Source organism: Amycolatopsis sp. NPDC051071 (genome assembly GCF_040682875.1).
GTDB lineage: Bacteria > Actinomycetota > Actinomycetes > Mycobacteriales > Pseudonocardiaceae > Amycolatopsis.
Genome location: NZ_JBFBBY010000067.1, coordinates 1 through 42332, shown reverse-complemented (window position 1 = coordinate 42332; position 42332 = coordinate 1). Strand labels below are relative to the sequence as shown.

37 protein-coding genes are annotated in these 42332 nt (G+C 68.7%); 16 read left to right on the top strand and 21 right to left on the bottom strand.

Annotated features, from left to right (window positions below):
* Window positions 1-169 precede the first annotated feature (169 nt).
* The 5 genes from AB0M65_RS21930 to AB0M65_RS21910 form a co-directional block, all read right to left on the bottom strand.
* Complete coding sequence (locus tag AB0M65_RS21930; RefSeq protein WP_364030255.1) at window positions 170-1351, bottom strand: ROK family protein; 1182 nt, start codon at window positions 1349-1351, stop codon at window positions 170-172.
* An 11-nt stretch (window positions 1352-1362) separates the two neighbouring features.
* A complete protein-coding gene (locus AB0M65_RS21925; protein WP_364030253.1) occupies window positions 1363-2823 on the bottom strand; it encodes an ABC transporter permease in 1461 nt (486 codons plus the stop codon).
* A gap of 17 nt (window positions 2824-2840) precedes the next feature.
* Window positions 2841-3614, bottom strand: coding sequence for an ATP-binding cassette domain-containing protein (locus tag AB0M65_RS21920; protein WP_364030250.1), 774 nt, complete (start codon window positions 3612-3614; stop codon window positions 2841-2843).
* A gap of 89 nt (window positions 3615-3703) precedes the next feature.
* Window positions 3704-4837 carry a substrate-binding domain-containing protein gene (locus AB0M65_RS21915; RefSeq protein WP_364030247.1) on the bottom strand — a complete coding sequence of 378 codons (1134 nt, stop codon included), beginning with the start codon at window positions 4835-4837 and terminating at the stop codon, window positions 3704-3706.
* Between the two features lie 335 nt (window positions 4838-5172).
* Complete coding sequence (locus AB0M65_RS21910) at window positions 5173-6921, bottom strand: DEAD/DEAH box helicase (protein WP_364030244.1); 1749 nt, start codon at window positions 6919-6921, stop codon at window positions 5173-5175.
* Between the two features lie 264 nt (window positions 6922-7185).
* Between AB0M65_RS21910 and AB0M65_RS21905 the strand changes: the two genes are divergently transcribed.
* Both AB0M65_RS21905 and AB0M65_RS21900 read left to right on the top strand, forming a co-directional pair.
* Window positions 7186-8301, top strand: a complete 1116-nt coding sequence (locus AB0M65_RS21905; RefSeq protein ID WP_364030241.1) for a YihY/virulence factor BrkB family protein — start codon at window positions 7186-7188, stop codon at window positions 8299-8301.
* A gap of 132 nt (window positions 8302-8433) precedes the next feature.
* The gene (locus tag AB0M65_RS21900) at window positions 8434-11580 is read left to right on the top strand and encodes an efflux RND transporter permease subunit (protein ID WP_364030238.1); all 3147 of its coding nucleotides are present in this window, start codon (window positions 8434-8436) and stop codon (window positions 11578-11580) included.
* Window positions 11581-11715: 135 nt separating this feature from the next.
* Here AB0M65_RS21900 and AB0M65_RS21895 read toward each other — a convergent pair whose 3' ends face one another.
* The gene (locus tag AB0M65_RS21895; protein ID WP_364030235.1) at window positions 11716-12552 is read right to left on the bottom strand and encodes a hypothetical protein; all 837 of its coding nucleotides are present in this window, start codon (window positions 12550-12552) and stop codon (window positions 11716-11718) included.
* 124 nt (window positions 12553-12676) lie between these two features.
* Entirely contained in the window at window positions 12677-12919 is a 243-nt protein-coding gene (locus AB0M65_RS21890) for a DUF3039 domain-containing protein (RefSeq protein WP_076163546.1), read from the bottom strand.
* 58 nt (window positions 12920-12977) lie between these two features.
* Between AB0M65_RS21890 and AB0M65_RS21885 the strand changes: the two genes are divergently transcribed.
* The 4 genes from AB0M65_RS21885 to AB0M65_RS21870 are packed head-to-tail and all read left to right on the top strand — an operon-like array spanning window position 12978 to window position 16233.
* Window positions 12978-13784 (top strand): sporulation protein, encoded by an 807-nt coding sequence (locus AB0M65_RS21885; protein ID WP_364030231.1) that lies wholly within the window; start codon window positions 12978-12980, stop codon window positions 13782-13784.
* Complete coding sequence (locus AB0M65_RS21880) at window positions 13784-14428, top strand: hypothetical protein (RefSeq protein ID WP_364030228.1); 645 nt, start codon at window positions 13784-13786, stop codon at window positions 14426-14428. Before AB0M65_RS21885 ends, AB0M65_RS21880 begins: the two co-directional genes overlap by 1 nt.
* Window positions 14429-14437: 9 nt before the next feature.
* Window positions 14438-15355, top strand: coding sequence for a pseudouridine-5'-phosphate glycosidase (locus AB0M65_RS21875; RefSeq protein ID WP_364030225.1), 918 nt, complete (start codon window positions 14438-14440; stop codon window positions 15353-15355).
* Window positions 15352-16233, top strand: coding sequence for a PfkB family carbohydrate kinase (locus AB0M65_RS21870; RefSeq protein WP_364030222.1), 882 nt, complete (start codon window positions 15352-15354; stop codon window positions 16231-16233). The genes AB0M65_RS21875 and AB0M65_RS21870 overlap by 4 nt, the downstream gene beginning before the upstream one ends.
* A 447-nt stretch (window positions 16234-16680) precedes the next feature.
* On the opposite strand, the gene AB0M65_RS21865 is transcribed toward AB0M65_RS21870, so the two are convergent.
* Together AB0M65_RS21865 and AB0M65_RS21860 are read right to left on the bottom strand one after the other, a co-directional pair.
* Window positions 16681-17034, bottom strand: a complete 354-nt coding sequence (locus AB0M65_RS21865; RefSeq protein ID WP_364030261.1) for a DUF3099 domain-containing protein — start codon at window positions 17032-17034, stop codon at window positions 16681-16683.
* 17 nt (window positions 17035-17051) lie between these two features.
* A complete protein-coding gene (locus tag AB0M65_RS21860) occupies window positions 17052-18317 on the bottom strand; it encodes an amidohydrolase (RefSeq protein ID WP_364030219.1) in 1266 nt (421 codons plus the stop codon).
* Window positions 18318-18344: 27 nt separating this feature from the next.
* Here AB0M65_RS21860 and AB0M65_RS21855 point away from each other — a divergent pair, with 27 nt between their 5' ends.
* From AB0M65_RS21855 to AB0M65_RS21840, 4 genes are all read left to right on the top strand, one after another.
* Entirely contained in the window at window positions 18345-19841 is a 1497-nt protein-coding gene (locus AB0M65_RS21855; protein ID WP_364030216.1) for a methyltransferase, read from the top strand.
* Window positions 19841-20266, top strand: coding sequence for a D-aminoacyl-tRNA deacylase (dtd, locus tag AB0M65_RS21850; RefSeq protein WP_364030214.1), 426 nt, complete (start codon window positions 19841-19843; stop codon window positions 20264-20266). Before AB0M65_RS21855 ends, dtd begins: the two co-directional genes overlap by 1 nt.
* 246 nt (window positions 20267-20512) lie before the next feature.
* Window positions 20513-21544 carry a sigma-70 family RNA polymerase sigma factor gene (locus tag AB0M65_RS21845; RefSeq protein WP_364030211.1) on the top strand — a complete coding sequence of 344 codons (1032 nt, stop codon included), beginning with the start codon at window positions 20513-20515 and terminating at the stop codon, window positions 21542-21544.
* A gap of 453 nt (window positions 21545-21997) precedes the next feature.
* A complete protein-coding gene (locus AB0M65_RS21840) occupies window positions 21998-23668 on the top strand; it encodes a fumarate hydratase (RefSeq protein ID WP_364030208.1) in 1671 nt (556 codons plus the stop codon).
* Between the two features lie 71 nt (window positions 23669-23739).
* Here AB0M65_RS21840 and AB0M65_RS21835 read toward each other — a convergent pair whose 3' ends face one another.
* The 9 genes from AB0M65_RS21835 to AB0M65_RS21795 form a co-directional block, all read right to left on the bottom strand.
* Window positions 23740-24252, bottom strand: a complete 513-nt coding sequence (locus AB0M65_RS21835) for a hypothetical protein (RefSeq protein ID WP_364030205.1) — start codon at window positions 24250-24252, stop codon at window positions 23740-23742.
* 43 nt (window positions 24253-24295) lie between these two features.
* Entirely contained in the window at window positions 24296-24775 is a 480-nt protein-coding gene (locus AB0M65_RS21830; RefSeq protein WP_364030202.1) for a hypothetical protein, read from the bottom strand.
* A 36-nt stretch (window positions 24776-24811) separates the two neighbouring features.
* Window positions 24812-25609 carry an ABC transporter permease subunit gene (locus tag AB0M65_RS21825; RefSeq protein ID WP_364030199.1) on the bottom strand — a complete coding sequence of 266 codons (798 nt, stop codon included), beginning with the start codon at window positions 25607-25609 and terminating at the stop codon, window positions 24812-24814.
* Window positions 25587-26438 carry a 2-aminoethylphosphonate ABC transporter permease subunit gene (locus tag AB0M65_RS21820; protein WP_364030196.1) on the bottom strand — a complete coding sequence of 284 codons (852 nt, stop codon included), beginning with the start codon at window positions 26436-26438 and terminating at the stop codon, window positions 25587-25589. Before AB0M65_RS21820 ends, AB0M65_RS21825 begins: the two co-directional genes overlap by 23 nt.
* Window positions 26435-27496 (bottom strand): ABC transporter ATP-binding protein, encoded by a 1062-nt coding sequence (locus AB0M65_RS21815; RefSeq protein ID WP_364030193.1) that lies wholly within the window; start codon window positions 27494-27496, stop codon window positions 26435-26437. Before AB0M65_RS21815 ends, AB0M65_RS21820 begins: the two co-directional genes overlap by 4 nt.
* Window positions 27493-28512, bottom strand: a complete 1020-nt coding sequence (locus AB0M65_RS21810; protein ID WP_364030190.1) for a 2-aminoethylphosphonate ABC transporter substrate-binding protein — start codon at window positions 28510-28512, stop codon at window positions 27493-27495. The genes AB0M65_RS21815 and AB0M65_RS21810 overlap by 4 nt, the downstream gene beginning before the upstream one ends.
* 4 nt (window positions 28513-28516) lie before the next feature.
* Window positions 28517-29200, bottom strand: a complete 684-nt coding sequence (locus AB0M65_RS21805) for a phosphonatase-like hydrolase (RefSeq protein ID WP_364030187.1) — start codon at window positions 29198-29200, stop codon at window positions 28517-28519.
* On the bottom strand, window positions 29194-30306 hold the full coding sequence (locus tag AB0M65_RS21800; protein WP_364030184.1) for a TIGR03364 family FAD-dependent oxidoreductase: 1113 nt from the start codon (window positions 30304-30306) through the stop codon (window positions 29194-29196). Before AB0M65_RS21800 ends, AB0M65_RS21805 begins: the two co-directional genes overlap by 7 nt.
* A 182-nt stretch (window positions 30307-30488) precedes the next feature.
* Complete coding sequence (locus AB0M65_RS21795; protein ID WP_364030181.1) at window positions 30489-31265, bottom strand: GntR family transcriptional regulator; 777 nt, start codon at window positions 31263-31265, stop codon at window positions 30489-30491.
* A 72-nt stretch (window positions 31266-31337) separates the two neighbouring features.
* Here AB0M65_RS21795 and AB0M65_RS21790 point away from each other — a divergent pair, with 72 nt between their 5' ends.
* Together AB0M65_RS21790 and AB0M65_RS21785 are read left to right on the top strand one after the other, a co-directional pair.
* A complete protein-coding gene (locus tag AB0M65_RS21790; protein WP_364030178.1) occupies window positions 31338-32591 on the top strand; it encodes an amino acid permease in 1254 nt (417 codons plus the stop codon).
* A gap of 124 nt (window positions 32592-32715) precedes the next feature.
* The gene (locus tag AB0M65_RS21785; protein WP_364030175.1) at window positions 32716-33522 is read left to right on the top strand and encodes a serine protease; all 807 of its coding nucleotides are present in this window, start codon (window positions 32716-32718) and stop codon (window positions 33520-33522) included.
* Between the two features lie 138 nt (window positions 33523-33660).
* On the opposite strand, the gene AB0M65_RS21780 is transcribed toward AB0M65_RS21785, so the two are convergent.
* Both AB0M65_RS21780 and AB0M65_RS21775 read right to left on the bottom strand, forming a co-directional pair.
* Window positions 33661-34767 (bottom strand): nitronate monooxygenase family protein, encoded by a 1107-nt coding sequence (locus tag AB0M65_RS21780; RefSeq protein ID WP_364030172.1) that lies wholly within the window; start codon window positions 34765-34767, stop codon window positions 33661-33663.
* Between the two features lie 11 nt (window positions 34768-34778).
* Window positions 34779-36395: an acyl-CoA synthetase gene (locus AB0M65_RS21775; RefSeq protein ID WP_364030169.1), complete on the bottom strand. Its 1617-nt coding sequence runs from the start codon at window positions 36393-36395 to the stop codon at window positions 34779-34781.
* Window positions 36396-36465: 70 nt separating this feature from the next.
* Here AB0M65_RS21775 and AB0M65_RS21770 point away from each other — a divergent pair, with 70 nt between their 5' ends.
* Window positions 36466-37254, top strand: coding sequence for a crotonase/enoyl-CoA hydratase family protein (locus AB0M65_RS21770; RefSeq protein WP_364030258.1), 789 nt, complete (start codon window positions 36466-36468; stop codon window positions 37252-37254).
* A gap of 147 nt (window positions 37255-37401) precedes the next feature.
* On the opposite strand, the gene AB0M65_RS21765 is transcribed toward AB0M65_RS21770, so the two are convergent.
* Window positions 37402-38961, bottom strand: a complete 1560-nt coding sequence (locus tag AB0M65_RS21765) for an acyl-CoA synthetase (RefSeq protein WP_364030166.1) — start codon at window positions 38959-38961, stop codon at window positions 37402-37404.
* 98 nt (window positions 38962-39059) lie between these two features.
* Between AB0M65_RS21765 and AB0M65_RS21760 the strand changes: the two genes are divergently transcribed.
* Genes AB0M65_RS21760 through AB0M65_RS21750 form a run of 3 tightly spaced genes read left to right on the top strand, consistent with a single transcriptional unit; the run spans window position 39060 to window position 42266 of the window.
* On the top strand, window positions 39060-40043 hold the full coding sequence (locus AB0M65_RS21760) for an OB-fold domain-containing protein (RefSeq protein ID WP_364030163.1): 984 nt from the start codon (window positions 39060-39062) through the stop codon (window positions 40041-40043).
* A gap of 7 nt (window positions 40044-40050) precedes the next feature.
* Window positions 40051-41106 (top strand): thiolase domain-containing protein, encoded by a 1056-nt coding sequence (locus AB0M65_RS21755; RefSeq protein ID WP_364030160.1) that lies wholly within the window; start codon window positions 40051-40053, stop codon window positions 41104-41106.
* Entirely contained in the window at window positions 41103-42266 is a 1164-nt protein-coding gene (locus AB0M65_RS21750) for a thiolase domain-containing protein (protein ID WP_364030157.1), read from the top strand. The genes AB0M65_RS21755 and AB0M65_RS21750 overlap by 4 nt, the downstream gene beginning before the upstream one ends.
* Window positions 42267-42332 lie beyond the last annotated feature (66 nt).

Here is a 42332-nt window from a genome sequence, read left to right as displayed (position 1 = left end):
CTTAAGCACTTACGCGTCACCTGCGGCGTTGCTCGCGTGAAGTACAGGAAGGCCCCCTTCCTTGCGCCTAGGTACAGGAAGGGGGCCTTCATGTACTGGGGAAGGGGTGAAGGTCGAGTTTCTTCGGCTGAGCCGAGGGAAGGGGTCCTTCACGCGCCGCCGTAGGTACCTAAACCGTGTCCAGGATCATCTCGAACGCCGCTTCGGCCGCGCCCAGCAGCTTCACGTCCGCGCCCAGCGCCGAGCTCACGATCTGCGTCCCGCCGACCGCCCGGCTGACCAGGCTTCGCCGCCGGACCTCGGCCGCGACCGTCCGCACGACCGACTCCGGCAGCACGGTCAGCAGGTCGCCCAGCACGACCAGCTGCGGGCCGAGCAGGTTGACCACGTTCACCAGGCCGAGCGTCAGCCATTCCGCGAACTCCGAGAGCCGTTCCTCGGCCGCGTGCGGGTCGCGGGCCAGTTCGCGTAGTTCGAACAGGATCGCCCCGCGCGGGGTGTCCTCAGGCAGGTCGAGCGCGCGGCACAGGGCCGCCTCGCCGACCTCGGTCTCCCAGCAGCCGCTGGACCCGCAATAGCAGGGACGGCCGCCCGGCCGGATCGCCATATGCCCGATCTCGCCGACGTACCCGGAGCCGCCGCGCAGCGACGAGCCGTCCGCGATGATTCCTCCCCCGACACCGACGTCGGCGGAGACGTACACGGCGTCGGACGAGCCCCGCGCGGCACCACGCAGGTGTTCGGCGATGGCGCCGAGTTCGGCGTCGTTGCCGACCAGGATGGGGACGCGCAGCACACTGCCGAGCCGTTCCCCGAGCGCGACATCGGTCCAGCGCAGGTTGGGCGCCTCGTGGACGTGCCCGTCCCCCCGGCGGACGACGCCGGGCACGGACACGCCCACCGCGATCGGCTGCACACCGAGGTCACCCGCCAGCATGGTGGTCGACTCGATCACGTGCGTGATCACCTCGCTTGCCTCCCGCATCCGGCCGCGGAGGTTCCAGCTGTTGCGCCCGAGGATCTGGCCGCCGAACCCGACCAGCGCGATCGCCACGTGTTCGACGTGGAGGTCGACCGCGAGCACCACCGCCGCGTGCGGCTGCGGCAGGACCAAGAGCGAGGGGCGGCCCGCCCCTCGCCCCGGTCTCGGGACCCGCTCCTCGACGACACCCGCTTCGGCGAGCCCGTCGACGAGGGTTTTGATGGTGCTGCGGTTGAGCCCCAGCTCGGTGGCCAGGGTCGCCCTGGTGCTCGGGCCGCTGACGTGCAGCAACCGGAGCAAGGTCGTGCGGTTGTGCCTGCGCACCTCGTCTGGTCGTGCAACGGGTGTGCTGGTCACGGACTTCATCATTCCATGCGGACTCAGCGCGGCGACGCAGCCGCGCGGCGCCGGGACAGCGCGTCCACCGAAGCGGCGAGCAGCAGCACCAGACCGGTGACGATGTTGACCACCGCCGCCGACTGCTTCAGCAGGCCGAGTGCGTTCTCGACGACCGCGAGCACCAGGCCACCGATGACCGCGTCGACCACCCGGCCCTTGCCGCCGAAGAGCGACGTGCCACCGATGACGGCGGCGCCGACCGCGAACAGCAGCGTGTTGAGGCCACCGGCCTGCGGGTCGACCGAACCGACCTTCGACGAGTAGACGATCGCGCCGATCGCCGCCACCGCCGAGCAGATGACGAACACGCTGGCGCGGATCTTCTCGACGTTGATACCGGCGCGGCGGGCCGCTTCGCGGTTACCACCGACGGCGTAGATGTGGCGGCCGTACTGGGTGCGGTTGAGTACGTAGGTCCCGAGCACCAGCAGGCCGAGCACGATCGGCACGACGTACGGGACGCCGGAGATCACGATATTCGGGTTGGGCGCGCGGTTCAGCGTCAGCAGATAGGTCGCCACCGCGGCCACCACGGCGATCGCGCCGACCTTGAACAGCACCATCGGCGTCGGCTGGGTGACCAAACCCCGTTTGAGCCGCGAGAAGTGCTGACCCAAGGACACCGCGGCGAACCCACCGGCCGCGACCAGGAAGAGGACCCAACTGCCCACAGTGGACAGATTGCCGTTGGCGACCTTGAACAGGACGTCGGAGGTGCTGATGCCGAGCGTGCCGCCCTCACCGATGAACTGGAGGATGACACCTTGCCAGGCAAGGAAAAGCGCCAGCGTCACGACGAACGACGGCATGCCGATCTTGGAGACCAGGAATCCGGTGAGGACACCGATCGCGCCACCGACGCTGATCGCGAGCACGATCTCGATCCACGGGTTGGCCGCGGCTCCCGAGAGCACCAGCGCGATGGCGAGCACGGCGAAGCCGACACCCGCCCAGATCCGCAGGATCACCCCGAGCAGCGCGGCGACCGCGAGCACCAGGAGGAACGCGATGAACACGCCGTTCCCCATCCCGCCAAGCAGGTTCCCGTTGCGCACGTAGTGCATCGCCAGCACGGCGGCGGTGACACCGGAAGCGGTACCCGCGGACAGGTCGATCTCGCCGAGCAGCAGCACGAACACGATGCCCATCGCGATGATCGCCTTGCCGGCGCCCTGTGCCATCAGATTCGCGATGTTGTTCATCGTCAGGAACGTGTCCGACAGCGAGGCGAAGACGATCACCAGCACCAGCAGGCCGAGCAGCGCGGGCAGCGAACCCAGCTGTCCCGCCTTGAGCCGGGCGAAGTAGTCACCGATCGCCTCGCCCGTTGACATCGATGTCGTGTCGATGCCGAAGTCCGTGATGGCCGCCGACGGGTTGAGCGCGGCTGCCACCGACTTGCCCCCCTCCGTCGAGGCGGGCTTTGCAGGTGTCTCAGTCATTTCCGGTTCTTTCTCACTCACAGGACAGCGGCTTCGGGGCGGGCAAGGCCGAGGTCGCCGGAGCGGCCGGCGGTGATCAGTTCCACGACCTGGCCGTGGGTCACGTCCTTGGTGTGCACCTCGGCGACGAGGCGGCCGAGGTAAAGCACCGCGACGCGGTCGGCGACCTCGAACACGTCGGCCATGTTGTGGCTGATCAGCACCACCCCGAGGCCCTGTTCCGCGAGACGGCGGACCAGGTCGAGCACCTGGCGGGTCTGCGCGACACCGAGTGCGGCGGTCGGCTCGTCGAGCAGGACCACCTTCGAGTCCCAGAGCACGGATTTGGCGATGGCGACCGTCTGCCGCTGCCCACCCGAGAGGGCCGAAACCGGGGTGCGGACGGATTTCACGGTGCGGACCGAAAGCGAGGCGAGCGTCTCGCGGGCCGCCTTCTCCATGCTGGCCTCGTCGAGCAGCCATTTACTGCCACGTTCCCGGCCGAGGAACATGTTCTGCACGATGTCGAGGTTCTCGGCCAGGGCGAGGTCCTGGTAGACGACCTCGATCCCCAGATCAGCGGCGTCACGCGGGCCGTGGATGTGCACCGGCTTGCCTTGGAACTTCACCGTGCCCGAGTCGTAGCCGTGGATCCCGGCGATCGACTTGACCAGCGTGGACTTCCCGGCGCCGTTGTCGCCGACCAGCGCGGTGACCTCACCGGCGCGCACATCGAAATCCACGTCGTGGAGGACGTGGACCGGTCCGAAGCTCTTGTTGAGCTGCCTCAGTTCGAGGATGGGTTCACTCATGGGGGTTTCTCGAATTCTCCCGGCTGGTTACCGGGCCGGGACGCGTCGTCGGGGAGCGCGTCCCGGCCCGGTTGTCTGGGTTTATCGGGTCAGGAGATACCGAGCGTCGCGCAGGCCGCGGCCAGGTCGCCACCACAGATCTCGGACGCCTTGACGTAGCCCTGCGTCACGACCTCCTTGACACCGTCCTTGGTGGTCAGCTTCGGCTCGAGGAGTACGGACTTGACCTCGCGGTTGCCCTTCGGGTCCTTCGCCTTGGCGGTGGCCAGCGCGTCGGCGCCCGCCTTGTCACCCTTGGCGAGCAGGACGGCGAGCTTCGCGGCGGTCTCGGCCTCTTCCTTGATCGGCTTGAACACGGTCATGTACTGGTCGCCGCGCAAGATGGCCATGAGGCCGTCCGCGGTGGCGTCCTGGCCGGTGACCGGGACCTTGCCGTTGAGGCCGTTCTTCTTCAGCACGGTGATGACCGCACCGGCGAGACCGTCGTTCGCGGCGACGACGCCGTCGACCTTGCCCTTGTTGTCGGTCAGGATCTGCTCGAAGGTCTGACCACCCTTCTGGTTGTCCCAGTTGTCGATGGCCTGTTCACGGACGAGCTTCAGGTCGCCGCCGGCGAATTTCGGCTGCAGCACGGACTTCTGGCCGTTGGCGAACAACGTCGCGTTGTTGTCGGTCGGGGCACCCTCGATCATGACGACCTCGGCGCCCTTCTTGTCCTTCAGCGCGTCGGCGACGCCCTGGCCCTGCAGCTGGCCGACCTTCTCGTTGTCGAACGAGACGTAGTAGTCGGAGCTGCCACCGAGGTTCAGCCGGTCGTAGTCGATCGTCGGGATACCCGCGGCCTGCGCCTTCTTGGCGACCGCCGAGCCGACCTCGCCGTTGATGGCGGCGATGATCAGGACCTTGACGTTCTGCGCGATCATGCCGTCGGCCAGCGTGGTGAACTTCTGGACGTCACCCTGCGCGTTCTGGACGTCGGCGTCGAAGCCCGCGTCCTTGAGCGCCTTGGTCAGGAACGGCTTGTCGAAGGACTCCCAGCGCGCGGAGGTGGCGGTCTCCGGCAGGATGACGCCGACCTTGCCGCCGGTGGCGGCACCGCCAGGGGCGGGGGCGGACTGCGAGGAGTTGCCGCTGCCCGAGTCGGCGGAGTTGGCGCCACAGGCGGAGAGCACCAGGCCGGCGCCCACCGTCGCGGCGAGGAGGGTAAGGGTTCTGCTGCGCATCCTCGAACCTTTCCGAATCTTGCTCGCGGGCGGCGATCCAGGCGGACCGATCGCACCATCGCGCATATGTTGTGGGCGACAACATATGCCGCCGAAAGGGTTTCGCGGAAGACGGCTGGATCGATTAAGCCACATCAAATGGACACGGTTTGGCAACGTGGCCGTAGCAAGACGTTCGAAGTCTAGGTCCGCTGACAGTGTGACCGCCACCACTTACGCAGGGTCGTGAATGCCTGGCGCGGTGGGTGCCCGGAATGTCATGAGGGGTCCCCATAGGACGAAATTTGTCCGATGGGGACCCCTCATGACGTTCGTGAGGTGGGGAGGCGGGCGCGCTACCAGGTGCGCAGGGTGACGATCCGCTCTTCGAGCTGTTCGACCGTCGCCATCGCGGTCGGCGGCCCGCCGCAGATCCGGCGGAGTTCGTTGTGGATCGCGCCGTGCGGCTTCCTCGTCCGATGGTGGTGCACGCCCACCAGTGCGTTGAGCTCCTTGCGGAGGCTGCCGAGCCGTTCGCTGACCGACTGCGACCGCACCGCGGGCGCCTGCTCCTTGGGCTTGCGCCGCTTCTCGTCGGCGACCTGCTCCTCCTGCCGCTTCCGCAGCAGCGCGCGGACCTGGTCCGGTTCGAGCAGCCCCGGCAGGCCGAGGTACTCCTGCTCCTCGTCGGATCCGGAGAACACCGCGGTGCCGAACGAGTTGCCGTCGTAGATGACCTGGTCGAGCTCGGCGGAGGCACCCAGCGAGGTGAACGCCTTCTCCTCCTCGCCCGGTTCGTCCTCGGTGCGGTTGGCCTGGGCCAGGAGTTCGTCGTCCCAGCCCTCCTTCTCGCGGTGCGGCTTGCCGAGGACGTGGTCGCGCTGGGCCTCCAGCTCGCTGGCCAGTTCCAGCAGTACCGGCACACTCGGCAGGAACACCGAAGCCGTCTCGCCCGGTTTGCGCGAACGCACGTACCGGCCGATGGCCTGAGCGAAGAACAGCGGGGTCGACGCGCTCGTGGCGTAGACACCGACGGCGAGACGCGGCACGTCGACGCCCTCGGACACCATCCGGACCGCGACCAGCCACCGGTCGGTCGAGTCGGCGAACTCCTTGATCCGGCCGGACGCCTTCGGGTCGTCGGAGAGGACGACCGTCGGGTTCTGGCCGGAGATGCGTTCCAGGATCTTGGCGTAGGCGCGCGCCGACTCCTGGTCGGTGGCGATCACCAGGCCGCCCGCGTCGGGGATGCCGTTGGCGCGCAGCTGCGCGAGACGCGTGTCGGCCGCCTGCAGCACCGCCGGAACCCACTCGCCGGACGGGTCGAGCGCCGTGCGCCAGGCACGAGCGTTCTGCTCGGCCGTCAGCGGCTCGCCGAGCCGCGCGGTGAACTCCTCCCCCGCGCTGGTGCGCCAGGAGGCCTCGCCGGAGTAGGCGAGGAAGACGACCGGCCGGACGACGCCGTCGGCGAGCGCGTCGGCGTACCCGTAGGCGTGGTCGGATTTGCTGCGCTGGAAGCCCGAACCGTCGGGCTCGTAGGTGACGAACGGGATCTGCGAGTCGTCACTGCGGAACGGCGTCCCGGTCAGCGCGAGCCGCCGGACCGCGGGCGTGAACGCCTCGCGGATCGCGTCACCCCACGACTTCGCGTCCCCGCCGTGGTGGATCTCGTCCAGGATGACCAGGGTCTTGCGGTTCTCGGTGCGCACGCGGTGCAGCGTCGGATGAGCCGCGACCTGCGCGTAGGTCAGCGCGACACCGTGGTAGTCCCGCGAGGTCGCGCCGGCGCCGTTGCGGAAGTTCGAGTCGATCGCGATCCCCGCGGCCGCGGCGGAGGCAGCCCACTGGTGCTTCAGGTGCTCCGTCGGCGCGACGATGGTGACCGCTTCGATGGTCCGGTCGCTCAGCAGCTCGGCGGCGATCCGGAGACCGAACACCGTCTTACCCGCGCCCGGCGTCGCGACGGCGAGGAAATCCTTCGGTTTCGTCGTCAGGTACTTCGTCAGCGCGCGGCGCTGCCAGGCACGCAGCGGCCGGGCGGTGCTGTCCGTCGCCGCGGGAGGCGCGCCCAGCTCGCCCCGATTGCGCTCAGCTGTTTCCGACATGCCGGTTCACCCCCTCCCTTACCCAAAAGCGCTGCTCACCGGTTGTCCGACAAGCGAAAACCCTCACTTTGGTACCCGGCCGCGACGCCGGCGCCTGAGGTGAGGGCACTCCAGAGAGCGTACCCGCCGCCGCCGTGGAACACCGGAAGCGCCACCCCCGTTGTCGGGTTACTCACCTGAAAACCCGGGGGTGACGAGCCGAATGCCCGGACATGGACCATGCTGGACCCCGTCAAGGGCGCTCGGCGCCGGCGGAGGAGCTGCATGAGCGAGGAGAACGGCCGTGAAGACGCGGCCGCCGAGGTCGCGAAGGTCCGTAAGGGCCCGTTACGCCTGCTCAGCCGCACGCTCAACAAGGCGTGGGAAAACAACATCTTCTCTGAGGCGGCCGAAGCCGCGTTCTGGCAGACGCTGTCGCTTCCGCCGCTGCTGCTCGGCCTCCTCGGCTGTCTCGGCTTCGTCGGTGACTGGTTCGGCCAAGAGGTCGTCACCGCGGTCCACGACCGGATCATCACCTTCAGCAAGACGATCTTCAGTGACAACGCCGTCCACGACATCATCGAGCCGACGGTCAACAGCATCCTGTTCGTCGGCAAGGGCGAGATCGTCTCCATCGGCTTCCTGATCTCACTGTGGGCCGGTTCGTCGGCGATGTCGTCGTTCGTCGACGCGATCACCGTGGCGCACGACCAGTACGGCGTCCGCAACGACGTCTGGCAGCGGATCTTCGCACTGCTGCTGTACCTTGCCGGGCTGGTCATCCTGGTGGTCGGGCTGCCGCTGCTGGCGATCGGGCCGGATCTGCTCCCCCAGTTCCTCCCGAACGACTGGCGCGACACGGTGTCGTACTGGGTCGGCACGCTGTACTACCCGGTGCTGGCCGTGATGATCGTGCTGGCGCTGACGACGCTGTACAAACTGTCCCTGCCGCGCAGGCTGCCGTGGCACCGCGGGCTGCCGGGCGCGATGCTCGCCATGGTCGTGTTCCTGCTCTCCAGCATCGGCCTGCGGATCTACCTCAACTGGATCACCAAGACCGGCTACACCTACGGCGCGCTCGCCGCGCCGATCGCGTTCCTGCTGCTGATGTTCTTCATCGGGCTCGCGGTGGTCGGCGGCGCGTACTTCAACAGCGCCATCCAGGAACTGTGGCCCGCGAAGGCGACCAAACGCCAGCGCCGGAAGTGGCGGCGGCTGGAGATGGAACGCGCCGGAGAACGGATCCGCGCCGAAGAGGGCCACAAACTGTGGGAGCGGACGACGGTCCCGCTCCGGCGTCCTCGCCAAAACGGCGATTCCCGGTCTGAACAGGAATCAGAACAGTCTGTGAACAAGGAACCGCACAGCGAAGCCGATCAGGCGACAGAACGGCGAAGTTGACGCCGGATGGGGATGACCTCATCCCGAAGTCGTAGCCCGATTCCACCCGTGGTGTGAATCCAGTCCACCCTCCGCCATGAAAAGCTCGCGGTATCCCGAACGTTCTCGAGCTCTTTTCTGGGGGATCCCGTCATGTCCACGCTGGCCAGGCTGAGCCTGCGCAACCGAAGTCTCATCGGGCTGCTCGCCCTGGTGGTGATCGGCTTCGGCGCCTTCGCCCTGCCGCAGCTCAAGCAGCAGCTGTTCCCGTCGCTGCAGTTCCCGCAGGCGCAGATCATCACGCCGTACGCGGGCGCGTCACCGGACGCGGTCGACCGGCAGGTCACCGAGCCCCTCGAAGGCGGGCTTCAGGGCCTGAAGGGGCTCGAAGAGCTGAACTCGACGTCGTCGGAGGGACTGTCGCGGATCACCGCGCGGTTCGCGTTCGGCACGGATATCGACGCCGCCGTCGGGCAGATCCAGCGTGTCGTCGACGGAGTCAAGGCGCGGCTGCCGCAGAACACCGAACCGTCGGTGTCGGCGGGGTCCACCGACGATCTCCCGGTGGTGCTGCTCGCCGCCGGGACCACCGGCGACCCGCAGGCCCTCGCGCCCGCGCTGACCAGTGAGGTCGCGCCGGAACTACGCAAGATCGAAGGCGTCCGCGACGTCGACGTGACCGGCGCGCGGCAGCCGCGGGTCACCATCGCGCTGGACTACGCGAAGCTGGCCGCGGCGGGCGTCGACCCGTCGTCGATCGCCACCACGCTGCAGACCGCCGGTGCCGCCGTCCCGGCCGGGACGCTGACCGAAGGTGACAAGACGCTCACCGTCCAGGTCGGCGGCGGACCCACCACAGTGGACACGATCAAGAACCTTTACCTGACACCGGCGGCCACCCCGGGGTCGCGCCCCGGCGCTCAGGCGCCGAAGCCGGTGAAGCTCGGTGAGGTCGCCGACGTCCAGGCCGGGTTCGCGCCGGCGACGTCGATCACGCGGACCAACGGCAAGCCGAGCCTCGGACTGTCGATCACCATGGTGGAGAACGGGAACGCGGTCGCGATCTCGGATTCGGTGCGGGACAAGCTGCCCGAGCTGTCGAAGAAGATCGGCGCCGAGATGAGCGTCGTATTCGACCAGGGCACCCCGGTCAAGGACGCGATCAGCGGGCTGACCACCGAGGGACTGCTCGGCCTGGCGTTCGCGGTCATCGTGATCCTGTTGTTCCTGCTGTCGCTGCGTTCCACGCTCGTGACGGCGGTGTCGATCCCGTTGTCGGTGGTCGTGGCGCTGCTCGCGTTGTGGACCGGCGATCTGTCGCTGAACCTGCTCACCCTCGGCGCGCTCACCATCGCGATCGGCCGGGTCGTCGACGACTCGATCGTGGTGCTGGAGAACATCAAACGACATCTGGCGTACGGCGAGGAAAAGGAACGCGCGGTCCTCGACGGCGTCCGCGAGGTGGCGGGCGCGGTGACGTCGTCCACGCTGACCACGGTCGCGGTGTTCCTGCCGATCGCCTTCGTCGGCGGTTTCGTCGGCGAGCTGTTCTCGCCGTTCGCGATCACGGTCACCGTGGCGCTGCTGGCGTCGCTGCTGGTCTCGCTGACGATCGTGCCGGTGCTCGCGTACTGGTTCCTCAAGCCGCCCAAGACGCCCGCGAACGAGGAAGAGGCCAAGCTCACGCGGCAGGCCGCGGAGGACAAGGAACGCCGCGGGCCGCTGCAGCGCGGCTACGTGCCGGTGATCAAGTTCGCCACCCGGCGCCGGGTCACCGTGGTGCTGCTGGCGCTGATCATCTTCGGCGGCACGGTCGGGCTGGCGTCGCAGCTGAACACGAACTTCCTCGACCAGTCCGGCGGCACGACACTGAACCTTTCGCAGAAATTGCCGCCGGGCACCAGTTCCGAGGCCAAGGAGAAGGCAGCGGGCGCGGTGGAACAGGCGCTCGCCGCCGAACCCGCCGTCGAGACCTACCAGGTGAGCATCGGCGGAGGCGGCTTCTTCGGCGGTGGCGGGACGGCGACCAGCATCTCGGTCACCGTCGCCAAGGACACCGACCTCGACGCGCTTTCGGACCGGCTGCGCGGCAAGCTGAGCGGGCCGGGACTCGGTGAGGTCAAGGTCGGCGCGGACGCGTCCGGGTTCAACTCCGACGGGGTTTCGATCACCGTCACCGCCCCCGACGAGGCGTCGCTGAAACCCGCCGCCGAGCAGGTCCGCCAGGCGCTGTCCACGGTGCCGGACCTGACCGAGGTGACCAGTGACCTCGCGCAGGGCTCACCGCGGGTGCAGGTCGAGGTCGACGCCGCCAAGGCCGCCGCGAGCGGGCTTTCGGCGACGACGATCGGCCAGATCGCGAACCAGGCCATCGCCGGCCGCACGGTGACGCAGCTTCCGGTCGACGGGCAGCGCACGGACATCGTGCTGCGCGCGGGCACCGCCCCGGTTTCGGTGGACGCGGTGAAGGCGCTGCCGATCCCGGGTGCCACCGGCGTCGTCCGGCTGGACTCCGTCGCCACTGTGTCCACTGTGGACGGCCCCGCCGCGGTGCACCGCACCTCGGGTGAGCTGAGCACCACGGTCACCGCCAAGAACACCGGCGCGGACCTGACCGCCACCACGCGGACCATCCAGTCCAAACTGGACGGTCTGACCTTCAGCGGTGGCGCGGCGTACAAACTCGGCGGCGTCAGCGAGGACCAGCAGGAGGCCTTCGGGAACCTGTTCCTCGCGCTGCTGGCCGCGGTCGCGATCGTGTACCTGATCATGGTCGCGACGTTCCGCAGCCTGCTCCAGCCGCTGATCCTGCTGGTGTCGATCCCGTTCGCGGCGACCGGCGCGATCGGGCTGCTGCTGGCCACCGGCACCGCGCTGGGCCTGCCCGCGCTGATCGGGATGCTGATGCTCGTCGGCATCGTGGTCACCAACGCGATCGTGCTGATCGACCTGATCAACCAGTACCGGGCGTCGGGGATGACCGTCGCCGACGCAGTGGTCGAGGGCGGCAGGCGGCGGCTGCGGCCGATCCTGATGACCGCGGCCGCGACCATCTTCGCGCTGGTCCCGATGGCGCTGGGCCTGACCGGCCAGGGCGGGTTCATCGGCCAGCCGCTGGCGATCGTGGTCATCGGCGGGCTGGTCAGCTCGACCCTGCTGACGCTGATCCTGGTGCCGACGCTGTACACGATGGTCGAGACGCGGAAAGAGAAGCGTCGCGCGAAGAAGGAGGCTCGGCGAGGACGTCACGCTTCGGAGGCCCCGGCTTCCGAGACGCTGACACCCGAGCCGACCTCGTAGACCCGGGGGTGGGGGAACGGCACGCCGGGGCCTGGGTGGGCGCCCGGCGTGCCTTTCGCTCCTGGTCGCCCCGGCCGCCGTCACCCGGAACCCGTGACTCGCGTGCTTGGCGTGTTCCGGGTTTGAGCACGCGAGTCACGCCTTCCGGAACCGCCAAGTCTTGCTGTCGAACGCCACACACCACGACGGCGACAGCACCACGACCCGCAGCGTCCCGTCGGCGGCGACGTCGATGCCCTCGGTCTCGAAGTTCCCGCCGCAGGTGCTCTTCAATGGCAGTTGCCCGAGCGACGTCACCCGCCCGGTCACGTCCGAACCGGAAAGCGCACCGGAGAGATCGACCTGCAGCAGTGGCTTGGTCGTCCCGAACAGCGAACCCTCTGGGTCGTCGGACGAGCACAGCAGCCGCGTCGCGGTGACGAAGTCGCAGCCCTGGATGTCCCGCACCGGCCGGTCGAGCCGGATCGCGGACGAGTACGGCAGGTTTGCCGACGGGTTCGTATGCGCGACGCCCGGCATCGGATGCACCAGCAGCCGGTCCATCGTGCCCCATTCGCCCGCCACCAGCCAGCGCGCGTCGGGTGTCACGGCGGCGAACGAGTTGTTGTTCGCTTCCCAGGGTTCCAGCGTGTGCGTGTAGTTGGCCCATGTCCCGCCGGGCGACTCGACGCGGAACAGTTTCGCGCCCCGGTCGTCACGCTGGTACGGCTCGACGTACCAGCCCTGGGCCGAGCCAGGGTCTCCGACGTGGTTCCAGCCTTGCGACGAGAGCGCCACCGGGACGGCCGTGATCCCGGTGTAGCGGTAGATCGTCCCTGATGGCCGTTCGATGGTGGCCAGGCCCTGCCCCTCGTCGAGCGGGCGGGCGTTGTCCGAACCGACCGTCGTCCAGCCGGTCACGGCTTGGGCGGCGGCGGGTGAGAAGACCGCGACCAACGCGGCGATGGCGAGCACGATCCCGGTTCTACGCATGAAGGCTCCGTCCCGGCGGGGTTTCGCTGGCGGGTACTGAATTACCAGCGAAAACCGGGACGGGCAGCCGCCATGTGAAGGATTTTCAGATCTTGTCCGGTTTCGGACACCGGACGGCCAGGTGTCAGTCGCCCGGCTTGAGACCCTCGTAGATCTTCTTGCAGTCCGGGCAGACTGGCGAACCGGGCTTCGCCGACTTCGTCACCGGGAAGACCTCGCCGCACAGCGCCACGACGTGCGTGCCCATGACCGCGCTTTCGGCGATCTTGTTCTTCCGCACGTAGTGGAACATCTTCGGCGCGTCGTCATCGGTGCCGTCGGTGCCCTCGGGACGGGTATCCGGCTTCGGAAGGGTCTGTGTGCTCACCCCTCCATAATGCCCCAAATCCTCCTGCGCCTCCCGGGGACCTGGCAGGATCTCGCCCATGTTCCAGAAGGTGCTCGCGACATTCGGTTCGGGCGGAGCGAAGATCGACGCCCGGTTGCTCGACCGCACGGTCTCCCCCGGCCGTCCCCTGCGCGGCGAAGTCCTGCTGCTCGGCGGCGAAGTCGATCAAGAGATCAACGGTCTCTCGGTGAAGCTGCTCGCCCGCGTCCAGACGCCGGACGAGCGCGCCCCCGAGTTCGAAGACCTCGAATTCGGCAGCCAGCAGCTGGCGGGGCGCGAGCGGGTCGCGCCGGGCCAGCAGGTCCGGATCCCGTTCGAGGTCGCGCTGCCCTGGGAGACGCCGGTCTCCAGCGTCTTCGGCAAACCACTCCACGGGATGGCCGTCGGCCTGCAGACCAGCCTCGACATCGCGAACTCCGTCACCGACCCGGTCGACGTCGACGGTGCCGCGATCGAGCCGCTGCCCGCGCAGAAGCGCGTCCTCGACGCGTTCAGCCGGATCGGGTTCGTCTTCCGTGAAGCCGTGCTGGAACGCGGCCGGGTCAACGGCGCCACCCAGCAGCTGCCGTTCTTCCAGGAGATCCGCTTCACCCCGTCGTCCCGGTTCACGAGTGTCTTCACCTCCGTGGCGGTGACCTTCCTGTCCTCGGCCGCGGAGACACAGGTCGTGCTGGAGGTGACCAAACGGGTCCGGGTGTCCAAGAGCGGCGGCTTCGGCGGGCGCGGACAGGAGTTCCTCGGCTTGTTCAAGGTCGACCACGCCGCGCTGGAGCGGGTCAAATGGGAGCCGCAGATCGAGGGCTGGCTGCACGAAGTGGCCAAGACACGAGGGATCTTCGACTGATGGACTGGCCGACAGCCATCGCGCGGCTCGGTGGCGACCACCTGATCGCCGCCGTCGCCTGGAACGACCTCGAAGCCCGCTACCGCGAGCCGCACCGGCGCTACCACGACCTCCGGCACGCCAAGGCCGTCGCCCGTGACAGCGGGGCCCTCGCCGTCGCTTTCGGCCTGGGCGCCCGCGAACGGGCCCTCGTCGCCATCGCCGCCTGGACGCACGACGTCGTCTACGACGCCCGGCCCGGCGAGGACGAACGGGCCAGCGCGGCCTGGACCCGCGACGAACTCACCACCGCCGGTGTCCCCGAGAACGCGATCACCCGTGCGGAGGACCTGGTCCTGTGCACGATCACGCATTCCGCCCCGGACGACGACCTCCTCGCCACCGCCCTGCTCGACGCGGACCTCGCCGTCCTCGGCGCCGACAAAGCCACCTACGAGGAGTACGCGCGCGGCGTCCGGGAGGAGTACTCGATTTACTCCGACGAGGACTGGCGCGCCGGACGCGTCGCCGTCCTGACGAACCTGCTCGACCGGCCGCGGTTGTACCGCAGCGAGATCGGGCGGGCACGCTGGGAGAGCAAGGCGCGGGAGAACCTCGCGGGCGAACTGACCCGATGGCGTGACGCGGACCCACATCACCGATGATGTTCGTTCGTGACTCCGCAACTGTCCCTTCACGAAGAGGTCGCCTCCGCCCTCGCCGACGGTGACCCCGTCGTCGCACTGGAGAGCACCATCCTCTCCCACGGTCTCCCGCCCGGCCGCAACCTCGAAGTCGCCCGGCGGCTGGAGCGGGTCGTGAGGGACGGCGGTGCCGTGCCCGCGACCATCGCCGTCCTCGACGGCGTGCCACTGGCCGGGCTCACCGGCGAGCAGCTGGAGCGCGTCTGCGCGCCCGGCGCGGACCTGGACAAGCTCTCCCTGCGCGACATCGGCCCGGCCGTCGGACTCGGCCGTTCCGGGGCGACGACGGTCGCGAGCACCGCGGCACTGGCGGCCGCGGCCGGGATCGGCATGTTCGCCACCGGCGGCCTCGGCGGCGTGCACCAGGGCGCGACGCGAAGCTGGGACGTCTCGGCGGACCTCGGCGTACTCGCGAAGGTGCCGACCACGGTCGTCTGCTCCGGCGTGAAGTCGGTGCTCGACATCGCGGCGACGCTCGAAGTGCTGGAGACCAACTCGGTGCCGGTGCTGGGTTACCGCACCGGCGAGTTCCCCGCGTTCTACCTTCGCTCCTCGGGTTACGAGGTGCCATGGCGGGTCGACGACGCCGAGCAGGCCGCGGCGGTCATCGCCGCACACCGGACGCACGCCGATTCCGGGGTGCTGCTGGCGAATCCGATCCCCGAAGCGTCCGAAATGGACAAAGAACTGCACGACCGGCTGCTCGCCGAAGGGCTGGAACTCCTGCGGGCGCGAGGAGTGCACGGCAAGGACGTCACGCCGGTGCTGCTGGAGCACTTCCACACCGCGAGCGGCGGTGTGAGCCTCGATGCGAACGAAGCACTGGTGCTGTCCAACGCGGAACTGGCCACCCAGGTGGCCGTCGCGCTCGCCGGGAAAGCGGCATGAGCGGCAGCAGTGGGATCGTCGTCGTCGGCGATGTCGGTCTCGACGTCGTCGCGCGGCACGAAGGCCCGATCCCGCACGGCGGCGACATCCGGGCGAAGGTCCACTTCACCAGTGGCGGCGCGGGCGCGAACACCGCGCTGTGGCTGCGGACCGAGGACGCGGAGACCACGCTGATCGCGCGGATCGGCGACGATTCCGGCGGCCGCATGGTGCGGAGCGAACTGGAGACGGCGGGGGTCCGCTGCGAATTCGCGGTCGATCCCGACGAGCCGACGTTCTGCGTCGTGGTGCTCGTCGACGGTGCCGGTGAGCGGAGCATGCTCGCCGACCGCGGCGCGAATTCGAGGTTCAGCCCCTCCGACATCACCGAGGAGGCGCTGACCGGGGCGAGCCACCTGCACCTTTCGGGCTACGTCCTGCTGCAGCCCTCCTCTCGGCCCGCGGCGCTCGCCGCGCTGGCGGCGGCGAAGAAGGCCGGGCTGACGACGTCGGTCGACCCGCAGGCGGCCACGCTGATCACCGATCCGGCGGCGTTCCTCGACGACGTGCGCGGCGTCGACCTGCTGATGCCCAACACCAGCGAACTGATCGCGCTGACCGGGTCGAGCGATCCGGCGGCGGCGACGGAACTGCTGGGTTACGTGGGTGAGGTCGTGGTCACCGCCGGTCTCGACGGCGCCAGCTGGGTGGACGCGGGCGGCACCATCACCTCGGTGCCGTCGCAGCCCGCCGAATGCGTCGATTCCACCGGGGCCGGGGATGCCTTCGACGCCGGTGTGCTGGCGGCTTGGCTGCGCGGCGAGTCGCCCGTGGAGGTGCTTCGGGCCGGTACGCGCCTCGGTGCCCGTGCGGTCGCGAAGGTGGGTCCGCAGCCCTGACCGTGGCTGCTGGGGTCGTGGGTGGCAACGCGGGTTCTATTGAGGGGCAAGGCAAACGTGGCGTGGTGCCCGGGCTCGCTGTGACCGACTTATTCGCGGGGTCGGCGGCCAGGGCGAAGGCGTGACTCGCGTGCTTGAACACGCAACTCGCGTGCTTGAAGAGGGATCTCGCGTGCTTGAGCACGCAACTCGCGTGCTTGAAGAGGGATCTCACGTGCTGGACGCCGAACTCAGGTGTGCGGAGTCTGAGCACGCGAGTCTCGTCTCCAAGCACGCGAGTTACGTCTCTGAGCACGCGAGATCCCGCTTCAAGCACGCGAGTTACGTCTCTGAGCACGTGAGTGCGGTGTCGGGCCCCTGAAGAGTCCGCGCCGCCGGTGAACCCGTCACGCCACCTTTGCCAAACCCCTCGATAACCGACTCGCGACTCACAACTCTCGAAGCGCGTCAGCCGCCTTCGATGACTTGATGGTTGCCGCCCTCGATGCGGGTCGGTTCGGCCTGGTACCGGTTGACGGACTCGCTCTTGCGCGGCGGCCGGTCGTTGGCCACCAGGACGGCGATCCACGGGAGCGGAATCGAGATGGCGATCAGCGCCAGTGCCAGCCACCAGGTCTGATAGAAGATCCCGGCGAGGATGAGGCACGGGATGCGGAACGACATCATGATGATGTACTTCCGCTTCCGCTTGGCGAGCTGGTCTTCGTAGGACGGGGCGGCTTCGGTGATCAGCACCGGAGCGGGTTCCCTCGGTTCGGGACCGTGGGCGGGCGCGTTCACAGCACCACCTCCGGCTTCCATGTTCCCACTCGCCGGGCTCATCCGACACCCGGGTGGGTGAGCCGGTGCCAAGCCGCGACCACGAGCGCTTCGACGCCGGCTGAAAGCGTCGGATGGGGGATCGGCGCGAAAAGCGGCGAGTGGTTCGACGGGACGTCCTGTTCGAACCGGCCTGCCGAAATCGCGTTCACCACGGTCTCCGCGTCCAGCCCGCCGACCAGCCAGAACACCGACGGTACCCCGGCCGCGCGGCCGAACTCGCTGAAGTCCTCGCTGCCGGTGACCAGTGGCGCCGGCATGACGCGGCCCTCGCCGAAGTGGTCATGGAAGGCCGCGGTGAGCTCGGCGGTGGCCGCGTCGTCGTTCTCGGTGACCGGGAAAGCGCCGATACGCTCGATGTCGGGCGGCTTCGGCGCGCCCGCGGTGGCCGCTTCGCCGTGCACGATCCGCTCGACGGCCGCGACGACCTTCTCCCGCACCGCCTGGTCGAAGGAGCGGATGTTGACTTCGAGGACGGCGTGGTCGGCGATGATGTTGTGCGCGGTGCCGACGTGCAGCGACCCGACGGTCACCACCGCCGACTCGGTCGCGGAGATCTCCCGCGAGACGATCGTCTGCAGTTTGAGCACCACGGACGCGGCCAGCACGGCGGGATCCACGGTGGTCTCCGGGCGCGAGCCGTGCCCGCCCCGGCCATACAGCGTGACGCGGAGCGCGTCGGTGGCGGCCATGATCACGCCCGGCCTGGTCAGCACCCAGCCCGCCGGACCGGGGACGACGTGCTGGCCGAGGACGATGTCCGGTTTGCCGGCGGGTTCGAAGACCCCGTCGCGGACCATCCCGACGGCGCCGTCACCCGCCTCCTCCCCCGGCTGGAAGACGACCATCAGCGTGCCGGACCAATGCTCGCGCCCGGCGGACAGCAGCGAAGCGGCACCGGAGAGCCAGGTGGCGTGCATGTCGTGGCCGCAGGCGTGCATCACCGGCACCTCGCGGCCGTCGGCGTCGATCCCGCGCGCCGTGCTCGCGTACGGCAGCCCGGTCTTCTCCTCGACCGGCAGCGCGTCGATGTCGGCGCGCAGCATCACCTTCGGGCCGGGCCCGTTGCGCAGCACGCCGAGGACGCCGGTGCGCCCGATGCCGGTGTGCACCTCGTAACCGTCGGCCTCCAGGCGCCGCGCCAGTTCGGCGGCGGTGCGGGTTTCGGCGAACGACAGCTCCGGGTGCCGGTGGAGGTCGGTGTACAGGTCTTCCCATCCGGGCAGCGCCGCCTGCAGCGGTGCCAGGACACTTTCGAGGCTCACGACTCCATCCTGGCAGTATTACCCACCGTGAGCACACAAGCGGCCCTTCCCGACCTGTCCGACGACGTCTGCGCGAGGCTGCGGGACGCGTTCCACCGGGCGGGTTACGACGCCGACGGTGTGCTCGACGCCCTCGGTCCGGCGAGTGCCGCACTCGGCCGCGGCGAGCCCGAACCGGCCTACCGGGCCACCCGCGACGCCGGGGAGCTCGGCACGCTGATCCGGCTGTTCCTCCTGGGCACGACCGAGCCGGAGAAGGAGACCGAAGCCGCCTTCTCGCCGCTTTCACTGGACGACGCCGTCGCCGCGACGCTGCTCGTCGCCGAGGCCGGCGGATACCGGGCCGGTCTCGACATCCGCCCGCACGGTGACGACGAGAGCTCGTGGTGGGTCGTTTCGGACCTCGATGCCGACATCCTCGGGCGGACGGTGCCCGAGGACCATGTGCTCGGTGTCGGGCACGCCTCGCTCAGCCTGGTCCGCGCCACCAGCCGTCGCGAGGTCGGCAGCCTGCTCGACGTCGGCACCGGGACCGGCATCCAGGCCCTGTACGCCACCCGCCACGCGAAGAAGGTCACCGCGACCGACCTCTCAGCCCGCGCGCTGGCACTCGCCGCGGCCACCTTCCGGCTCAACGAACTGGACGTCGAACTACTCCAGGGTGAATGGTTCACCCCGGTCGCGCGGCGCCGCTTCGACCAAATCGTCTGCAATCCGCCGTTCGTGGTCGGCCCGCCGCGAGTGGACTACACCTACCGTGACTCCGGTCTCGCCGGCGACGACGCCAGCGCGCTCGTGGTGCGGCAGCTGCCCGGTTTCCTCAACGATGGTGGCACCGGCCACCTCCTGGCGTCCTGGCTGCACGTCGAGGGCGAGGACTGGGGCGACCGGGTGACCCGCTGGCTGCCGGCCGAAACCGACGCGTGGTTCGTGCAGCGGGACATCGCGGATCCGGGCCTGTACGTCGGCACGTGGCTGCGCGACGCGGGAATCGACCCCCGCTCCCCCGAGGGACGGGCGAAATCCGGCGCCTGGCTCGACTGGTTCGCCGAAAACGACGTCCAGGGCATCGGTTTCGGCTTCGTCACCCTCCGGCGTGCGTCCGGTGCGACGCCGACGATCGTGTGCGAAGACCTCCGTCAGGCCTACGACGACCCGCTGGGTGCCGAGGCGGCGAACTGGCTGGACCGGGTGGAATGGCTGCGCGCCAACGGGGATTCCCTCCTCGATGTCCGTTTCCGGGTCCCGGAAAGCGTCCTTTTGGAGAGCGTCGCCGAGCCGGGCGACGAGGGCTGGGCCACGACCGTCCGGCGGCTGCACCGCACCGACGGCCCCGGCTGGTCGCATGAGGTCGACGAACTCGCGACGCGGCTGCTCGCCGGTTGCCGTGGCACGCTGCCGCTGGAGGATCTGATCGTCCTTCTGGCGGCCGCTCAGGGCCTGGAACCGGAGGAACTGGCCGCCGCCGCGCTGCCCGTCGTCCGCGAACTCATCCGCCACGGCATGCTGCTCCCGGCCTCCTGATGCGGGCGGTGGTGGCGCGGGTCACGGAAGCGAGCGTGACCGTCGGCGACGAGGTGACCGGCGCCATCGACGAGCCGGGATTGCTGGTACTGCTGGGAATCCACGTCGACGACGACGTTCAAAAGGCGGCCACGATGGCCCGCAAACTGCACGAAGCTCGCATACTTCGTGACGAAGAGTCCTGTGCCACCACCGGCGCTCCCCTACTTGTCGTAAGCCAGTTCACTCTTTACGGGGACACCCGCAAAGGCCGCCGTCCGTCGTGGACGGCGGCCGCCCGGCCGGAAACCGCCGAACCGCTCGTGACCGCCGTCGTCGACGCCCTGCGCGAACGCGGCGCACGGGTCGAAACCGGGCGGTTCGGGGCCATGATGGCGGTCCGCAGCGTGAACGACGGTCCTTTCACGCTTCTCCTAGAGGTCTAGACCACTCCCCTTCTCCCGGCCGCGGGCATTCTCAGGAAAAGCTCAGGGTTGGTCGAGCAACGCCCCAGGTCAGCCGCCCGTCTCTCCTATAGCGGCCGGGAACGTTTTGGGACCTCCCGGCGTTGAGCCAAGTGTCCAGGCAAGCTGGGACGGCAAGGAGTAGCGGGTTTTCCACAGGGCCTGCTACGCCGAACCGGATCCGGCGGACACACCGCAGCACGTTCAGCCCGTGACCGGGGAGGCAGAATGTCAGTCCAGACTCTCGAACGCGAAGCGCGCGGGATTCGCGAGCGCCGTATCCCGGCGCAATCCACCCAGGATCCGTTCAGCGCGGGGGCGCTGACCGACGCGGATCTCGACGCCCAGAGCCCCGCCGCGGACCTGGTTCGCGTGTACCTCAACGGAATCGGCAAGACGGCACTGCTGTCCGCCGCCGACGAGGTCGAGCTGGCCAAGCGCATCGAAGCGGGTGTGTTCGCCCAGCATATGAAAGACACCGCCGAGAACCTGACGCCGAAGCGGCGCTCCGAGCTGGTCGCGCTGGTGCGTGACGGGCACGTCGCGAAGAACCACCTGCTGGAGGCCAACCTCCGCCTCGTGGTCTCGCTCGCGAAGCGCTACACCGGCCGGGGGATGCCACTGCTCGACCTGATCCAGGAGGGGAACCTGGGTCTGATCCGCGCGGTGGAGAAGTTCGACTACTCCAAGGGGTTCAAGTTCTCGACGTACGCCACCTGGTGGATCCGCCAGGCCATCACCAGGGGGATGGCCGACCAGGGACGCACCATCCGGCTGCCGGTCCACCTGGTGGAACAGGTGAACAAGCTGGCCCGTATCAAGCGCGACCTGCACCAGCAGCTCGGACGCGACGCCACGCACGACGAACTGGCCGCCGAATCGGGTATCCCGGCGCATAAGATCTCCGATCTGCTCGACCACTCGCGTGACCCGGTGAGCCTCGACATGCCGGTCGGCACCGAGGAGGACGCCCCGCTCGGTGACTTCATCGAGGATTCCGAGGCGACCGACGCCGAGAGCGCCGTGATCTCCGGTCTGCTGCAGGACGACCTGCGCCGCGTGCTCGCGACGCTGGACGACCGGGAGTCGCAGGTGATCCGCCTGCGCTACGGCCTCGACGACGGTCAGCCGCGCACACTCGACCAGATCGGCAAGTTCTTCGGGCTCTCCCGTGAGCGCGTTCGGCAGATCGAGCGAGAGGTCATGTCGAAGCTTCGTCAGGGTGAGCGGGCCGACCGCCTGCGCGCCTACGCTTCGTAGTCCTCATTGCGCCTTTCGGCGCGGTAAAAGTGACACCCGTTCGGCAGCGTTGACTTATGACCTGTGTCACGAGACCGTCGAGCAGGTAATAAGTCTTCGCGGTCGGGTGTTCGCGCCCGGATCGCTTTCCCCGGGAGGTCGGGTCCGTCGGGGTGGGCCCGGCCTCCCGAACTAATTTGTGGCGAGCGGCCACAAAAACAAGCTGCGAATTGCATTCCGCTAACCTTCGCGCTCCCGGATGTCATGAGGGGTCCCCATAGGACGTTTTTCGCCCTATGGGGACCCCTCATGACACTCCGCCGCCCACCCCGGCCCGACCCTGGGCGTGGTGCCGCCCACCCCGCCGCCCACCCCGGCCCCGACCACGACCTCGACCCCGGGCGTGGCGCCGGTCACTCGGGCCCGGCCTTGTACCGTGGGCGGGTTCCCGATGCCGGCAAAGGAGCCTGCGCAGTGGCGCCCACCACGTTCCAGCACACTGAAGTCCTTCCGCTCGCGAAGGACACCCACACCGAGTACCGGCTGATCAGCACCGAAGGTGTCGAGGTCGTCGAGGCCGCGGGCCGGAAGTTCCTCAAGGTCGAGCCCGAGGCGCTGACCGAGCTCGCCAAGGTCGCGATCACCGACATCCAGCATCTGTTGCGCTCGTCACATCTGGCGCAGCTGCGCGCGATCGTCGACGACCCGGAAGCCAGCGGCAACGACCGCTTCGTCGCGATGGACCTGCTGCGCAACGCGGCGATTTCCGCCGGCGGCGTCCTCCCGATGTGCCAGGACACCGGCACCGCGATCGTGATCGGCAAACGCGGTGAAGGCGTGCTCACCGGAGCCGACGACGAACGCGCGCTGTCGCGGGGCATTTTCGACGCCTATCAGGAGTTGAATCTCCGCTATTCGCAGATGGCGCCGGTGAATTTCTGGGACGAGCGCAATACGGGCACCAACTTGCCCGCGCAGATCGAGCTCTATCACAAGGACGACACAGCCGGTCAGTCCGAAGTCCCTAGCTATGAATTCCTGTTCATGGCCAAGGGCGGCGGCAGCGCGAACAAGACTTTCCTCTATCAGGAAACGAAAGCGGTCCTGAACCCGAAGCGGCTCGCGAGGTTCCTCGACGAGAAGCTGCGCAGCCTCGGCACCGCCGCCTGCCCGCCGTATCACCTCGCGATCGTCGTCGGCGGCACGTCGGCGGAGTTCAACCTGAAGGTCGCGAAGCTGGCTTCTGCCCGCTACCTCGACGACCTGCCCACCGAGGGTTCCGAGCTGGGTCACGGTTTCCGCGACGTCGACCTCGAACAGCAGGTGCTGGAGATGACGCGCCAGTTCGGGATCGGCGCGCAGTTCGGCGGCAAGTACTTCTGCCACGACGTACGTGTGATCCGCCTGCCGCGCCACGGCGCGTCGTGCCCGGTCGGCGTCGCCGTCTCGTGCTCGGCCGACCGCCAGGCGAAGGCGAAGATCACCGCGGACGGTGTCTTCCTGGAACAGCTGGAGCGCGACCCGGCGCGGTTCCTGCCGGACGTCACCGAGGACGACCTGTCCGACGAGGTGGTGACCGTCGATCTCAACCGCCCGATGGCCGAGATCCGCGCTCAGCTCTCGCAGCTGCCGGTGAAAACGCGCCTGTCCCTCACCGGCCCGCTCGTGGTCGCCCGCGACATCGCGCACGCGAAGATCGCCGAGCGGCTCGACGCGGGTGAAGAGATGCCTCAGTACCTTCGCGACCACCCGGTGTACTACGCGGGCCCGGCGAAGACGCCCGAGGGCTACGCGTCGGGCTCCTTCGGCCCGACGACGGCCGGCCGGATGGACTCCTACGTCGAGCAGTTCCAGGCCGCGGGCGGCTCGCTGGTGATGCTGGCGAAGGGCAACCGGTCCAAGAAGGTGACGGCGGCGTGCGCTGAGCACGGCGGCTTCTACCTCGGCTCGATCGGCGGCCCGGCGGCGCGCCTCGCGCAGGACTGCATCAAGAAGGTCGACGTCCTCGAATACGCGGAACTGGGGATGGAGGCGGTCTGGAAGATCGAGGTCGAGGACTTCCCCGCGTTCATCGTCATCGACGACAAGGGCAACGACTTCTTCGAGGCCACTTCGGAACCGGTGCTGCAGATCAGCTTCCGCTAGACCCGAGTGTCAGGAAAGGGTCCTTCAAGACGTTTTTGTCTTGAAAGACCCTTTCCTGACACAAGTGAGTGTCACCGCATCTGCTTCAGCACCACGGTCCGCTCCCCCAGCGGCGCCGCGAGCGCCACCGAGATCACCGGATACCGGATGTCCATGGTGCACATCTGGCCGGTCTGGCCCTTCAGTTCGGTCAGGTTGACGGTGACCCGGGTCCCGTCCTGCTGCGCGGCCTCCGCGGTCGCGTGCCCGCAGCCGCCTTCCTGGCCGCGGATGTTCAGGATCGTCCCGCCGTTGCTGGTGTACACCTCACGCGGGTAGTCCGCCGGGAGCGCCGCCGCGTCGAGTTGCTTGTCCGGCAGCTTGGTGCTGCCTTCCGGGACCTCCAGCCGCGGCGCCCCGGGGATACCGGGCTGGGTCCCCGGCGCGGGCGACGGCGAAGGCGGGGCGGACGGTGACGGCGGGACGGTACTCAGGGTGCCGCTACCGGGTCCGGCCGCGGGTGCCGCTGCCTGGTTCTGCGCCCCGCAAGCGGATACCGCAACGACGATCAGGCCAAGGCCGATGACATTCGTTAAGTACCTCATGTGGCTAGGACGGAACGAGGCCGCTGTGGGGTTGCACATGATCTCAACCCGCTTCCAGCACTACGGCCCGCGGCCCGATGGGCTCCGCGAGCGGCACCGGCAGGACGGCGTAGCGGATCATCTGCGGGCACATCTGCCCCGGCTTGCCGTGCTCGATCTTCACCTTGATCACGACCCGCCGCGGGTTCTGCTCGGCGAGATTCACCGCCGCCTCGTCACAGCCACTCAGCTCGACGTGCACCTTCACGAGCGCGCCTTCCTCGGCGCTGACTTGCGCGGGCACCTTGGCGTCGACCTGAGACGGCGGCAGCATTTTGTCCGAGGGCGGCGGGCCGACGGTCGGCCGTGACATCGGCGGTTTCGCCACCGGCGGGCTCGCCGGGAGTGAGGTGGGCAGATCCGACGGTGTGGTGACGACCGGAGGGGTGCTCGTGTTCGCCGGTGCTCCGGGGCCGCCCGCGCCGCAGGCGGCCGTCGCGGCGAGCACGAGCCCCGCGCCCAGCGTCTTCGCTGCGTTCTTCATGGCGGCAAGACGGAACGAAGCAGGCAAACGGTTGCATCACCGTTGTGTCCCGCGGCCGCGGGCCAGTCCGAGGAGCACCACCCCGGCGAGCGTGACGGCCAGCAGCAACACGGTGCTCGCCGACGCCAGGAACACCTGTCCCCGGTCCGTGAGCGCGAAAATGCTCGCGGGCAGGGTGCGCCAGTCCGGCGGGTACAGCATCATCGTCGCGCCCAGTTCACCCATCGACATGGCCAGCGCGAGACTCGCCGACGCCGAAATCGACGGCAGCAGCACCGGCAGCCGCACCCGCAGCAGCACGCGGACCGGCCCCGCCCCGAGGCTCGCCGCGGCCTGCGCCAGCAGCGGATCCATCCGCGCGATCGCGGCGGACACGGTGCTGTAGGAGAACGGCAGGAGGATCATCACGTGCCCGAGCAGCACGATCCAGCGCGTGCCGTTGAAGGCCAGCGGCGGACGGCTGAACGCGACCAGCAACGCCAGGCCCAGTACCACCGACGGGACCGCGATCGGCAGGTGGAACAGGGTGTCGACGGCCTTCTTCAGCCGGGGAGCCGCGGCCTGCGACGCGAGTGCGGCCCACGTCCCCAGCACCACCGACACCACCGAGGCGATGACGCCGGTCTGGATGCTCACCGAGAGGCTCGCGAACGTCTCCCCGGACAGCGCCTGCGCGAAATTCGAGCCGGTGAGCGCGCCCGGCAGCAGACCCGTCCAGTTCCCGGCGACCGACGCCAGCACGATCATCAGCAACGGCGCCAGCACGATCGCGACGAACAGCACCGCGAACACCGCCCACAGCAAAATCCGGCTACGCCTTGTCCACAGCAGCACGGCCGCCTCCGTTCGCCAATCGCCGGTAGGTTCCATACAGGGCAAGGGAGAACACGACGTTGACCACCGCGATGACACACGCCTGCGGGAAGTCGAACGTGACGATCCCCTTGCCGTAGACCAGCATCGGCAGCGTCGTGACGTCCTTCGCACCGAGGAACAACACGATGCCGAACTCGTTCATCGCCAGCAGCATGGTCAGGCAGGCTCCGGAGGCCAGTGATGGCAGGGCTTCCGGCAGGATCACCTGACGCAGCACGCGTCCGGGTTTCGCGCCGAGACTGGCCGCGACCTCCATCTGTGCCGAAGATACTTGGCCGAACGCGGCGAGCGCCGGCCGCATCACGAACGGCGTGTAAAAGGTGATCTCCGCCAGCAGGATCCCGAACGGCGAGTACAGGAACCCGCCCGCGCCCAGTATCCCCGCGCTGCCGTAGATGAAGGTGAACGCGAGCGCGATGAGGAACGACGGGAACGCGAGCACGGTGTCCACCAGCCGCGAAAGTGTCCGCGCGCCGGGGAACGGCACGAACGCGATCACCAGCGCGAGGAAGGTCCCCAGCACCACGCAACCCGCGGTGGCGCCGAGCGCGAGTGCGACGGTCTTCCAGGCGGCGTCCCGGAATTCCGCCGAGCCCAGGACGTCCAGCCACACCGACAGCCCGAACCGTGTCGATGCGTCCAGGGATTGGAGGACGACCAGCACGAGCGGATAGCCGAAGAAGCCGAGCAGGACGAGCACCGGCGGCAGCAGAAGCCAGCCATGGCGCCGGTGCTTCTCCTGCCGCCGCGCCGGTGTCGTCGCGGCGGCCAGCGCGAGGCCGGTCATCCGATACCCACCAGCGGGCAACCGTCCGGAATGGACACTCCGACCTTCTCCCCCACGTTCGGCAGCCCCTCGACGTCCGGCACCTCGGCCCGCACCTCGTCGCCGTTATGCGACAACTCCAGGTCGAGCCGGAAGCCCGTGCCACGCCACTGGACACCACGCAGCACCGCGGGCAGTGCGCCGGGGGCGTCCACCGCGGTGATACCGATCCGGTGGGGCCGCACGCCGAGCGCGACCGGCTGCCCCGCCCGGATCGACCCGGACGGGTCGGCGGCCAGCTCGCGGTCGCCGAGCCGGACCCGGGTGCCGTCCGGCTGGATCAGCTCCACCGGGATGAGGTTCGACGCGCCGAGGAAGCTCGCGGTGAACTCCGTCGCCGGCCGCTGGTACAGCTCCCGGCTCGGGCCGAGCTCGACCAGTTTCGAGTCGCGCATGACGGCGATCCGATCGGCCAGCGCCAGCGCCTCACTCTGGTCGTGGGTGACGTAGATCAGCGTCGTGTCGGGTAGTTCGGCACGCAGCCGCAGCAATTCCGCGACCATGTCCTCGCGCAGGGCGGCGTCCAAAGCGGACAGTGGCTCGTCCAGCAGCAGCACCCGCGGCCGGATGGCCAGCGCTCGCGCGAGCGCGACCCGTTGCTGCTGCCCGCCCGAAAGCTCACGCGGGAATCGCCGGGCGTACTTGCCCATCCCGACCAGTTCCAGTGCCTCGGTCACGCGGCTCGCCGTCTCGGCGCGAGGTGTCTTCCGTGCCTTGAGCCCGAAAGCGACGTTGGCCTCGACGCGCATATGCGGGAACAACGCGTAGCTCTGGACGACGACGCCAAGTCCGCGCCGGTGCGGCGGGAGGCCGGTGACGTCCTCGCCGTCGAGCAGGACCCGGCCGGTGCTCGGCACGACGAAGCCCGCGAGTGCTTTCAGTGCCGTCGACTTGCCGGAGCCGGACGGCCCGAGCATGGCCAGCGTCTCCCCTCTCGCCACGGTGAGGTCCAGTGGTGAGAGGGCGGTCGTCTGTCCGAAGCGGACGGACACCCCGCGGAACTCGACCGCCGGGGTCATCGGCCCACGGCCTTCTTGTACGCGGCGAGGACGGCGTCGAGCTTCGCGAGGACGGCGTCCCAGTCCGGCTGCCAGATGTCGACGCCGTCGAGTGCGGCCTTCACCTTGTCCGCCCGCGGCCCGGACGGCGTGACATCGGTCCGCGACGGCGCACCGAAGGCGTCCACGGCCTTGCCCTGTACCTCGGGCGAAAGCAGGAACTCCAGGAACTTCTTGGCGTTCTCCGCGTGCGGCGCGTTGTTCACGAGACCGGCGTAGTACGGGAGCGCGAACGTGGACCGCTTGCCCTGTGCGTCGGCGGGGAAGAAGATCTCGAAGCCGCCGCTCTTTTCGATCGAGGCGAGGTTCATCTGGACGTCACCGTTGGCCACCAGGATCTCGGCCTTGGCCACCTTCGGCTGCAGTTTGCCGGTGGACGACGACGGGCCGACGTTGTTGGCTTCCAGCTTCGCGAGGTATTCGAGCGCGCCTTGTTCACCGAGGACGTGCTGGAGTTGCAGCAGGACCGCGGTGCCGTCGCCCGCCTCGCCCGGGGTCGAGTACTGGAGCTTGCCCTTGAGCGCGGGGGAAAGGAGGTCGTCCCAGGTCTTGGGCGAGGCCTGCGGGTTGCGGATGAAGCTGAGGTAGTTGTTCATGATGGCGAAGTAGCGGCCCTGGCCGTCCTTCTGCCCGGCCGGGACCTGGTCGATCCCGGACGGCGCCGTGGTGGCCAGCAGGCCCTGCGACGCGGCCCGCTGGATAAACGGCGGGAGGGTGACGAGGATGTCGGCCTGGGTGTTGGCCTTCTCCTTCTCGACCCGTGAGGCGACCTCGCCAGAGCCGGCGGTCACCGCCTGCACGGTGATGCCGGTCTTGGCCTTGAACTCCTCGACGCGCTGGGCGTACCAGTCTTCGAGACCGTCCACTGTGTACAGCGTGACGGTCTGGTCGCCGGAAGCGCCGCCGGCGGTGCCGCCACAGGCGGCCAGGGTGACCGTGAGCAGCCCGGCGAGGGCGGCGGCCGCGAGTTTCTTCATGTCGTCAAAGCTCCTTGATGGACAGCAGGGCGGGGAGGTCGCGGACGGATTCGAGGACGTGGGTGGCGCCGGCGGCTTCCAGTTCCGGCCGCTTCGCCGACCCGGTGAGCACGCCGGCGACGATCGAGGCGCCGGAAGAGAGGCCGGTCTGGACGTCGGACGGGGTATCGCCGGCGACGGCGATCCGGCGGACGTCGGTGATTTCGAGCCGCAGCGCCGCGGCGAGGACGAGGTCGGGGAACGGACGGCCGCGAACGCCTTCACCCGGTGCCAGTACGGCGTCGGCGAGGCCGTGCCAGCCGAGGGCGTCCAGGATCGCGTTCTGCGTGGTGGCCGCGAACCCGGTGGTGAGGGCGACCTTCACGCCTTGCGCGCGCAGCTCCTGGATCGTGTCCTCGGCGCCGGGGATCGGCTCGCAGTGCCCGTCGGCGACGAGTTTTCCGTAGGCGGACTGGAATTCGGTGTTCGCGCGCCGCGCGAGGTCCTCGTTCCCGTCGAGGAGCGCGCGGAAGACGACGATCTTGGACTGGCCCATGGTCTCGACGACGTAGTCGAGCATGCCGGGGTAACGACTGTCCTCTTCGGACACTCCGGCGGCGGCGATCGCGGCGGTGAAGGCGCGGATGACCAGGCCGTCGTCGGCTACGGTGGTCCCGGCCATGTCCAGTACCACGAGTTCGGTCACCACGACAGCTCCTCGGCGGTGTCTTCGGCGATGGCGGGGGAACAGGTCATGCCCCGGCCGCCGGGACCGGTGACGAGCCAGGCGTTGTCCGCGACGCGGGCGCGGTGGACGATCCGCGTGGTGTCGGTGGTCTGGGCATAGACACCGGCCCAGCGGCGGGCGATACGCGGGAGCGGCCGTCCGAGCAGCGAGCCGGCGACCTCGGCCAGATGGTCGTACGGGTCTTCGACGGTGTCGAAGGAGAACGGCTCGTCATACTCATGGGTGTCGCCGATGGTCAGCGAGCCGTCGAGGCGCTGGACCATGAGCAACTGCATGGCGTTGGCGGCGGCGATCTCACCCTGCGGCTGGCTCGCGTTGAGACCATCGAGCGCCTCGCCGCGATACGCCGGGTAATAGCGGAAGCTGTCCGCGTCGGCGACCGTGGTGGTGAGGACCTCGCCCAGCGGCTCGGTCTGGGCCATCTGCAACCGCACCCGGCGGATCGGCGGCGGCCCGGCGAGTTCCTTGACGAGCCCACCGGTCCAGGCGCCGGTGCACAGCACGACGACGTCACCCTCGTGCGTCTCACCGGTGTCGTCGACGACACCCCGGGGGGTCAGGTCGCGGATCTCGCGGCCGGGCACCCAGGTGTAGCGGCCGGATTTCGCCAGTTCGGCACGCAGCGCGGGCTGGGCGACGCGGGGTTCGACGGCGGCGTCGCGGTCGCACCAGAGCGCGGCGAGGAAGTCGCCACGCAGTGCCGGGTTCAGCTCACGGGTCTGGACGTCGTCGAGCAGCTTGAAACCGCGCGTCTCCGTGCTCGCGGCCGCGGCCCGTGCGACGGCGAGTTCGGCTTCGGTGCGGACGAGGGTGAGCGAGCCGTTCGGCCGGAAGCCGATCCCGGGCACCCGTTCGCCGATGCGCTCCCACAGCATCCGCGCCCGGAGCGCCGTCTCCAGTTCGGGGCCGGTGGCGCGGCCGCCGACCCAGACCAGCCCGAAGTTGCGCACGGACGCGCCCCGGGCCTCGGGTTCGCGTTCGATCTGGACGACGTCGTGGCCGCGTTCGACGGCCTGCCAGGCGTGCTGAGTGCCGAGCACTCCGCCGCCGATGATGAGGATTCGCACCCCGCAGACGCTCGTCCGCGCGCACCAACGCTCCGTGACTCCGGCCCTAACTCCAGGTGAAGGCCCCCGGAAGTTTGGACCAGACCTGTTACCTTTGCGTTACATTTTACCGCGAGTAGTCCTCTGCTTGCGGTCGTTGAAAGTGCAAGCACCGCAACTAGAGGACCAATTGCGTGGGTGTGCTACTCCACGCGGCCGAGCCTGGTCTCGAAGGAGAGCCTGTCGCCCCGGAACAGCGACCGGACGCGTTCGAACGGCACCCCGTCGGAGCCCCAGGACGTCCGGTGCATCAGCAGCATCGGCAGCGCCGGGTTCGTCCCGATCAACAGAGCCTCCCGGGGGGTGGCGAGCACGGTCTCGACTCGCTCCTCGGCGCCGTCGAAGACCACGCCGAGCCTTTCCCGCAAGCACGCGTAGAGCGACTGTGTGGGATCGAACACATCCATCAGCGTCGGGAATCGCTCGGCGGTGAGATAGGTCGATTCCAGTCCGACCCGCTCGTCGTCGGCGAGCAGCACCCGTTCGATGTGGATGATGTCGTCGTCGGGATCGATTTCCAGTTCCGAAGCCAGCGACGGACCCGCCTCACGCCGTTCCAGTGAGATCAGATTCCGGCCCGGCCGAATGCCCTGCCTCCTGAGTCCTTCGGTGTAACTCACCAAAGCGAGCGGCTGGACGAGCTTGGGGCCCGCGACGTACGTGCCACTCCCCTGCCGCCTGCTGAGACGGCCTTCGAGCACGAGTTCGCCGACGGCCTGGCGGACCGTCGCGCGAGAGACCTCGAATCGTTCGGAAAGGTCCCTTTCGGTGGGAAGTACCGCACCTTCACCCAATTCCGATATCACATCGAGCAGTTCGACTTTCACCGCGTAATAGCGCGGAACGCGGCCGTGTTCGGGAATACCGTCACGGACGGGGCCGTCGGCGGTCGGATGGACTCTCGGTGAACGTGTTTTCACTGTGGAGATCCTAGGCGGAATTCACCTGCCCTGTACTGCACCGAACGAAGTGTTCATGCCACGCTCACACGCGTGGACGAACAGAAAACACTCGCCCGGCGGATCGGCACGCGCGACGCCGTCTTCATCGGCCTCGGCTCGATGATCGGGGCGGGGGTTTTCGTCGCTTTCGCCCCGGCCGCGCGAGCCGCCGGAGCGTGGCTTCCGGCCGGGCTCGCCCTGGCCGCCGTGATCGCCTATTGCAACGCGACTTCGTCCGCCCGGTTGGCCGCACGGTATCCGTCGTCCGGCGGAACCTACGTCTACGGACGCGAGCGGCTCGGCGAATTCTGGGGTCATCTGGCCGGCTGGGGTTTCGTGACCGGGAAGACGGCCAGTTGCGCGGCGATGACACTGACCGTCGTCACCTACGCCGCGCCTGGGCTCGGGCAGCCGTGGCGGGGCCTGTTCGTGGTGGCCGTCGTCGCGGCGCTGACTGGACTGAACTACCGCGGTGTCCAGCGTTCGGCGTTCGCGACCAGGCTGATCGTGTCGGTCACGCTGACGATACTGGCGCTGGCCGTGGCGGCGATGCTCGTCGGCGGCACGGCGCGGGCCGGAACGCCGGTTCCGGCGGTGACCCCTGGTCTCGGCGGTGTGCTCGAAGCAGCCGGGCTGCTGTTCTTCGCGTTCGCCGGGTACGCGCGGATCGCGACGCTGGGTGAGGAGGTCCGCGATCCCGCGCGCACCATCCCGCGTGCCGTGCCGATCGCGCTCGGTCTGGCGCTCGTCGTCTACGCCGCCCTCGCCTTCGTCCTGCTGTACCGGCTGGGGCCGGATCTGCTCGGCGTCAGCCCGGATCCGATCGCGGAAGGTGTCGAAAGGTCGTCGTGGTCGTGGCTCACGCCGGCGGTGCGGGTGGGGGCCGTGCTCGCCGCGCTGGGTTCGCTGCTCGCACTCGTCCTCGGCGTGTCGCGCACCACGCTGGCCATGGCACGCGACGGGCACCTCCCCCGCTGTCTGGCCGCCGTGCACCCCCGGTTCGGTGTGCCGCACCGGGCCGAGGTGGCCGTCGGCGTCGTCGTCGCCTTGCTCGCGAGCACTCTCGACCTTCGCGGCGCGATCGGCTTCTCGTCCTTCGCGGTACTCGCCTACTACGCCATCGCGAACGTCGCCGCGCTGACCCTGCGGCCCGCGCCCCGCGTCGTCGCCGTCCTCGGCCTGCTCGGCTGTCTCGTGCTCGCGTTCAGTCTTCCGGCGGTTTCGGTGCTCGCCGGCTCCGGAGTACTGGCGTTAGGCGCTCTGGGCTACGCCATTCGTCGGCGGTACGGCGCGAACGTCCGTTAATCACCATCATCATCCGAAAGATCCGAAGAAAGTCGGTTGTCCCGGCGTCCGTCCACCTGCTGTAGTCAGTTGGCCGCAGTCAGTCTCCCTGCCTCCACTGTGGACAGCCGGAAGGAATGAACCCTTGGACATCAAGCGTCGGTTCAGCCTGCTCAAAAAGACCCTGATCGCCGTCGCGGCGGCCGGAACCCTGGCGGGCCTCGCCACGGCTCCCCCGGCCGCGGCCGCTCAGCCGCCCGCCACCGATGTGGTCGGTGGCACCCGCGCCGCCCAAGGTGAATTCCCTTGGATGGTAAGGCTTTCCATGGGTTGTGGCGGTGCGCTGTACACCTCGCAGATCGTGCTGACCGCCGCGCACTGCGTGTCGCGGACCGGGGCCAACACGAGCATCACCGCCACCCTCGGCGTCGTGGACCTACAGAGCGGCTCGGCCAAGAAGGTCAAGTCGACCTACGTGCACCGGTCGCCGACCTACCCCACCTCCACCGGTGGTGACTGGGCGCTGATCAAGCTCGCGAGCCCGGTCACCGGCATCGCGACGCTGCCGATCGCCACCACGGCGGCCTACAACAGCGGCACGTTCACCGTCGCCGGCTGGGGCGCGGCGTCCGAGGGCGGGGCGCAGCAGCGCTACCTGCTCAAGGCCGCCGTCCCGTTCGTCTCGGACGCGACCTGCAAGGCTCAGGGCGGCAGCTACGCCGACCTGATCGACAGCGCCGAGATCTGCGCGGGCAACGTCAACTCCGGCGGCGTCGACACCTGCCAGGGTGACTCGGGCGGCCCGATGTTCCGCCGCGACAGTGCCAACGCCTGGATCCAGGTCGGCATCGTCAGCTGGGGCGAAGGCTGCGCGCGGGCGCACGCACCCGGCGTCTACGCCGAGGTGAGCACCTTCGCGACCGCGATCAAGAACGCGGCCGCCGGGTTGTAGCTCTTTGCCGCTTTTCGCACTTCGTACGGAAAGTCCCCTTCACCACAATGGCGTGGTGGAGGGGCTTTCCGCGTCGCGATGTGTCATGAGGGGTCCCCATAGGACAATTTTCGTCCTATGGGGACCCCTCATGACACTTCAGCGAGTCTTGTCCAAACGCGACAGTGTCTCCTCGTAACCCGAGACGAGCTCGGCGATCACGTCGGCGACCGGGCGCACCCGGTCCATCCGCCCGACGATCTGCCCGACCGGCATCGAGACGACACTCGGATCCGCCGCGTGGTGAATCCTGTTGTGCGCGGAGGAAACCAGCAGATTCTGCAACGGCATCGGCAGCGGTTCCGGCGCGTCGGGCGAGGCCCACGCCTCGGTCCACCGCGTCTTGAGCAGCCGCGCCGGTTTGCCGGTGTAGATCCGCGTCCGGACGGTGTCCGACGAGCCCGCCGCGACCAAAGCCTGTTGCATGGCTTCGGATTCTCCCATGGTCTGGAGGTATTCCTCGGTGGCGAGCCAGAAAGAGCCCATCCACACCCCGGACGCGCCCAGTGCGAGTGCCGCCGCGACCTGCCGTCCCGAGCCGATCCCGCCCGCGGCGAGCACGGGCACGCGGTCGCCGACGGCGTCGACCACCTCGGGCAGGAGGACCATCGACGCGATCTCGCCGGTGTGCCCGCCTGCCTCATAGCCTTGCGCCACCACGAAATCGACACCGTTGTCGACATGCCGGACGGCGTGTTCGGCCTTGCCCGCCAATGCCGCCACCGGCACGCCCTTCGCGTGACACTGTTCGATGACGTCCACCGGCGGTGAGCCCAAGGCGTTGGCGATCAACCGGATGGGGTGTTTCAGCGCGACCTCGACATGCGCCCTGGCGACCGAATGGAGCCAGCCCAGCACGCCTGCCCGTTCGTCGGTGTCGTCCGGCAACGGCGGCACGGCGAGGTCACGCAACGTCCGCTCGACGAAGTCGCGATGCTCCTGCGGGATGAGTTTCGCGAGGTCTACCGACGTTCCTTCGGCGGGGATCTTGGCGGGCATCACGATGTCGACGCCGTACGGTTTGCCGCCGGTGTTCTCGTCCATCCAGGTGAGGACGGCGTCGAGTTCGGTGGCGTCGTTGAACCGCACGCAGCCCAGCACACCCAGCCCGCCCGCCCGGCTGATCGCCGCGGCGACGTGCTCGGACGGGGTGAACCCGACGATCGGCAGGTCGATCCCGAGCCGGTCGCACAAAGACGTCCGCATGTAGCTCCTTCTTACGCCGTGGGGATGGTGGCGGGCTCGTGTTCGTCGGCGTAGCGCTGGGCCCACGGATAGTCCGGCTTCCCGCTGGGCGACCGGCCGATCTCGTCGGTCACCCAGACGGTGCGCGGCACCTTGTACCCGGCGATCTCGGTCCGCACGTGTGCTTCGAGCCCGGCGAAGTCGAGTGTCTTCCCTGTCCTCGGCTGGATGACCGCGGCCACCCGCTGGCCGAGCCGGTCGTCGGGGATGCCGATGACGAGCGCGTCGAAGACGTCCGGATGCGACTTCAGCGCACCCTCGACTTCTTCCGGGTACACCTTCTCGCCACCGGTGTTCACACACTGCGATCCTCGGCCGAGCAGGGTCACTGTGAGGTCTTCTTCGTAGCGCGCGTAATCACCCGGAACGACGTAGCGCTTGCCGTCGACCTCGACGAAGATCTTCTCGGTCTTGGCGGGATCCTTGTAATACCCGAGTGGGACGTGCCCGCGTCGCGCGATCAGCCCGATCGCTCCCGGTTTCGGATCGACGAGCGCGCCGTCGTCGTCCACCAGGATGGCGTCCTTGCCGAAGGTGACCCGCGGACCGGCGGAATGGTCGCTGTCCTTGCTGACCATGCCGATGCCGGTGAACCCGCTTTCGGATGATCCGATCGCGTCGGTGATCACCACATGCGGCACCATCGCGAGGAATTCCTGCTTCACCGACTGGGAGAACAAGGCTGCGTGGCTCGACACCGCGACGATCGACGACGCGTCGTAGCCGCCCTCGCGGAACGCGTCGATCAAGGGCCGCGCCATCGCGTCACCGACGATGGTGAGCACCTGGACCTTGTTGTCCTGCACGGCTTTCCAGATTTCATGCGCGTCGAACCGCGGTACGAACACGACCGGGCTGCCGGTGAACAGGGCGCCGAACGCGGCCCATTGCGCGGCACCGTGGATCAGCGGCGCCGCCGGGAGCCGGACCAGGCTGCCCGCCTTGCCCTGTTCGGCGAGCGTCCATTCGTCCGGGACGTACTCGCCGGTGACGAAGTTGATGCCGCCGCCGAGCGCGCGCCAGATGTCCTCGTGACGCCACAGGACGCCCTTGGGATAGCCGGTGGTGCCGCCGGTGTAGAGGATGTAGAGGTCGTCGGCGCTGCGCTCGTCGAAGTCGCGCTCGGGCGACCCTCCGGCGAGCGCGGTTTCGTAGTCCACGCCGCCGTAGGACGAGTAGTCGCCGTCGCTTCCGTCGTCGACAACGACAACGTGTTTCAATTTCGGTACCTCGGGAAGGACTGCGGCCACCTTGTCCGAATAGCCGCGCTCGTGGACCAGCGCCACGAGGTCGGCGTTGTCGAACAGGTACCGCAGTTCGCCGTGGACGTAGCGGTAGTTGACGTTGACCGCGATCGCGCGCAGTTTGTACGCGGCGATCATCGATTCCAGTGCTTCGATCGAGTTCCGGGAATAGACACCGATGTGGGAACCAGGTCCCACGCCGTATGCGGAGAGGTGATGCGCCAGCCGGTTGGCGCGCTCTTCCAGTTCGGCGAAGGTGACCCGCCGATCGCCGCAGACGACCGCGATGCGCTCCGGCACGGCGTCGACGGCGTGCTCGAGTAGATCCGCGATGTTGAGTGCCACGGTCCCAAAGTAGAACATGTTATCGTTCTGGGCAATGGCCGCTATTTCAGTGGAGACGGTGGAGGACTTGGTGGGCGAACCGCACGCACTGGTCGAGAAGACCGGCCACACCCTCGTGGTCACGATGAACCGGCCCGAGGTCCGCAACGCGCTCAGCGGCGAGATGCTCGGGATCATGGTCGAGGCGTGGAACCGGGTCGACGAGGACGACGACATCCGGTGCTGCGTGCTCACCGGCGCCGGCGGCGCGTTCTGCGCGGGCGCGGATCTGAAGTCGATGTCCAAGAACTCGCCGAGCGACTCGTTCGAGAAGGGCACGTTCGACCCCAGCCGGATCGAGGGACTGCTCAAGGGGCGGCGGCTGACCAAGCCGTTGATCGCGGCCGTCGAAGGCCCGGCGATCGCGGGCGGGACGGAGATCCTGCAGGGCACGGACCTCCGCGTCGCGGGCGAGAGCGCGAGGTTCGGCGTGTCCGAGGCACGGTGGAGCCTGTTCCCGATGGGTGGGTCGGCCGTGCGGCTCCCCCGGCAGATCCCGTACACCGTCGCGGCCGACCTGCTCCTGACCGGGCGGCACATCACTGCGGCCGAGGCACTCGAGATCGGGCTCATCGGCCACGTCGTCCCCGACGGCAAGGCGCTGGACAAGGCACTGGAGCTGGCGAGCCTGATCGCCGCGAACGGCCCGCTCGCGATCCGCGCCATCCTCAAGACCCTGCGCGACACCGAGGGCATGCACGAGGAAGAGGCCTTCAAGCTCGACGCCCAGTACGGCATCGAGGTCTTCGCGAGCGAAGACGCGAAGGAAGGCCCCCGCGCCTTCGCCGAGAAGCGCAAGCCCGTCTTCCGGGGCCGCTAACTTCGCACTCGCGTGCTTAAAGGGGTAACACGCGTGCTTGAACTCGTAACTCGCGTGCTTGAAGGCGTAACTCGATGATCTGCCTTCAAGCACGCGAGTTCCGCCTTCAAGCACGCGTGATCGGCGTTCAAGCACGCGAGTTACGGGTTACGGGGCGCGGTGACCCTCCCAGTAGGGGTCGCGGAGCTTACGCTTGTAGAGCTTCCCGTTCGGGTCGCGCGGGAGTTCGGGCAAGTAGTCAACGGAGCGCGGGAGTTTGAACTTCGCCAGGCGGGCGGCGGCGTACTCGAGGATCTCAGCGGTCAGCTCGTCGGACGGCTCGACACCGTCCGCGGGCTGCACGACGGCCTTGATCGCCTCACCCCAGTCCTCGTGCGGGACGCCGAACACCGCGATGTCGGCGATCTTCGGATGCATCACCAATTCGCCCTCGATCTCCGCCGGGTAGACATTGACCCCGCCCGAGATGATCAGGTCCGCCTTGCGGTCGTGCAGGAAGAGGTAGCCGTCTTCGTCGAGGTGCCCGACATCGCCGAGCGTGAACAGGTCCCCGACGCGTGCCTTGTCCGTCTTCGCCCGATCCTTGTGGTACTCGAACTTCGAGTCGCCCATCTTCATGTACACGGTGCCCGTCTCGCCCGCGGGCAGTTCCGTGCCCTCGTCGTCGAGGATCTTGATCGTCGAACCCGGCCACGGCAGCCCCACCGAACCCGGTTTCTTGAGCCACTCCTCCCCCGAGATCGCCGTGCCGCCGCCTTCGGTGGCCGCGTAGTACTCGGTGACGACCGGACCCCACCATTCGAGCATCCGCCGTTTGACCTCCAGCGGGCAAGGCGCGGCACCGTGGATCATCACACGCAGTGAACTCAGGTCGTAGGCCGCGCGGACGTCGTCCGGCAGCCCCAGCAGCCGCCGGAACTGCGTTGGGACCATATGACTGTGCGTGACACGGTGCCGGTCGATCAACCGCAGCATGTCCTCGGCGTCCCAGCGGTCCATCAGCACCGCCGGATGCCCCAGTTGCAGTGAGATGGCGACGAAGTTGAGCACCGCCGTGTGATAGAGCGGCGACCCGCACAGGTGCACGTGGTTGTCGTGCGGAGCGAGCCCGAAGATCCCGAAGAACCACGTCGACGCACCGGGAACAGAGTCAGGATCCGCGCCGGTCAGCGGCCGCCGGACGCCCTTGGGCCGGCCCGTGGTCCCGGACGTGTAGAGCATCGGCGAGCCTGCCGTGCGCCGCCCCGGACGTCCGTCGCCCTCACCGGAACCGAGTTCCTCGATCCGGCGAAAGCCCGTGACGTCACCGACGGCGAACCGTCCTCGTTCGGGGATCCCGGCCTCGTCGGCGGCCGCGATCGCGACGTCGGCGAACCGCTCGTGCGCGAGGAACGCCTTGGCGCCGCTGTCGGCGAGGATGTAGGCGACTTCCGGCGCGACGAGGTGCCAGTTGACCACCACGATGTACAAACCGGACTGGATGGCGGCGAAGTAGGCCGCCACGAGCTCGTCGCCGTTGGGCTGCAGGACGACGACCACGTCGCCCGCCTCCAGCCCGAGGGCTTGCAGGCCCCGGGCGTACGCGTTCGCCTTCGCGGCCAGATCGCCGTAGCCGATCGAGCGGCCATCCGGGTCGACGAGTGCGACCTTCTCCGGCTCCTGCGCGGCGATATTCCAAACCCCAAGTGTCCCCGTAGCAGTCGACATACCCGCAAATCTAGAACGCGTTCCACTCAAGGGCAACCGCCAGCAAGGCCGCGAAGACCAATCTTGCCGGAATTTCGAGAACGTGTTTCACTCAGGATGTGAGCGCACCCGAACTCCCGCTGTCGGCCCCGCTCAACGTGGGCTTCGACTACACCCGCTCGGTCGGCCCCGTCCTCGGCCGGTTCGTCAACGCCCTGCGCGAGCGCCGCGTCGAAGGCGTCCGCGGCAGCGACGGCCGCGTCCACGTGCCGCCTTTGGAATACGATCCCGTGACCGCCGAAGCGCTGTCCGAGTTCGTCCCGGTCGCCGCCGAGGGCGAGATCGTGTCCTGGTCCTGGATCGCCGAGCCACTCGATGGCCAGCCGTTGTCCCGGCCGTTCGCCTGGGCGCTGATCCGGCTCGACGGTGCCGACACGTCGATCCTGCACGCCGTCGACGCGGGCACGCCGGGAGGAGTCCACACCGGACAACGAGTGCGGGTCCGCTGGGCGGACGAGACGGTCGGTCACATCCGGGACATCGCCTATTTCGTCCCCGCCGACGGGCCCGACACCGAACTCACCGAGGCACCTCCCCCGATCGCGAAACGCGAAGAGGGCGCACCGGTCAGCGTGGTGATCACGCCGATCCACCTGCGCTACGAACATTCCGCGTCCCCGGAAGAGAGCCGCTATCTGCGCGGGCTCGCCGAAGGGAAACTGATCGGCCAGCGTTGCCCGTCGTGCGAGAAGGTCTACATCCCGCCACGCGGCGCCTGCCCGACCGACGGCGTCCCGACCACTGACGAGATCGAGCTCGCCGATACCGGCATCGTCACCACGTTCTGCATCGTGAACGTGCCGTTCCTCGGGCAGAAGATCAAACCGCCGTACGTGGCGGCGTACATCCTGCTCGACGGTGCGGACATCGCGTTCCTGCACCTGGTGCTCGGCTGCGACGCCGCCGACGTCCGGATGGGCATGCGCGTGCGCGCCGCCTGGAAACCGCAGGACGAATGGTGGACGTCACTGGAGAACATCGGCCATTTCGAACCGACCGGCGAGCCCGACGCGCCGTACGAATCCTTCGCCCACCATCTGTGAGGACACCGTGCCAGATGTAGCAGTAGTGGGCTTCGCGCAGGCCCCCAACGTCCGCAGCACTCCCGGCACCACCAATGGCGTGGAAATGCTGGTGCCCATCTTCGCCGAGGTACTCGCGAAGACCGGCCTGTCCAAAGAGGACATCGGATTCTGGTGTTCCGGTTCGTCTGACTACCTCGCCGGCCGCGCGTTCTCGTTCATCGCCGCCGTCGACGCCATCGGTGCCTTCCCGCCGATCCACGAATCGCATGTCGAGATGGACGCCGCCTGGGCGTTGTACGAGGCGTGGCTGAAGATCCGGATGGGTGAGGTCGAAACCGCGCTCGTCTACGGCTTCGGCAAGTCGTCGGCAGGGCAGTTGCGGCGCGTTCTGGCGCTGCAGATGGATCCGTACGTCGTCGCGCCGCTGTGGCCGGACTCGGTGAGCGTTGCCGGAATCCAGGCGAGGCTGGGTCTCGAAGCTGGACTCTGGTCCGAAAAGGACCTCGCCGAGGTCGCCGCGCGCAGCCGCGCCGACGCCGCGGGGAACCCGGCCGCGCAGGTATCCGGGACGGTCGAGGTCGCCGACCTCCTCGACGCCCCGTACTTCGCGGATCCCTTGCGTGCCCACGACATCGCCCCCATCACCGACGGTGCCGCCGTCCTCGTGCTCGCCTCGGCAGAGCGAGCCGCGGATCTGGTCGACAGCCCCGCGATGATCACCGGGATCGAGCATCGCGTCGACTCCCCCGCGCTCGGCGTGCGGGATCTCACCCGGTCACCGTCCACAGTGGCCGCCGGACGGGCGCTCGACCTCGACGGCGTCGAACTCGCCGAACTGCACGCGCCGTTCACCCACCAGGAACTGATCCTGCGCGACGCGCTGGGACTGGGCGAGCAGGTGCGGATCAACCCCTCGGGCGGGGTACTGGCAGGCAATCCGATGTTCTCCGCCGGACTGGCTCGGATCGGCGAGGCGGCGAGCCGCATCCTCGACGGCAACGCCCGCAAGACACTCGCCCACGCGACCAGCGGCCCCGTCCTGCAACAGAACCTGGTCGCGACCCTGGAGGTCCTCTCGTGAAGCACCTCGCGGCCGTGCTGGGCACCGGCCAGACCCACCACAAGGCCAAGCGCACCGACGTGTCCATGCCCGGCTTGCTCCGGGAAGCGATCGACCGGGCGATGCTCGACGCGCAGACGGGCTGGGACGACATCGACGCCGTCGTCCTCGGCAAGGCGCCGGACCTGTTCGAGGGCGTCATGATGCCCGAACTGTTCCTCGCGGACGCACTCGGCGCGACCGGGAAACCGTTACTGCGCGTGCACACCGCGGGCTCGGTCGGCGGCTCGACCGCGCTCGTGGCGTCGTCACTGGTGCAGGCCGGGGTGCACAAACGAGTGCTGACGGTGGCTTTCGAGAAGCAGTCCGAGTCGAACGCGATGTGGGGCCTGTCGATCCTGCCGCCGTTCCAGATGCCGGTGGGCGCCGGCGCGGGTGGCTATTTCGCGCCGCATGTGCGCTCCTACATCCGGCGTTCCGGCGCACCCGGCCACATCGGGTCGATCGTGGCGGCCAAGGACCGGCGCAACGGCGCGCTGAACCCCTTCGCGCATCTGCGGCAGGCCGACATCACAGTGGAGTCCGTGCAGGCGTCACAAATGTTGTGGGATCCGATCCGCTACGACGAGACGTGCCCGTCTTCGGACGGCGCGTGCGCGATGGTGATCGGCGACGAGGCCGCCGGTGACGCCGTTCCCGGTGGCGCGGCGTGGATCCACGCGACCGCGATGCGCACCGAGCCGACCACGTTCGCCGGCCGCGACCAGGTCAACCCGCAAGCCGGCCGCGACGCCGCCGCGGCGTTGTGGCGGGACGCGGGTATCACCGACCCACTGTCCGAAGTGGACACCGCCGAGATCTACGTGCCGTTCTCGTGGTTCGAACCGATGTGGCTGGAGAACCTGGGTTTCACCGAGGAAGGCCAGGGCTGGAAGCTCACCGAGGCAGGCGAGACCGCGCTCGGCGGGCGGCTGCCGATCAACCCTTCGGGCGGCGTGCTGTCGTCCAACCCGATCGGCGCGTCCGGGATGCTGCGGTTCTCCGAGGCGGCCAAACAGGTGATGGGGCGGGCCGGGGACTACCAGGTCGACGGCGCGCGGATCGCGCTCGGGCACGCGTACGGCGGCGGTTCGCAGTTCTTCTCGATGTGGGTGGTGGGCTCGGCGAAGCCCGGCTCCTGAGGCCCCCTGGAGTGTCATGAGGGGTCCCCATAGGACGAAATTTGTCCGATGGGGACCCCTCATGAC

Excerpts from the sequence above, each read along its gene's own strand:
- AB0M65_RS21870 (WP_364030222.1), top strand. The coding sequence starts at position 15,352 with ATGAGCGGCAGCAGTGGGATCGTCGTCGTCGGCGATGTCGGTCTCGAC.
- AB0M65_RS21880 (WP_364030228.1), top strand. The coding sequence starts at position 13,784 with ATGGACTGGCCGACAGCCATCGCGCGGCTCGGTGGCGACCACCTGATC.
- AB0M65_RS21815 (WP_364030193.1), bottom strand. The coding sequence starts at position 27,496 with ATGACCCCGGCGGTCGAGTTCCGCGGGGTGTCCGTCCGCTTCGGACAG.
- AB0M65_RS21780 (WP_364030172.1), bottom strand. The coding sequence starts at position 34,767 with ATGCGGACGTCTTTGTGCGACCGGCTCGGGATCGACCTGCCGATCGTC.
- AB0M65_RS21830 (WP_364030202.1), bottom strand. The coding sequence starts at position 24,775 with ATGAAGAACGCAGCGAAGACGCTGGGCGCGGGGCTCGTGCTCGCCGCG.
- AB0M65_RS21765 (WP_364030166.1), bottom strand. The coding sequence starts at position 38,961 with ATGTCGACTGCTACGGGGACACTTGGGGTTTGGAATATCGCCGCGCAG.
- AB0M65_RS21900 (WP_364030238.1), top strand. The coding sequence starts at position 8,434 with ATGTCCACGCTGGCCAGGCTGAGCCTGCGCAACCGAAGTCTCATCGGG.
- AB0M65_RS21920 (WP_364030250.1), bottom strand. The coding sequence starts at position 3,614 with ATGAGTGAACCCATCCTCGAACTGAGGCAGCTCAACAAGAGCTTCGGA.
- dtd (WP_364030214.1), top strand. The coding sequence starts at position 19,841 with ATGCGGGCGGTGGTGGCGCGGGTCACGGAAGCGAGCGTGACCGTCGGC.
- AB0M65_RS21905 (WP_364030241.1), top strand. The coding sequence starts at position 7,186 with ATGAGCGAGGAGAACGGCCGTGAAGACGCGGCCGCCGAGGTCGCGAAG.
- AB0M65_RS21930 (WP_364030255.1), bottom strand. The coding sequence starts at position 1,351 with ATGATGAAGTCCGTGACCAGCACACCCGTTGCACGACCAGACGAGGTG.
- AB0M65_RS21820 (WP_364030196.1), bottom strand. The coding sequence starts at position 26,438 with ATGACCGGCCTCGCGCTGGCCGCCGCGACGACACCGGCGCGGCGGCAG.
- AB0M65_RS21885 (WP_364030231.1), top strand. The coding sequence starts at position 12,978 with ATGTTCCAGAAGGTGCTCGCGACATTCGGTTCGGGCGGAGCGAAGATC.
- AB0M65_RS21835 (WP_364030205.1), bottom strand. The coding sequence starts at position 24,252 with ATGAGGTACTTAACGAATGTCATCGGCCTTGGCCTGATCGTCGTTGCG.
- AB0M65_RS21810 (WP_364030190.1), bottom strand. The coding sequence starts at position 28,512 with ATGAAGAAACTCGCGGCCGCCGCCCTCGCCGGGCTGCTCACGGTCACC.
- AB0M65_RS21910 (WP_364030244.1), bottom strand. The coding sequence starts at position 6,921 with ATGTCGGAAACAGCTGAGCGCAATCGGGGCGAGCTGGGCGCGCCTCCC.
- AB0M65_RS21915 (WP_364030247.1), bottom strand. The coding sequence starts at position 4,837 with ATGCGCAGCAGAACCCTTACCCTCCTCGCCGCGACGGTGGGCGCCGGC.
- AB0M65_RS21865 (WP_364030261.1), bottom strand. The coding sequence starts at position 17,034 with ATGGAAGCCGGAGGTGGTGCTGTGAACGCGCCCGCCCACGGTCCCGAA.
- AB0M65_RS21845 (WP_364030211.1), top strand. The coding sequence starts at position 20,513 with ATGTCAGTCCAGACTCTCGAACGCGAAGCGCGCGGGATTCGCGAGCGC.
- AB0M65_RS21895 (WP_364030235.1), bottom strand. The coding sequence starts at position 12,552 with ATGCGTAGAACCGGGATCGTGCTCGCCATCGCCGCGTTGGTCGCGGTC.
- AB0M65_RS21925 (WP_364030253.1), bottom strand. The coding sequence starts at position 2,823 with ATGACTGAGACACCTGCAAAGCCCGCCTCGACGGAGGGGGGCAAGTCG.